The sequence below is a fragment of the Bradyrhizobium sp. SBR1B genome, assembly GCF_014198205.1.
GTDB lineage: Bacteria > Pseudomonadota > Alphaproteobacteria > Rhizobiales > Xanthobacteraceae > Bradyrhizobium.
This window is the reverse complement of record NZ_JACIHC010000017.1, coordinates 114,537-171,617: the sequence shown is the minus strand read 5'-3', so window position 1 is coordinate 171,617 and position 57,081 is coordinate 114,537. Positions and strand designations below refer to the sequence as shown.

At 65.5% G+C, this 57,081-nt stretch carries 50 protein-coding genes (2 of these 50 running past the window's edge); 27 read left to right on the top strand and 23 right to left on the bottom strand.

Features of this window, described 5'->3' with window-relative positions; genetic code table 11:
- The 6 genes from fliI to GGD61_RS31810 form a co-directional block, all read left to right on the top strand.
- A protein-coding gene (fliI, locus tag GGD61_RS31835; protein WP_018316924.1) for a flagellar protein export ATPase FliI crosses the window boundary here: on the top strand, nt 1–587 show its final stretch. The gene continues 739 nt to the left of window position 1, outside the view; only the last 587 of its 1,326 coding nucleotides appear in the window; its start codon lies beyond the left edge, outside the window; it ends in the stop codon at nt 585–587.
- 121 nt (nt 588–708) lie between these two features.
- Complete coding sequence (gene fliJ / locus GGD61_RS31830) at nt 709–1,128, top strand: flagellar export protein FliJ (RefSeq protein ID WP_008138882.1); 420 nt, start codon at nt 709–711, stop codon at nt 1,126–1,128.
- A 343-nt stretch (nt 1,129–1,471) separates the two neighbouring features.
- Nucleotides 1,472–2,017: a sigma-70 family RNA polymerase sigma factor gene (locus GGD61_RS31825; protein ID WP_018316925.1), complete on the top strand. Its 546-nt coding sequence runs from the start codon at nt 1,472–1,474 to the stop codon at nt 2,015–2,017.
- Nucleotides 2,018–2,054: 37 nt separating this feature from the next.
- A complete protein-coding gene (locus GGD61_RS31820) occupies nt 2,055–3,104 on the top strand; it encodes an anti-sigma factor domain-containing protein (RefSeq protein ID WP_092253932.1) in 1,050 nt (349 codons plus the stop codon).
- A gap of 253 nt (nt 3,105–3,357) precedes the next feature.
- Nucleotides 3,358–4,317 carry an AraC family transcriptional regulator gene (locus tag GGD61_RS31815; protein ID WP_092253930.1) on the top strand — a complete coding sequence of 320 codons (960 nt, stop codon included), beginning with the start codon at nt 3,358–3,360 and terminating at the stop codon, nt 4,315–4,317.
- 133 nt (nt 4,318–4,450) lie between these two features.
- Nucleotides 4,451–5,668 (top strand): NAD(P)/FAD-dependent oxidoreductase, encoded by a 1,218-nt coding sequence (locus tag GGD61_RS31810; RefSeq protein ID WP_092253928.1) that lies wholly within the window; start codon nt 4,451–4,453, stop codon nt 5,666–5,668.
- A 1,185-nt stretch (nt 5,669–6,853) separates the two neighbouring features.
- On the opposite strand, the gene GGD61_RS31805 is transcribed toward GGD61_RS31810, so the two are convergent.
- The 8 genes from GGD61_RS31805 to GGD61_RS31770 form a co-directional block, all read right to left on the bottom strand.
- The gene (locus tag GGD61_RS31805; RefSeq protein ID WP_092253926.1) at nt 6,854–7,054 is read right to left on the bottom strand and encodes a hypothetical protein; all 201 of its coding nucleotides are present in this window, start codon (nt 7,052–7,054) and stop codon (nt 6,854–6,856) included.
- 294 nt (nt 7,055–7,348) lie between these two features.
- Nucleotides 7,349–9,490 (bottom strand): flagellar biosynthesis protein FlhA, encoded by a 2,142-nt coding sequence (flhA, locus tag GGD61_RS31800; RefSeq protein WP_177236996.1) that lies wholly within the window; start codon nt 9,488–9,490, stop codon nt 7,349–7,351.
- Between the two features lie 329 nt (nt 9,491–9,819).
- Nucleotides 9,820–10,122: a copper-binding protein gene (locus GGD61_RS31795; RefSeq protein WP_092253921.1), complete on the bottom strand. Its 303-nt coding sequence runs from the start codon at nt 10,120–10,122 to the stop codon at nt 9,820–9,822.
- A gap of 17 nt (nt 10,123–10,139) precedes the next feature.
- Nucleotides 10,140–10,616, bottom strand: a complete 477-nt coding sequence (locus GGD61_RS31790) for a cupredoxin domain-containing protein (protein WP_409362478.1) — start codon at nt 10,614–10,616, stop codon at nt 10,140–10,142.
- Nucleotides 10,617–10,624: 8 nt separating this feature from the next.
- A complete protein-coding gene (locus GGD61_RS31785; RefSeq protein WP_092254020.1) occupies nt 10,625–11,956 on the bottom strand; it encodes a multicopper oxidase family protein in 1,332 nt (443 codons plus the stop codon).
- 13 nt (nt 11,957–11,969) lie between these two features.
- Complete coding sequence (locus GGD61_RS31780) at nt 11,970–13,406, bottom strand: TolC family protein (protein ID WP_092253917.1); 1,437 nt, start codon at nt 13,404–13,406, stop codon at nt 11,970–11,972.
- Nucleotides 13,407–13,415: 9 nt separating this feature from the next.
- The gene (locus tag GGD61_RS31775) at nt 13,416–13,700 is read right to left on the bottom strand and encodes a hypothetical protein (protein ID WP_092253915.1); all 285 of its coding nucleotides are present in this window, start codon (nt 13,698–13,700) and stop codon (nt 13,416–13,418) included.
- 75 nt (nt 13,701–13,775) lie between these two features.
- Nucleotides 13,776–14,216: a hypothetical protein gene (locus GGD61_RS31770; protein WP_092253913.1), complete on the bottom strand. Its 441-nt coding sequence runs from the start codon at nt 14,214–14,216 to the stop codon at nt 13,776–13,778.
- A 225-nt stretch (nt 14,217–14,441) separates the two neighbouring features.
- Here GGD61_RS31770 and GGD61_RS31765 point away from each other — a divergent pair, with 225 nt between their 5' ends.
- Nucleotides 14,442–15,629: an MFS transporter gene (locus GGD61_RS31765; RefSeq protein ID WP_177236995.1), complete on the top strand. Its 1,188-nt coding sequence runs from the start codon at nt 14,442–14,444 to the stop codon at nt 15,627–15,629.
- Here GGD61_RS31765 and GGD61_RS31760 read toward each other — a convergent pair.
- Nucleotides 15,626–16,033, bottom strand: a complete 408-nt coding sequence (locus tag GGD61_RS31760; RefSeq protein WP_092253909.1) for a DUF4864 domain-containing protein — start codon at nt 16,031–16,033, stop codon at nt 15,626–15,628. The genes GGD61_RS31765 and GGD61_RS31760 overlap by 4 nt on opposite strands.
- Nucleotides 16,034–16,099: 66 nt before the next feature.
- Nucleotides 16,100–16,738, bottom strand: coding sequence for a TetR/AcrR family transcriptional regulator (locus GGD61_RS31755; protein ID WP_092253907.1), 639 nt, complete (start codon nt 16,736–16,738; stop codon nt 16,100–16,102).
- Nucleotides 16,739–16,989: 251 nt separating this feature from the next.
- Between GGD61_RS31755 and GGD61_RS31750 the strand changes: the two genes are divergently transcribed.
- The 3 genes from GGD61_RS31750 to GGD61_RS31740 are packed head-to-tail and all read left to right on the top strand — an operon-like array spanning nt 16,990 to nt 20,793.
- Nucleotides 16,990–17,487, top strand: coding sequence for a (2Fe-2S)-binding protein (locus GGD61_RS31750; protein ID WP_092253905.1), 498 nt, complete (start codon nt 16,990–16,992; stop codon nt 17,485–17,487).
- A complete protein-coding gene (locus GGD61_RS31745) occupies nt 17,484–18,539 on the top strand; it encodes a xanthine dehydrogenase family protein subunit M (RefSeq protein ID WP_092253903.1) in 1,056 nt (351 codons plus the stop codon). The genes GGD61_RS31750 and GGD61_RS31745 overlap by 4 nt, the downstream gene beginning before the upstream one ends.
- Nucleotides 18,532–20,793 (top strand): xanthine dehydrogenase family protein molybdopterin-binding subunit, encoded by a 2,262-nt coding sequence (locus GGD61_RS31740; RefSeq protein WP_092253901.1) that lies wholly within the window; start codon nt 18,532–18,534, stop codon nt 20,791–20,793. The genes GGD61_RS31745 and GGD61_RS31740 overlap by 8 nt, the downstream gene beginning before the upstream one ends.
- 42 nt (nt 20,794–20,835) lie before the next feature.
- Here the strand turns inward: GGD61_RS31740 and GGD61_RS31735 are convergent, their stop codons facing one another.
- Nucleotides 20,836–20,988, bottom strand: coding sequence for a hypothetical protein (locus GGD61_RS31735; RefSeq protein ID WP_177236994.1), 153 nt, complete (start codon nt 20,986–20,988; stop codon nt 20,836–20,838).
- A gap of 191 nt (nt 20,989–21,179) precedes the next feature.
- Nucleotides 21,180–21,728: a cupin domain-containing protein gene (locus GGD61_RS31730; protein ID WP_008561958.1), complete on the bottom strand. Its 549-nt coding sequence runs from the start codon at nt 21,726–21,728 to the stop codon at nt 21,180–21,182.
- Between the two features lie 148 nt (nt 21,729–21,876).
- Between GGD61_RS31730 and GGD61_RS31725 the strand changes: the two genes are divergently transcribed.
- Together GGD61_RS31725 and GGD61_RS31720 are read left to right on the top strand one after the other, a co-directional pair.
- Complete coding sequence (locus GGD61_RS31725) at nt 21,877–23,205, top strand: aspartate aminotransferase family protein (protein ID WP_177236993.1); 1,329 nt, start codon at nt 21,877–21,879, stop codon at nt 23,203–23,205.
- Between the two features lie 70 nt (nt 23,206–23,275).
- The gene (locus GGD61_RS31720; protein WP_092253897.1) at nt 23,276–24,541 is read left to right on the top strand and encodes a D-amino acid dehydrogenase; all 1,266 of its coding nucleotides are present in this window, start codon (nt 23,276–23,278) and stop codon (nt 24,539–24,541) included.
- Between the two features lie 155 nt (nt 24,542–24,696).
- Here GGD61_RS31720 and GGD61_RS31715 read toward each other — a convergent pair whose 3' ends face one another.
- A complete protein-coding gene (locus GGD61_RS31715) occupies nt 24,697–25,341 on the bottom strand; it encodes a helix-turn-helix domain-containing protein (RefSeq protein WP_183231839.1) in 645 nt (214 codons plus the stop codon).
- 179 nt (nt 25,342–25,520) lie between these two features.
- Here GGD61_RS31715 and GGD61_RS31710 point away from each other — a divergent pair, with 179 nt between their 5' ends.
- From GGD61_RS31710 to GGD61_RS31695, 4 genes are read left to right on the top strand one after another with little or no spacing between them, the layout of a single operon-like run.
- On the top strand, nt 25,521–26,279 hold the full coding sequence (locus GGD61_RS31710; RefSeq protein WP_092253893.1) for an ABC transporter substrate-binding protein: 759 nt from the start codon (nt 25,521–25,523) through the stop codon (nt 26,277–26,279).
- 31 nt (nt 26,280–26,310) lie between these two features.
- Nucleotides 26,311–26,964, top strand: coding sequence for an amino acid ABC transporter permease (locus GGD61_RS31705; protein WP_092253891.1), 654 nt, complete (start codon nt 26,311–26,313; stop codon nt 26,962–26,964).
- The gene (locus GGD61_RS31700; protein ID WP_092253889.1) at nt 26,961–27,692 is read left to right on the top strand and encodes an amino acid ABC transporter ATP-binding protein; all 732 of its coding nucleotides are present in this window, start codon (nt 26,961–26,963) and stop codon (nt 27,690–27,692) included. Before GGD61_RS31705 ends, GGD61_RS31700 begins: the two co-directional genes overlap by 4 nt.
- 12 nt (nt 27,693–27,704) lie before the next feature.
- Complete coding sequence (locus tag GGD61_RS31695; protein WP_183231838.1) at nt 27,705–28,991, top strand: FAD-binding oxidoreductase; 1,287 nt, start codon at nt 27,705–27,707, stop codon at nt 28,989–28,991.
- 55 nt (nt 28,992–29,046) lie between these two features.
- Here GGD61_RS31695 and GGD61_RS31690 read toward each other — a convergent pair whose 3' ends face one another.
- Complete coding sequence (locus GGD61_RS31690) at nt 29,047–29,289, bottom strand: hypothetical protein (RefSeq protein WP_177236991.1); 243 nt, start codon at nt 29,287–29,289, stop codon at nt 29,047–29,049.
- Between the two features lie 157 nt (nt 29,290–29,446).
- On the bottom strand, nt 29,447–31,036 hold the full coding sequence (locus GGD61_RS31685) for a gamma-glutamyltransferase family protein (protein ID WP_183231837.1): 1,590 nt from the start codon (nt 31,034–31,036) through the stop codon (nt 29,447–29,449).
- A gap of 241 nt (nt 31,037–31,277) precedes the next feature.
- Between GGD61_RS31685 and GGD61_RS31680 the strand changes: the two genes are divergently transcribed.
- The gene (locus tag GGD61_RS31680; RefSeq protein ID WP_246786092.1) at nt 31,278–31,931 is read left to right on the top strand and encodes an enoyl-CoA hydratase-related protein; all 654 of its coding nucleotides are present in this window, start codon (nt 31,278–31,280) and stop codon (nt 31,929–31,931) included.
- A gap of 144 nt (nt 31,932–32,075) precedes the next feature.
- Here GGD61_RS31680 and GGD61_RS31675 read toward each other — a convergent pair whose 3' ends face one another.
- Nucleotides 32,076–32,252: a hypothetical protein gene (locus GGD61_RS31675; protein WP_018316954.1), complete on the bottom strand. Its 177-nt coding sequence runs from the start codon at nt 32,250–32,252 to the stop codon at nt 32,076–32,078.
- A gap of 9 nt (nt 32,253–32,261) precedes the next feature.
- Nucleotides 32,262–32,495 (bottom strand): DUF6894 family protein, encoded by a 234-nt coding sequence (locus GGD61_RS31670; RefSeq protein WP_018316955.1) that lies wholly within the window; start codon nt 32,493–32,495, stop codon nt 32,262–32,264.
- 262 nt (nt 32,496–32,757) lie between these two features.
- Here GGD61_RS31670 and GGD61_RS31665 point away from each other — a divergent pair, with 262 nt between their 5' ends.
- The 3 genes from GGD61_RS31665 to GGD61_RS31655 all read left to right on the top strand — a co-directional run bounded on the left by GGD61_RS31665 (nt 32,758) and on the right by GGD61_RS31655 (nt 36,808).
- On the top strand, nt 32,758–34,773 hold the full coding sequence (locus GGD61_RS31665; protein WP_210311253.1) for a sorbosone dehydrogenase family protein: 2,016 nt from the start codon (nt 32,758–32,760) through the stop codon (nt 34,771–34,773).
- Nucleotides 34,730–35,671: an SMP-30/gluconolactonase/LRE family protein gene (locus GGD61_RS31660; protein WP_177236990.1), complete on the top strand. Its 942-nt coding sequence runs from the start codon at nt 34,730–34,732 to the stop codon at nt 35,669–35,671. Before GGD61_RS31665 ends, GGD61_RS31660 begins: the two co-directional genes overlap by 44 nt.
- Before the next feature lie 111 nt (nt 35,672–35,782).
- Nucleotides 35,783–36,808, top strand: a complete 1,026-nt coding sequence (locus GGD61_RS31655) for a histone deacetylase family protein (RefSeq protein ID WP_092253881.1) — start codon at nt 35,783–35,785, stop codon at nt 36,806–36,808.
- Nucleotides 36,809–36,944: 136 nt separating this feature from the next.
- Here the strand turns inward: GGD61_RS31655 and GGD61_RS31650 are convergent, their stop codons facing one another.
- The 4 genes from GGD61_RS31650 to GGD61_RS31635 form a co-directional block, all read right to left on the bottom strand.
- Complete coding sequence (locus GGD61_RS31650; protein ID WP_092253878.1) at nt 36,945–37,925, bottom strand: LLM class flavin-dependent oxidoreductase; 981 nt, start codon at nt 37,923–37,925, stop codon at nt 36,945–36,947.
- A complete protein-coding gene (locus GGD61_RS31645) occupies nt 37,922–38,653 on the bottom strand; it encodes a 4'-phosphopantetheinyl transferase superfamily protein (protein WP_018316960.1) in 732 nt (243 codons plus the stop codon). The genes GGD61_RS31650 and GGD61_RS31645 overlap by 4 nt, the downstream gene beginning before the upstream one ends.
- A 234-nt stretch (nt 38,654–38,887) precedes the next feature.
- On the bottom strand, nt 38,888–39,061 hold the full coding sequence (locus GGD61_RS31640) for a hypothetical protein (RefSeq protein WP_177236989.1): 174 nt from the start codon (nt 39,059–39,061) through the stop codon (nt 38,888–38,890).
- A gap of 139 nt (nt 39,062–39,200) precedes the next feature.
- Complete coding sequence (locus tag GGD61_RS31635) at nt 39,201–45,653, bottom strand: non-ribosomal peptide synthetase (protein ID WP_183231835.1); 6,453 nt, start codon at nt 45,651–45,653, stop codon at nt 39,201–39,203.
- 142 nt (nt 45,654–45,795) lie between these two features.
- Here GGD61_RS31635 and GGD61_RS31630 point away from each other — a divergent pair, with 142 nt between their 5' ends.
- The 5 genes from GGD61_RS31630 (at nt 45,796) to GGD61_RS31610 (ending at nt 52,183) form a co-directional block, all read left to right on the top strand.
- Nucleotides 45,796–49,257, top strand: a complete 3,462-nt coding sequence (locus GGD61_RS31630; protein WP_092253875.1) for an AAA family ATPase — start codon at nt 45,796–45,798, stop codon at nt 49,255–49,257.
- Between the two features lies 1 nt (nt 49,258).
- On the top strand, nt 49,259–50,050 hold the full coding sequence (locus GGD61_RS31625; RefSeq protein WP_092253873.1) for a protein-L-isoaspartate O-methyltransferase: 792 nt from the start codon (nt 49,259–49,261) through the stop codon (nt 50,048–50,050).
- A gap of 96 nt (nt 50,051–50,146) precedes the next feature.
- Nucleotides 50,147–50,527 (top strand): hypothetical protein, encoded by a 381-nt coding sequence (locus GGD61_RS31620; protein WP_049814814.1) that lies wholly within the window; start codon nt 50,147–50,149, stop codon nt 50,525–50,527.
- Nucleotides 50,528–50,776: 249 nt separating this feature from the next.
- Entirely contained in the window at nt 50,777–51,124 is a 348-nt protein-coding gene (locus GGD61_RS40805) for a DUF6036 family nucleotidyltransferase (RefSeq protein WP_244550628.1), read from the top strand.
- Nucleotides 51,125–51,232: 108 nt separating this feature from the next.
- Nucleotides 51,233–52,183, top strand: coding sequence for a DUF6492 family protein (locus tag GGD61_RS31610; RefSeq protein WP_092253871.1), 951 nt, complete (start codon nt 51,233–51,235; stop codon nt 52,181–52,183).
- Between the two features lie 10 nt (nt 52,184–52,193).
- Here GGD61_RS31610 and GGD61_RS31605 read toward each other — a convergent pair whose 3' ends face one another.
- A complete protein-coding gene (locus GGD61_RS31605; RefSeq protein WP_092253869.1) occupies nt 52,194–53,261 on the bottom strand; it encodes an endo-1,4-beta-xylanase in 1,068 nt (355 codons plus the stop codon).
- 320 nt (nt 53,262–53,581) lie between these two features.
- On the opposite strand from GGD61_RS31605, the gene GGD61_RS31600 reads away from it, so the two are divergent.
- Together GGD61_RS31600 and GGD61_RS31595 are read left to right on the top strand one after the other, a co-directional pair.
- Nucleotides 53,582–55,018: a lipopolysaccharide biosynthesis protein gene (locus GGD61_RS31600; protein WP_092253867.1), complete on the top strand. Its 1,437-nt coding sequence runs from the start codon at nt 53,582–53,584 to the stop codon at nt 55,016–55,018.
- Nucleotides 55,019–55,259: 241 nt separating this feature from the next.
- Nucleotides 55,260–56,816 (top strand): L,D-transpeptidase, encoded by a 1,557-nt coding sequence (locus GGD61_RS31595; RefSeq protein ID WP_092254014.1) that lies wholly within the window; start codon nt 55,260–55,262, stop codon nt 56,814–56,816.
- Between the two features lie 31 nt (nt 56,817–56,847).
- Here the strand turns inward: GGD61_RS31595 and GGD61_RS31590 are convergent, their stop codons facing one another.
- Nucleotides 56,848–57,081, bottom strand: partial view of a class I SAM-dependent methyltransferase gene (locus GGD61_RS31590; protein ID WP_183231834.1) — the final stretch only. Its footprint extends 579 nt past the window's final position; only the last 234 of its 813 coding nucleotides appear in the window; its start codon lies beyond the right edge, outside the window; its stop codon occupies nt 56,848–56,850.

The following is a 57,081-nucleotide window of genomic DNA, read 5'->3' as shown; positions in this document are numbered from 1 at the left end:
AGGACGTGCTCTGCCTGATGGATTCGGTGACGCGCTTTGCCATGGCCCAGCGCGAAATCGGCCTGTCCGCCGGCGAGCCGCCGACGGCCAAGGGCTACACCCCGACCGTCTTCACCGAGCTGCCGAAACTTCTGGAGCGCGCCGGGCCGGGCCTCGGGGAGGGCGCCATCACCGCGATCTTCACGGTGCTGGTCGACGGCGACGATCATAACGAGCCGATTGCGGACGCCGTCCGCGGCATCCTTGACGGCCACATCGTGATGCAGCGCTCGATCGCCGAGCGCGGCCGCTACCCCGCCATCAACATCCTCAAATCCGTCTCCCGCACCATGCCGAAATCGGCCGATCCGCAGTTCTGGCCGACCATCCAGAAGGCGCGCGCGGTGATGGCGACCTATGCCGACATGGAGGAATTGATCCGGCTCGGCGCCTACCGGGCCGGCTCCAGCCCCGAGGTCGACGAGGCGATCCGCCTGCACGAACCGCTCGAGGCGTTCCTGCGCCAGCGCAAGGACGAAAATGCGTCTCTGGCTGACGGCTATCGCCAATTGGCGCATATCCTCGGTAATTTGGAAACGGAACGCTAACTTTGTCAGGTCATCATCCCATCCCACAGAGTAGCAGAGCCGGTCTTGGCCCCAGTCGGGCCTGTGGGGAGACCGGTGACGTCCCACGTGCAGCGAGGGGACTTCTGGGGAGTACGAGTCGATGAAGTCACGAGATACCCTCATCCGCCTGAAGAAGTTTCAGGTCGACGAGAAGCGCCGCCGGGTCACCCAGATCGAGACCATGATCGCCGACTTCCAGCGGATGTCGACCGATCTTGAACGCGAGATCACGACCGAGCAGGAGCGTGCCGGGATCAACGATCCCTCGCACTTCGCCTATCCGACCTATGCCAAGGCCGCCATTCAGCGCCGCGAGAACCTGACCCGCTCGGCCGACGAGCTCAAGGGCCAGCTCGACGAAGCCAAGGCCGCGCTGGCCGAGGCCTTCGAGGAGCTCAAGAAGGTCGAGCTCCTGGACGAACGCGACCAGGCCCGCGAGCGCGCCGAGGAAAATGCCCGCGAGCAGGCCGACCTCGACAGCATCGGCCTGATGCGCGCCCGCATCGGCGCCGTCGCCTAAAGACACAGCCAGCGGCCAAACCGCCGAGAATTTGTAAAACCCGGACCCGCAAGGTCCGGGTTTTCGCATGTGCTATCCACAGCGTGGCGCCGCACCCCTTGGTGGACGGCTTGGCCACGCGCTATGGTGGTGCGTGGTTTACCTCGCCCCGCTTTGAGGGGAGAGGTCGGATTGCCCCGGCGATGCGTAGCATCGTCCGGCGCGATCCGGGTGAGGGGGACTCTCCGCGGGTCCGTCTGCAACCTCCCTTGCGGAGACTCCCCCTCACCCCGATCCTCTCAGGGCGAGCGTAGCTCGTCCCGACCCCGCAGGCGGGGGAGAGGGAGGAAGGTTGGGGGGCTGAATGCTGACGCCAGCAGAGCTGGTCGGGTTGATCGAGGCGGTGGCGAAGGGCGATCAGGCGGCGTTCGAGCGCCTCTACGCCGCCACGCGCGCGAAACTCTATGGCGTCGTGCTCCGTATCTTGCGCCGACAGGATCTCGCAGAGGAGGTCATTCAGGAGACCTACGTCAAGATCTGGAACAGTGCCGGCCAGTTCAATCCCGCGCTGTCGTCGCCGATCACGTGGATGGCCTCGATCGCGCGCAACCGTGCGATCGACATCGTGCGCAAGAAGTCGGAGGTCTCGATCGAGGAGGAGCCGCAGGCGATGGAGGTCGCGGCCGACAGCCCCGATCCGCTGGCGCGCCGGGAGATGACCGAGGAGTTGAAGCGGCTGCTGGAATGCATCGGCCGGCTCGAGCCCGACCGTCAGCGGCTCGTGCTTCTCGCCTATTACAACGGCTGGAGCCGCGAGCAACTGGCGGAGAAATTCGCAGCTCCCGTCAACACGGTGAAGACGTGGCTCCGGCGCAGCATGTTGGATATCCGGGAGTGCCTCGGACTATGAAGGTTTATACGGTGAGGGTGGTTCTGGACTGCATGTGATGGCCTACTCGGAGGACCATATCGCGCTCGCCGCGGAATATGCGCTCGGTACGCTCGAGGCCGATGAGCGCGCGCAGGTCGAGACCATGATGGCGGTGGACCCGGCGTTCGCCGAAATCGTGCAGGCCTGGGCCTATCGGCTCGGCGCCCTCAACCAGATGGTCGGCTCGGTCGAGCCGCGTCCGGTCGTGTGGGAGAACATCAGGTCCGAGATTGCGCGCACGGTGCTTGCGCAGCAGCCGCCTGTTCTGGCCGACGTCGTACCGCCGCCAGTCCCGCCCGTCGAAGCCGCGCCGCCGGAAGCGCCGCTGGAGCAGGTCTCGCAACCGGAGCCGCAGCCTCCCGAGGCAGAGCAGCCCGAGCCGGTGCGCTCCGGATCCGATGCGATACCCGACATTGCGCCGGTGTTCATGCCGCAGGTCCACGCGCCCGATCCCGAGGTCGTCCGGACGCCGCAGGTGCCGATCGCCGACGACACCAACGTGATCCGCCTCGAGGGCCGCGTGAAGCGCTGGCGCTCGATCGCATCCGCGGTCGGCGCGCTCGCGGCCGCGCTGCTGGTGACGCTGTCGCTTCAGATCTTCCTGCCCGACGCGCTGCCGGGGGCTTTACGTCCCGCGCCGCGCATCCAGACGGTGGAAGTGAAGACGCCGGCCGCGCCGCTCACCGCCGCCGCGCAATATGTCGCGCTGCTGCAGGGCCAGGGCGGCGGCCCCGCCTTCATCCTCACCATCGACGGCGCGACCAAGAACTTTACCGTGCGCAAGGTCGGCGCGACGCCGGAGCCCGGCAAGAGCTTCGAGCTCTGGCTGATCTCCGACAAGCTGCCGCGCCCGCGCTCGCTCGGTGTGATCGGCGCCGGCGAATTCACCGCGCGTCCGCTGCTCGCCTCCTATGATTCCGAAGTCGTCAACGGCGCCACCTACGCGGTCACGGTCGAGCAGGCCGGCGGCTCGCCTAACGGCCAGCCGACCTCGGCCCCCATCTTTTCCGGCAAGCTGATCGAGACCGTACCGCCGTCCCAGCCGCAGGCGCCCACGAAGAAGTAGGTCCCGTAGCCCGGATGGAGCGCAGCGCAATCCGGGACCACCGCGCCATCAGGCGACAACCCCGGATTACGCTTCGCTGCATCCGGGCTACGAAGCCGCGTCTTGTCGCCACGGTCCATCTCGCCGTCGCATCCCGACAAGTCGCCTGGAATCCGCCCCCGATTTGAACCTTGCCGCAATTCGTGGCGTCAAATTCCCGGAAATTGCAGTCGGCGCCGCCGATCGCGGAGCCGAAAGAGGGGCTAGAAAACAAATGGATGCAGCGAAAACGCCCGGCATCTTCGTTCACCAATACACCGGACTGCCGCACGGCCCTGCGTTCGAGCATTGGCGCGAGCGGGCCTTCGGTGCCTGCGGCCTCGATATCGGGCCGAGCCATGGCGACAGCATCGATTGCCGGCTCCAGATCAGCGTTGTCGACAACATCGCGCTCGCCATTCCGGAAGGCGCCTCCGCGCAATATTCCCGCACCCAGAGCCACCTTGCCGACGGCAGCGACGACCTCGTGCTGATCGCCGCACATGCCGGCCTCGTCCGTGTCGGGCAGAATGGCCACACCGTGGAGCTTGCGCCCGCGCAGATGGTGCTCGTCGACATGAGCATCACCGGCACCGTCGGTCACACCGATGAAAACCGCTTCACCACCATCCGCATGCCGCGCCGCGCGTTGCTCGACATCAATCCGCGTACCGAGGACAAGCTGTCGCAAGTGCTCAGCGACGGTGCGGTCGCCGAGACCATCTTCCGCTACCACGCGCTCGCCGCCAATCACGCGCCGCACCTCGACGCGGTGGGCCAGCGCCTGACCGCGCAGCATATGGTCGATCTGGTTGGCCTCCTGCTCGGCACCGATGCCGAGCATGCAAGTCTTGCGCGCGGCCGCGGCCATGCGGCGGCGCGCCTCGACCTCATGCGCGCCGATGTGATGGCCGCGCTCGGCCGCAACGATCTCTGCCTGTCCGAGATCGCGACGCGCTCGGGCTTGAGCCCACGCCAGGCGCAACGCCTGTTCGAGCAGGCCGGCACGACCTTCACCGAATTCGTGCTGGAGCAGCGCCTGCTGCAGGCGCGTAAGCTGCTCGGCGATCCCCGCGCCAGGGCGCGCAAGATCAGCGACATTGCGCATTCCTCGGGCTTTTCTGATTTGTCATATTTCAACCGTGCGTTCCGCAAGCGCTTTGGCGCGACACCGTCGGAATTGCGCGAGGCGTAGGCGCGCCCCGGTTTCGTTCTGCGGATCACAGTTGGCCCATTCGCGGCGATGAGCTATATCTACCTGTGCGGGTACACCGCTCGATCGCTTGTCGTTCCCTTGTCGTTCCATTGGGAAAGTGCAGTCAACGGACATGGCGCGTATCGTCGTGCTCGGCGCCGGATTTGCAGGCCTGTGGGCGGCCATCGGTGCCGCGCGCAAGCGCGACGAGATCGGCGCTGGCAGCGACATCGAGATCTGCGTGATCGATCGCAATCCCTATCACAACATCCGTGTGCGCAATTACGAGGTCGATCTCAGCGAGGTCGCGATACCGTTGCCGCAGCTGCTCGATCCCGTTGGTGTCAGTCACGAGATCGGCGAGGTCGAAGCCATCGATCCGGTCCGGCACGAAATTTCGCTGGTCACGAGCAGCGGCGAGCAGACACTGGTCTATGACCGCCTGGTGCTGGCGCTCGGCAGCGAGGTGATGCGTCCCGACATTCCAGGCCTTGCCGAGCACGCCTTCGATGTCGATACCTATACCGCGGCGCTCCACCTCGAGGATCATCTCGTCTCGCTCGGCCGCAGCGCGCCGTCGCCAGGGCGTTCGACGGTGGTGGTGGTCGGCGCAGGCTTTACCGGCATCGAGGTTGCGGCCGAGATGCCCGACAGGCTGGCGCGCGCGGGCATCACCGGCAGCCGCCGCATCATCCTGGTCGATCCCAATTCCGCGGCCGGCGCCACCATCGGCACGCCGGCGCGCCCCGTCATCGAGACGGCGTTGGCCGCGCTCGACGTCGAGATGCGCCTCGGCGTGCGCGTCGTCTCGGTCGAGGCGGCCGGCATTCGCCTGAACTCCGGCGAGTTCATTCCGGCGCAGACCGTGATCTGGTGTGCCGGCATGCGTGCGAGCCCCCTGGCTGCGTGCTTTCCGGACGCGCGCGACCGGCTCGGGCGCCTGCTGGTTGATCCCCTCATGCGGGTTGCGGATGTCGGCGGCGTGTTCGCGGCCGGCGATGTCGCCTCCAGCGTGGTCGACGGGCTGCATCCGACCGTGATGTCCTGCCAGTTCGCGCGCCCCATGGGCCGCTTCGCCGGCCACAATGTGGTCGCCGATCTCGCCGGCCTGCCGATGCTGCCGCTGCGGATCGACTGGTACGTGACCGTGCTCGATCTCGGCGGCTGGGGCGCGCTCTACACCGAAGGCTGGGATCGCGAGGTCAAGGCGACCGGTCAGGCTGCGAAGGCGACCAAGAACATTATCAACCGCAAGCGCATCTATCCGCCGCTGACCGGCAGCAAGGATGAGCTGTTCGCGGCGGCCGCGCCGACGGTGCAGGCACCGCCACCGAGCTATGGGTCGCGGTAGTCTCGCGCTGCTCGCCCTACAAGATCTTGCGCTGGCCGACGGGCAAAACACGCGAGCGATGGGTCAACGCGCGGCGGCGAAAATATTCCACTTTACCGAAATTCGGAAATGACGTATGTGTCGCGACAACCCGGCCCAAGGAAGAGGGGCGTATCGCGATCGTCACGAACGCGGGCCGGGCGGCGGTGGACGCAGGCCACATCGGCGCGAAGAGCTTTCGCAGGGCGGGTAACCGTGAGCGAAGACCTCGCGCACACGACCGATGTGATCCGCGTACGGCAAAATCGTGTCGTCCTGGCGCCCGGGGTCTGTGCGCCAAGTCTTGTGGTGATGGGTGTCGTCCAACCGGACGCATCCGCCAGCCATCCGCAAGGCGACGGGGGCAATAGTGCAACGCTCCCCGGGGAGAACACGACATAAGCCGTAAAGCCACTGCGCAGGGAAGGCCGGGATGTCCTGGCTACACCGGTATGCCGCTGTGCAACTTCTTGTCACGCAGGTTTCGCACAGTGGACCGCGGGTGCCAGCGGGCTCCCGGTCTTCCCTGCGCCCTCTTTCAAACGAGGGTGAAGCGATAAAGCAAAGCTCGGGCGAAATGCGCTGCGAGGATGCGAAGCTGTGTCTCCACGTCGAAAGCGAATAAGGAATGCTGCCGCAAGCGACATCTAAGATCGTCACCCTGAGGCGCCGGAGCGAAGCGGAGGCCTCGAAGGGCGACAGCCCGTCTGCATCTCGGCCGTTCATCCTTCGAGGCTCCGCATGCGATGCATTCGCATCGCACGCTTCGCACCTCAGGATGACGGAACGAATACCGTCAGTGCGGAGAGATTGTGGATGGCTTGACCTCGCGCGCCAAACTCCGCTCTCGTGCCCCGGACGCTGCGCAGCGCCTCTTCGGCTCTGCGCAGCAGCGTAAGAACGCTGCAGCGCGTCCGGCACACGAGAGTGGGCGGATTGCTTGCGCCTTCGCCAAGGGCTTCGGCGGACACGTCGCTTCGCTCGCGATGACGAATTTGGGGTGAGGTCTGCACGCGACCGAAACATCACCCCAGACATGAGAAAGCGCCCGTGGGGGGCGGGCGCTTTCTGTAGTCGACTTGGGGTTGGGGTCGTCTACATATCCACGTGGCGACTTTGGGGGGCTGGTAAAGAGCCGCGTGAATTCACAAAACTCGTCAGATCTCCTTAGCGAACGAGGGACGCATTCGCGCTGGTGATAACAACCGGCTTGTCGGCCTTGATGACGCGGGCGCTCTGGGTCAGACCTTCGTCCGAACCCGTGCGTGCCGTGATGCCGAGGCCCGCCACCGCGATCCCTGCGACGAGGGCGACGACCACGACTTTCAAATGGGTCGCGCGATCTGCGCTGTAGATCGAGTGGTTCATGGAAGCCTCCTGCCGCCATCTACCCGAAGTAGTCGCCGGCCGTTTCAGGCAGGTTCATGCTTCCGGTGCCCAATAACCTAGTATTGGGGGGATTCGTTCCCAAGAGGCCATCACAAGAGCGTGACAGGACGTGAAAGATCGCGATCAAAAGCGACCCTTGATCGTGCGTTTTGGTAATTATTTCAAGGCTGTAATGTGTTTCTCAGGCGCCTTGTCGAGGGTTGGTCCACAAGGCGCCAGGAACTCAAAAACCATTTGCCTGTGTCCAAAAAACACACGGCTTCTTAAGGCAAATCAGATGCTTCCGACCGTTTTCAACCTCGCCCTGGGGTGGATCTCGGCCTGCGACAGCACCGTCGTCTGGGCCCGGAACCGCTCCACCAGGGACCGGACGAAGGGACGAATTGCCGCAGACGTGACCAGCACCGGCGCCTCGCCTTCGCGGGCGGCGCGCTCGAACGCCTCGCGCACGCCGGTCATGAACTCCGACAATTTCGAGGGCTGCATCGCAAGGCTGCGCTCCTCGCCCTGGCCGATGATGGATTCGGCAAAGGCCTGCTCCCATCGCGCCGACAGCGCGATCAGCGGCAGATAGCCGGCATAGGAGGTGTTCTGCGCGCAGATCTGCCGCGCGAGGCGAGCCCGGACATGCTCGACCATGGTGGCGGGATTGCGCGAGAAGGCGAGCGAATCGGCGATGCCTTCGAGGATGGTGGAGAGGTCGCGGATCGAGATGCGCTCGGCGAGCAGGAGTTGCAGCACGCGCTGGATGCCGGAGACCGTGACCTGTCCCGGCACGATGTCCTTGACCAGCTCGCTCTGCTCCTTCGGCAGCTCCTTGAGCAGCTTCTGCACCTCGCCATAGGAGAGCAGGTCCGACATGTTGGCCTTGAGCAGCTCGGTGAGGTGGGTCGAGAGCACGGTCGCGGCGTCGACGACGGTGTAGCCCTTGAGCGAAGCCTCCTCCTTGAGACTGGCGTCGACCCAGGTCGCGGGCAGGCCGAAGGTCGGCTCGGTGGTGTGGATGCCGGGCACCTGCACCTGGCTGCCGCCGGGGTCCATGACCATGAACTGGTTCGGCCAGATCTTGCCGGTGCCGGCGTCGACCTCCTTGATCTTGATGATGTAGGTGTTGGCCTCGAGCTGGACGTTGTCGAGGATGCGCACCGCCGGCATCACAAAACCCATCTCGATCGCGAGCGAACGGCGCAGCGCCTTGATCTGCTCGGTCAGGCGGTCGGTGCCGTCGGGGCCGTTGACCAGCGGCAGCAGCGCATAGCCGAGCTCGATCTTGAGGTCGTCGATCTTGAGTGCCGCCGAGATCGGCTCCTCGGCCGCAGCAGCGCCCGGTGCGCCGGGTTGACCGGCAGCAGGCGCGGCCATGGCGGCTTCCTCGGCCTGAACGGACGTCTTCTTGTGGTTGCGGGCGTGCCAGGCCAGCGCGCCGGCGCCGGCACCGAGTGCGAGGAAGGGAATGGTCGGAATGCCCGGCAGGGCCGCCAGCACCAGCATGACCGCCGAGGACATCGCGAGCGCCTGCGGATAGCCGGAGAACTGCTTCATCAGCGCCTTGTCGGCGGCGCCGGAGACGCCGGCCTTGGAGACGAGCAGGCCGGCGGCGGTCGAGACGATCAGCGCCGGCACCTGGGTGACGAGGCCGTCACCGACGGTCAGCAGCGTGTAGCTGCGCCCGGCGTCGGCAAAGGACATGCCCTGCTGCGCCACGCCGATGATCATGCCGCCGACGACGTTGATGAAGACGATCAAGAGGCCGGCGATGGCGTCGCCGCGGACGAATTTGGAGGCACCGTCCATGGCGCCGAAGAAGCCGCTCTCGTCCTCCAGCTCCTTGCGGCGGTGCTTGGCGACCTTCTCGTCGATCAGGCCGGCGCCGAGGTCGGCGTCGATCGCCATCTGCTTGCCGGGCATGGCGTCGAGGTGGAAGCGGGCGGCGACCTCGGCGATACGGCCCGAACCCTTGGTGATGACGACGAAATTGACGATGATCAGGATGGCGAAGACGATGATGCCGATGACGAAATTGCCGCCCATCACGAAGCTGCCGAAGGCCTCGATGACGTGACCGGCGGCAGCCGTGCCCTCGTGCCCGTGCGACAGGATCAGCCGGGTCGAAGCCATGTTGAGCGACAGGCGCAGCATGGTCGAGATCAGCAGGATGGTCGGGAAGGCCGAGAATTCCAGCGGTGTCTGGATGAACAGCGAGGTCATCAGGATCAGGATCGACAGCGTGATCGAGATCGCCAGGAACAGGTCCAGCACGATCGCGGGCAGCGGCAGGATCAGCACCACCAGGATGGTGAGGATGCCGAGCGCCAGCGCGATGTCGCCGCGCTTGAGGACGTTGACGATCTCGTTGAGGGAGGGAATCGAGGGCCTTGCGGTGCCTACGCCCTGTCCCGCGGTGACGTCGACCATGGTAGCTGCCTCCCCGCGCGACTGCCGTCCGCGCGCCCCAAACGTCTGCGCGGCGGCCGAAGGGCCGCCGTTCCGAAAGTGAGGCACCGCACTGGCGTCCACGGGAGCTCCCGTTCTACGCGGCTGACGACACTCGACTTCACCCGGCAATTTTTGCCCGGTGTATGGTTAGCAAAGGGTTAACGCGGGGGCGGGAAGAGGGCGGGGAGGGGTATTTCGGGGCCCAAGGCCGTCATTCCGGGGCGATGCGAAGCATCGAACCCGGAATCTCGAGATTCCGGGTTCGCGCCAAGCGGCGCGCCCCGGAATGACAGTCGAGTGGAAGGCTCCTACTTCGCCTTGTCCATCCTGGTCACCGTATACCCCGAGGCCGCCTCCTCGGCCTCGAAGGTCACCTTGTCGCCGACCTTCACCTGCTTGAGCATCGCGGGGTCCTTGACGCGGTAGACCATGGTCATGGGGTCCTCCATGCCGAGGCTCTTGGCCGGCCCGTGCTTGAGCGTGATCTTGCCGGCGCCCTCGTCGATCTTTTTCACCTCGCCGCTGATCGCGGCGGCCCCGGCCGCGAGGGCAGCAGTGGTAAGGCCGACAGTCAGCGTCAGCGCTGCGGCAATACGAATGATGCGGTTCATGGCAGACTCCCTTCGCGTTACTTGACGGTGACGTGGCCGACCATGCCGTAGTCGCGGTGGTCGGGAATGAGGCACGAATATTCGAACGTGCCGGGCTTGCTGAACTTCCAGAGGATCTCGGCCGTCTTGTTCGGTGCGAGTCTGACGCCGTTGGGATCGTCGTGCTCCATGTGCGGATGCTTTTTCATCTCGACGGCATGCGCGAGATTCTCCTTGGTGGTGGCGAGCAGGAATTCGTGGTCCTCCTTGCCGACATTGCGCAGCACGAAGCGGACCTGTTCGCCGCGCTTGACCTCGATTTTGGCAGGCGCGTAGTCCATCTCGTTCAGCAGGATCTCGATGGTGCGCGCGGGCTTGTTGGGGTCGCCGGGCTCGCCGGCCGAAAAGGTCGCGTGCCCGTGCTTGTCGTGAGCAAGGGCCGGCGCGGTCAAAAGCGCTGCCAGCGCGAGGCCGAGCTTGATCGTCTTCATCGTCATCTCCAGTTGGTGGTTCATCGAAACGCTCACATCTTCATCTTGTGGGTCGGCTTGCCCGGTTGCCGCACTGGTGCCGCATCGGGCGCCTCGACCTCGTAGGCGACGGTGCCTTGCGGAAACTTGTACGGGCCCGGATCGCGATAATCGTCGCGCGCGAGGTCCTCGCGGATCTTCATCACGGTGAACATGCCGCCCATCTCGATCGGGCCGAACTGTCCAGTGCCGGTCATCATCGGCAGCGTGTTGTCGGGCGCGGGCATCTCCATGTTGCCCATCGCCATGCCGGTCGAGCCCATCGCCATGCTGTCGGGCGCGAGCTTGCCGACGGCCTTGGCGAGGTCCTTGCGCGACACGCCAATCAGATTGCGCACCTCGTGCCCCATCGCATTCATGGTGTGATGCGACTTGTGGCAATGGAACGCCCAGTCGCCGGGATTGTCGGCGAGCACGTCGAACACGCGAACGGCGCCAACCGGCACGTCCGTCGTCGTCTCCGGATATTGCGCGCTCTCCGGAACCCAGCCGCCGTCGGTGCAGGTCACCGCGAAGGCGTGGCCGTGCAGATGGATCGGATGGTTGGTCATGCTGAGATTGCCGATGCGCACGCGCACCTTGTCGCCGAGCCGCACCGGCAGCGGGTCGATGCCGGGAAACACCCGCGCATTCCAGGTCCACATGTTGAAGTCGGTCATCTCGTTGACCAGCGGCAGATAGGTGCCGGGATCGACGCGATAGGTGCTCATCACGAACACGAAGTCGCGGTCGACGGGTCGGAAGTTCGGATCGCGCGGATGCACGACGACCATCCCCATCATGCCCATCGCCATCTGCACCATCTCGTCGGAATGCGGGTGGTACATGAAGGTCCCGCTCTTCCTCATCTCGAACTCGTAGACGAAGGTCTTTCCCGGCTGGATGTGCGGCTGGGTCAGCCCGCCGACGCCGTCCATGCCGCTCGGAATGATCATGCCGTGCCAGTGCACGGTGGTGTATTCGGGCAGGCGGTTGGTGACGAAGATCCGGACCTTGTCGCCCTCGACCGCCTCGATCGTCGGGCCCGGCGACTGGCCGTTGTAGCCCCACAGATTCACCTTCATGCCCTCGGCGAATTCGCGCACCACGGGCTCGGCGACGAGATGGAATTCCTTCCAGTCGCCGTTAATGCGAAACGGCAGCGACCAGCCGTTCAGCGTCACGACGGGGCGATAGTCCGGTCCGCTGACGGGGTGCAGCGGCGGCTGCATCACCACCTTGTCCATGTGCGCAGCTTCCGGGATCGATGCCGCCTGCACACGGCCTTGCACCGCGGATGCGCCGACCAGCGCGGCGGTGCCCAAAAATCCTCTGCGGGAAAACATGTCGGCCTCCATCTCAGTGGCCGCCGTCGGCAGGCGCTGCCGCGGCGATGGTGGTTGAAGTGTCGCCGCTCGCAGCAGGCGCGCCGCCATTGACGGCGGTCTGCAGGTCGGACTGGGCGAGGAAGAATCGTTGCCGGGCGTCGATCGCGCCGCGCAGCGAGGCCAGACGCTGTCGTGCTTCGGTGAGCAGCGCAAAGATGTCGACCTGCATGCTGGAGAAGCGGAGCTGCATCTCCTCGGTGATGATCTTGCGCAAGGGGATGATCTCGCGCTGGTAGTGGCTGGCGATGTCGTAAGTGGATCGGTAAGTCCGATACGCATCGCGCGCCTCCGAGCGCACGTTCACGGCGCGCTCGGTCAGGCGGTTGAAGGCGAGATTGTAGATCTCTGCCGCCTGTCGCATCCGCACCTCGCCGCCGTCGAAGATCGGGATCTGGAACTGGACGTCGAAGCCGCGTTCGCGGAACGGCGCGCCTTCGGGATCCCTGGTGCGGCGGGAGATGCCGGCGAGATCGAGCAGCGTCACGAAGCGGGTCGCCTCGGTGAGGTTCAGCGACTTCGCCAGCGCCGTCAGCTCCAGCCGGGCGATCTGCAGATCGATGCGATGGGCTACCGCATCGGCCTCGATCGAGGGCAGTGCCTGCGGCCGGCGCGGCAGCGGCGGCAATTGATTGGGCAGACGGAAGTCGAGGCCGCCGTCCCACAATCCCATCAGCCGCGCGAGCCTTTCGCGCGCGCTCGTCGCCGCCTGGCGCGCGGAGGCGAGGTCGGCGGTGGTCTCGGCGTAGAACACCTGCTCGCGGGCCTGGTCGAGCTTGTTGAGCGAGCCGGTCTCGCCGAGCTTGACCGCAAGCTGTGCGGTCGATTCCGCCGTCGCCTTCGCATCCGTCAGCAGCGCCACCATCTCGTTGCCGGCGACAGCGCGCACGTAAGTGCCGCGGACGTCGGCGGCGAGCCGCAAGGTCGCCAGCGCCGCGCGCAGCTGCGCCTGTCGGAATCGGTCGCGGGCAATGTCGGAGCGGAACGGCAGGGTGGCGAGCGCAAGAATGTCGCCGACCACCTGGCGCTCGATCTCGCTGGCGCCGTTGCCTGAGATCCGCGAGATCGAGAACACGGGATTGGGCGGCAGGCTCTGCTCGACCAGATCGGTCTCGGCCAGCGCCAGCTCGTTATAGGCGGCTTGCAATCCCTTGTTGTTGAGCAGTGCGATCTGAACGGCGGCCTCCACGCTCAGCGCCCGCGACAACAACTGGCGAACGCGCGCGTCAACCGCGCCCGCTCCCTCGGGCGTGCGAACGAAGGCGACATCCTTGTTGATGGTCTGGCTCGTCAGCTCGGAGACCGCGCTCATGCCGCTGTCGGGCGAGAACACGGCGCAGCCGGCAAGTCCGGGTGCGACAAGGCCGAGCGCGGCGAGAACGAGCAGGCTTGGCGCGAATTGATGTGTCATGGCGCGCTCCTACCGGTCCTGCTTCGGCCGCGGCGCGACGGCGTCGTTGCGATCGCGCCACGGCGCCGGCGCTGCGGGCCGCAGGCTGGTGTAGGGCGCAATGGTCGACCGATAGCCGACAGGCGCGACCTTCGCCGAGGGATCGGCGGGATCGGCGCCGGCGACTTGCGTCGTTGCCGGGGTGCAGCCGGACAGCGCCAGCGCAAGTGCGGCCAGCAGCGGCCAATGGAATCGAAAATGTCGTCCACCCACCGCGGATGCGGCGGCGAACTTCGCCCCGGAAAGCGCAAGCATGATTCATCCCTGATCTGAAAGACCACAGGTCCGCGCGCGCAAAAGCGCGCAACGGCCCGAAATCGTCGTGTCAGATCAGGCGATGGGAGGACGGTAGTGCAGGGGCGGCGCCGCGCTGTGCAGGCTGGCCACGATCTCGGCCGCACAGGTGGACATTGGCTGGACCAGCGTCGCGACGACCGGCAGATCGGCCGGCAACCCACTGACGCACATCATCGCACAGCAGGGGCCGACTGTTCCCTTGCCGCCATGGTCATGCTGAGCCGGCGCGTCCTGCTTGGCTTGGTGATGCGCGTGCACCCCCGCGTGGTCGTGCGATGCGCCGTCGTGCGCATGACCCGCCCCCATCTGATGATGGACTGGTGCGGGATCTGCCAGCAGGGCCTCATCAAGGCACGGCGCCGGGCCGCTGCCCAAGGCGAGGCTTGCGGCCGGCGCGAGCACGCAGAACAGATAGGCGAGGGCGATGATCCGCCCCACCCTGATCCGCATCGCTCGTGTCAAACGCAGCAACATTCCGCCGACATGTGTTCCGCGCGGCGATTTGCTCACGCAGATTGCAAACTAATCGCAAAACGCGCGTTCGCCAAGAACTTATTACCGCAGTGCACCGCGCATGCCCAATATCGCGCCACGATGCTTGACCGCAAGGCGATCCGCGAACATGTTCCGCGCGTGCACGCGCCCAATCATCCAGGACAAAGCTCTGATTCATTCAGCCCTGATTCCCGTCAGGCCTGGATGCGGCTGCTTATTGCGCTTGTGATCGGCTCGATCGGCGCCGTCGGCATGTGGGCGGTCGTGGTCGTGATTCCCGTGGTGCAAGCGGAATTCGGTGCCACACGCGGCGCGGTGTCGCTCGCCTTCACGCTGATGATGTTCGGTTTCGGGCTTGGCGGCGTGATCGCCGGCAAGATCACCGACCGGTTCGGCATCGTGCCCGCGATGGCGATCAGCATCGCCTTCCTCGGCGTTGCCAATGTGCTCGCGGGGCTGTCCGCGCATCTCTGGCAGTTCGTGGCGGCGTATTTCCTGATCGGCCTCGGAACGTCGGCGACCTTCGCGCCGCTGATGGCGGAGGCCTCGCACTGGTTCGAGCGTTATCGCGGCCTTGCCGTGACGATCGTCGCCAGCGGCAATTACTTCGCCGGCACGATGTGGCCGCCGATCGTGAACTGGGGCATGCAGGAGGTTGGCTGGCGTCACACCCATATCGGCATCGGCATCGTCTGCGTCAGCCTGATGACGATGCTGGTGCTGGTGTTGCGTGCGCAGATGGGCGACGACAAGGTCCACGATCACGCCAATGCGCCACCGCCGCGCGTCGATCTCAAGCTCTCGACCAACACGCTGACGGTGCTGCTCTCGATCGCCAGCATCTCCTGCTGTGTCGCCATGGCGATGCCGCAGGTGCATATCGTCGCCTATTGCGGCGATCTCGGCTATGGCGTGGCGCGCGGCGCCGAGATGCTGTCGCTGATGATGGCCTGCGGCATCGTCAGCCGGATCGGCTCGGGCTTCCTCGCCGACAAGATCGGCGGCATCCGCACACTGCTGGTGGGATCGGTGGCGCAGGGCTTCGCGCTGGTGTTCTATCTGTTCTTCGACAGCCTCGCCTCGCTGTATCTCATCTCCGCGATGTTCGGCCTGTTCCAGGGCGGTATCGTGCCGAGCTATGCCATCATCGTGCGCGAGGCGATGCCGGCGAGCGAGGCGGCGACGCGCGTCGGCATCGTGATCTTCGCCTCGGTGTTCGGCATGTCCTTCGGCGGCTGGGTGTCGGGCATCATCTTCGATGCCACCGGCTCCTACGCCGCGGCGTTCGCCAACGGCGTGGCGTGGAACGCGCTCAATATCGGCATCGTCGTGTTGCTGTTGATCCGCTCGCGGATGAAGTCGGTCAGGACCGGACCTGGCTTCGCAACCTAAACCGCCTGTCCCGCCTTCAGCAGCGAGCAGCCGGTGATCTTGTAACTGCCGTCCGCCTGCTGCTCGAGCGTGTACAGGGCTTCCCAGGCCTCGCCATTGGCATCGACGATGTGGACGCGCTGCGCAATCCAACCGCCCTCGATCTTGCTCTCGCCGAACTCGAAACTCTTGTGCCGGTAGACCGGCGCGTAGCCGCTTTGCACCATGGCCATGAAGATGTCCGGCGCGGGAAAGATCTCCCGGATCGCCGGCGCGGCAAAGGAATAGGCCGCGCTCGCATCGTCGCGGGCGAAGGCCTGCTCCTGGGCCCGGATCACGCCCTGCGCCGTCGCGACATCGTCGGCGCGTGCTGAGATGGGATTGAAGGCAATACTGAGAGCGACCAGCAAGGCGGCAATGCGCATGACAGGCTCCGCGTTGAAATCCCGGCAATGCTGATCCTAGCATGACCTCAGGGCAATACGGGCGCGCTATCGCTTCCGTTTCACCGCGGGCTTGTCTGGCCTGGCCGCGCGCGCCTTGGCCTTGGCAGCGGATTGCACCCGCAATCCGTCGACGAACACGTCGAGCAGGCGCAGCACCGAGGCTTGCCATCCCGGCTGATCGTGCATGTAGCACATCCCGAAAAACGCCCGCAGCAGGTCCTCCGGGCTGATATCGGCGCGCATCTGGCCGGCTGCGACCGCGCGCGCGAGCAGCGAGCCGATCGCCTTGGTCAGCCGCTCCATGGAGAAAACGGCAAGTTCCGACGAGCTCTGATACGCCAGCGCCAGCGCGGCCGACATGCCTTTCTTGGTGGCAACGAATTCGACGGCGGACCGCAGCCAGCGCCGCAGCGCTTCGACCGGATCCTTTGCGGTTCGCAGGTGCTCGGCAAGCTCGCTGAGCTGCCCGACCTCGCGCCGGTACACCGCCTCGAACAGATCCTCACGCGTCGGAAAATGCCGATAGAGCGTGCCGATGCCGACGCCGGCGCGCTTGGCGACGGCCTCCAGGCTCGCCTCCGGGCCGCCCGCGTTGAACACGGCCTTGGCGGCTTCGAGCACGCGCTCGCGATTGCGCACGGCATCGGCGCGGGGCTTCCGGGTCTGGTCGGTGTGGTCGTCCATATCAGGCAATGTAGATCACGAATTGGTTAGATTGAACCCTCGTTGAACCCTTGCCGGGCTGCATCGCGTTGGTGGCGCACGGGGTTTTGACCAATTCCAATATTTTTCCACCGGCCCTTGTTAAGCGGAGGGAGCCTCCGTATCTTCGCCTCGATGTTGGCCGGCTTCTGCCCGGTCAATTTGGATCGACGGCGGCCACGACGGTGGCGCGCTGCGCGATCACTCATGTCCAAATCTGATCGGAGCCTTGTATGAACCACTCCATCAGCCTCACCGTGAACGGTGCGCGGCGCGACTTCGTCCTCGACGATCCACGCGTCACGCTGCTCGATCTCCTGCGTGAGCGCCTCCATCTCACCGGAACCAAGAAGGGATGCGATCGCGGCCAGTGCGGCGCCTGCACTGTTCTGGTCGACGGCAAGCGCATCAACTCGTGCCTCGCGCTCGCGATCAGTCATGACGGCGCCGACATCCTCACCATCGAAGGCATTGCGCGCGGCGACCAGCTGCACCCCGTGCAGGCCGCCTTCATCGCCCATGACGGATTTCAGTGTGGCTTCTGCACGCCGGGTCAGGTCATGAGCGCGATCGGCATGATGGGCGAAGGCCAGGCCGGCAACGATCCCGAACGCATCCGCGAATGCATGAGCGGCAATCTGTGCCGCTGCGGCGCCTATGCCGGCATCGTCGATGCCGTGCTCGATGCGCAAGGACAGATGGACGAAAGCGATCAGAGGCGCTCCGCATGAAACCGTTCGATTACGTCAGGCCTGCCACCGTCACTGAAGCGGTTGCCGCCGCTGCCCAGCCGGGCGCGGTCTATCTCGCCGCTGGCACCAATCTGCTCGATCTGATGAAGGGCGGCGTCAGCCGTCCGGATCGTCTGGTCGACGTCACGCATCTCGATGGGCTCGACGGCATCGAGCGCCTCGCCGATGGGTCCTTGCGCATCGGTGCGCTCGTCAGCAACGCCGATCTCGCGCATGATGCGGACTTTGCAAGGTCCTATCCCGCCGTCGCCGAAGCCCTTCTCTCCGGGGCATCCGCGCAGTTGCGCAATGCCGCGACCGTCGGCGGCAATCTCTTGCAACGGACGCGCTGCGCGTATTTCTACGACACTGCCAGCCGCTGCAACAAGCGCGAGGCCGGCAGCGGCTGCGATGCGCGCGGCGGCGAGAACCGCACCCACGCGGTGCTCGGCTGGAGCGAGAGCTGCATCGCCACGCATCCCTCCGATTTCTGCGTGCCGCTGGTCGCGCTCGGTGCGGTCGTCGAGATCGAGGGGCGGGCGGGCCGGCGCGAGATCGCGCTCGACGAGCTGCATCGCCTGCCCGGCGATACGCCCGAGCGCGAGTCCGCGCTCGAGCCGGGCGATCTCATCGTTGCAGTGCGCCTGCCGCCGGCGGCGCGCGAGTTTGCCCCGCATGCGCGCTACCTCAAGGTCCGCGAGCGAACCTCCTACGCCTTCGCGGTGGTCTCGGCCGCTGCTGCGTTGCGGATCGAGAACGGCAGGATCGCCGAAGCGCGGCTTGCGCTCGGCGGTGTCGCCGCAAAGCCCTGGCGTGCCAGCGCTGCGGAGGACGTTCTCAAGGGCGTCGCGCCCACGACCGATGCCTTCCAGGAAGCCGCCTGGCGTGCGCTGACCGACGCAAAGCCGTCCGGCGACAACGCCTTCAAGATCGAGCTCGCACGCCGCATCGTCGTGCGCGCGCTGACCCTCGCTGCCGCCGGTACGCCCGCGCGCCTGCCCGCACTGCCGGCCTCTCCCTTTGCCTCGACATCAGGAGCCATCCATGCCTGAGCTCAACCTCACCAGTGCGCCTGCCCATCTGCGCCACGGCTCTAATATCGGCCAGCCGCTGACCCGTCGTGACGGCGTCCTCAAGGTCACGGGGCAGGCGACCTATGCTGCCGATAATCATCCGCCCGGCATGCTGTTTGCGGTGATCGCGACCTCCAGCATCGCGCGCGGACGTGTGGCGTCGCTCGATGTCGCCGCCGCCAAGCGCCATCCCGGCGTCGTCGATGTCATGACGTCCGACCACAAGCCACCCCTCGCCATCGACCCCGAGATCAAGACCAATCCCTTCGTGTTTCGGATGGAGGCTTTGCAGAGCAACGAGGTCCGCTACGCCAATCAGCCGATCGCGGTCGTGATCGCCGAGACGCTTGAAGCCGCGACGGAAGGTGCCGCGCTGCTGGCGCCGCGCTATGAGACGCTGCCTGCGCTCATCGGCCTCGATGCCGGCGAGAGTTTTGTGCCGCCCGTCGTCGGCGTCGGCAACCCCACCGAAAATCACCGCGGCGATGTCGAGGCGGGCCTTGCCTCGGCCGAGACGCAGATCGACGCGACCTACGAGACGCCGCCGCAATATCACAACGCGATGGAGCCGCATGCGGTCGTGGCTCACTGGGATGGCGACAAGCTGTCCGTGGACATGCCGACCCAGGGCCTGAAGCTGTCGCTTGCGCGCATCGCCGAGCTGTTCGGTATCGCGCACGACAAGATCCACATCCGCAGCCCGTTCCTCGGTGGCGGCTTCGGTTCGAAGGGGCTCATGGGCGGCCCGCCGGTCCTCGGCATCATGGCGGCGAAGCTGGTCGGCAAGCCGGTCAAGCTGGTGCTGCGCCGTGAGCAGATGTACGGCCCGGTCGGCCATCGCGCGCCGACGCGCCAGCGCCTGCGCATCGGTGCCGACGGAGAGGGGCGCCTCACCGCGCTCGATCACCATGCGCGGACCGTATCGAGTACGTTCGACGATTTTTACGAGCCCGCGGCCGATGCCTCGCACACACTCTATGCGGCGCCTGCGATCCGCACCTCGCATGACGCCGTGCGCGTCAACACCGGCACGCCGCTGTTCATGCGCGCACCCGGTGAGGCGACCGGCTCGATTGCGCTGGAGAGCGCGATCGACGAAATGGCGTGGGCCTGCGGCATCGATCCGCTTTCCTTCCGCCTGAAGAACTATGCCGAGGTCGAGCCGATCACGGGAAAACCGTTCTCGTCAAAGGCGCTGCGGGCCTGCTACGATCAGGGCGCGGCGCGCTTCGGCTGGGCGAAGCGTCCGCTGCAGCCGCGTCAGATGCGCGACGATGCCGGCCTGCTGGTCGGCTGGGGCATGGGCACGGCGACTTTCCCGGCGCTGATGTTCCAGGCCGAAGCACGCGCGGCGATCCGCCGCGACGGCTCCGGCGTGATGGAGATCGGCGCACACGACATGGGGCAGGGTGCCTGGACGGCACTGGCGCAGATCGCGGCCGACGCCGTCGGCCTCGATGTCGACCGCGTCACGTTCAAGGCGGGGACATCGGACCTGCCCGATGCCGGCATCGCCGGCGGCTCCGCGCACACCGCAACCGCGGGTGCGGCGATCCACAGCGCGGGCGCGGCCGTGATCGCAAAGCTCGCCGATCTCGCCACCAATGACGAGCGCTCTCCGCTGTTCGGCGCCGGCAATGCCGGCGTGATCGCGCGTGACGGCAGACTGATCCGGCGCGATGACGAGAGCCGCGGCGAGAGCTATGCCGAGATCCTCGCGCGCGCCGGCGTCGCCGAGGTCGAGGCGCACGGCACCGGTGCGCCGAACCCCGCGGCGATGGAGGAATATGCCATGCATGCCCATGGCGCGGTGTTCGCGGAAGTGAAGGTCGATCCCGAACTCGGTCAGGTCCGCGTCACCCGCATGGTCGGGGCCTTTGCCGCCGGGCGCATCGTCAACCCGCGTATGGTGCAAAGCCAGCTGTTCGGCGGCATGATCTGGGGCCTCTCCTTTGCGCTGCACGAGGAGGCCGTCACCGACCGCCGCAGCGGCCGGATCATGAACGCCAATCTCGGCGAGTACCACGTTCCCGTGAATGCCGACGTGCCGCCGCTCGACGTGATCACGGTCGAGGAGCACGACCCGCACGTCAATGCGCTCGGCATCAAGGGCGTCGGTGAGATCGGCATCACCGGCAGTGCCGCCGCGGTCGCGAACGCGGTCTGGCATGCGACTGGCGTGCGCGTCCGCAAATTCCCGATCCGGATTGAGGAGTTGCTGGCGCAGCGTTGAGGCGGCAGGCGGAGCGAGGCCCGCTCGCTCTGCGGCGGACGATCAGTTCATCATCCTGCGGAGAGCCTTGATCTGCTCTTTCTGCACTTCGATGTATTTCGCGATGGCCTTGCGCAGCTCGCGCGAACGGAGCTTGTCGGTGTCGCGCAGGACTTCGTCGAGCGCGGCTTCCGCATTGGCAAGAGTGGTCTTCATGCGCGAGCCCCTGTTACGAAGCGGCCCCGGAGTACCCAGGAGTCCGGGGCCATAACCTCAGCACCTCTAAGCCAGGCTGCTCGGCTACGGTTCGTAATATATAGCGGTCCGGCGCGCGGAAATTGAGATGGCTCAACCACCGTAAGATACCGGTGGCCGCCCGGAACCTTCCGGATGCGACTGTTCGCGATTCAGAACGTCGGCGGCGTGCAGGCCGAGATCACCTCGCACGGTTTGCCGCCGACGCAGCGGAAACGGTGCGGGCGGCGGCTCTCGAAATAATAGGCATCGCCCGGATTGAGGATGCGCCGCTCGTCTTCGACGGTGACTTCGAGCTTGCCCGAGATCACGATGCCGCCTTCCTCGCCGTCATGGACGAGGTGGACGCGCCCGGTGTCGCTGCCGGGCTCGTAGCGCTCTTTCAGGATCTGCAGGCTGCGGCCGAACAGATTGTCGCCGATCTGCCGATAGGAGATCGGCTTCTTGCCGACTTCGGTCAGCTCCTCGGCGCGGTAGAAGATCTTGCGCCTCGACTCCGGCTCCAGCGCGAAAAACTCGGCGAGCCCCATCGGGATGCCGTCGAGGATACGCTTGAGGGCGCCGACCGAGGGGTTCATCTGGTTGGATTCGATCAGCGAAATCGTCGAATTGGTGACCCCGGCGCGCTTGGCCAGCTCGCGCTGTGACAGCTTGTGACGCGCCCGGATGAATCGCAGCCGTCCACCGATGTCGACGCTCATAGCCAAGTCCTGTGTTGCAGGTGTTGCGGATCGCGCAAATATGGACCGGCAGCCCCAGCGAAATCAATGGCTTGCAGGTTACCAGAAAAGGACTTGTTGCGCTTTTGAAGCCGTGGCTCTGCTAGAGGGTCAGCAAAGGAGCGCGGCCGTGACCCTTCATCAGATTCCGAACACTATCAAGACCGACTCGTTCTGGATGCCGTTCACGGCCAATCGGCAGTTCAAGAAGGCGCCGCGCCTGTTCTCCTCGGCCGAGGGCATGCACTACACCACCGTCGACGGCCGCAAGGTGATCGACGGCTCCGCCGGCCTGTGGTGCGTCAATGCCGGCCACGGCCGCAAGCAGATCGCCGCCGCAGTCGAGCGCCAGCTGATGACGCTGGACTTCGCACCGTCGTTCCAGATGGGCCATCCGCTGGCCTTCGACTTCGCCGAGCGCCTCGCCGAGATCGCGCCGAAGGGCCTCGACCGGATCTTCTTCACCAATTCCGGCTCCGAATCGGTCGACACCGCGCTGAAGATCGCGCTCGCCTATCACCGCGCCAACGGCCAGGCGAGCCGCACCCGCCTGATCGGCCGTGAGCGCGGCTATCACGGCGTCGGCTTCGGCGGCACCTCGGTCGGCGGCATGGTCGCCAACCGCCGCGCCTTCGCCACCCTGCTGCCGGGCGTCGACCACATCCGCCACACCCACGATCTCACCCGCAACGCCTTCGCCAAGGACCAGCCCGAGCACGGCGCCGAGCTCGCCGACGATCTCGAGCGTCTGGTGGCTCTGCACGGCGCCGAGACGATCGCTGCCGTCATCGTCGAGCCGGTGCCCGGTTCGACCGCGGTGCTGCCGCCGCCGAAGGGCTACCTGCAGCGCCTGCGCGAGATCTGCGACAAGCACGGCATTCTCCTGATCTTCGACGAGGTCATCACCGGCTTCGGCCGCCTCGGCACGCCGTTCGCCGCCAACTTCTTCGGCGTCACGCCTGATATGATGACCACCGCCAAGGGCATCACCAACGGCACCATTCCGTGCGGCGCGGTGTTCGCGCATCGCAAGGTGCATGACGCCATGATGATCGGCCCGGAAAACGTCATGGAGCTGTTCCATGGCTACACCTATTCGGCGCACCCGACCGCCTGCGCCGCCGGCATTGCGACGCTCGACATCTACAAGGATGAAGGCCTGCTGACGCGCGGCGCCTCGATCGCCGACTATTGGCGCGATGCGCTGCATTCGCTGAAGGGCCTGCCCAACGTCATCGACATCCGCAATTGCGGGCTGATGGGCGCGGTCGAGCTGTCGCCGCGTGACGGTGCGGTCGGTGCGCGTGGCTACGACGTCATGGTCGACTGCTTCAATCGCGGGCTGTACTTCCGCATGAGCGGCGATTCCTTTGCGCTGTCGCCGCCGTTGATCGTCGAGAAGAGCCACATCGACGACATCGTGTCGATCCTGGGTGACGCCATCAAGCGGGTGGCCTGATAATTGCTCTCGCCGTTGCGAGTTGTTTCCTTGCAGCGGCGAGCGTGATGCCGCGGGAGTTTGACCAAGCGTGAAAGTTCTGATCCTCGGCAGCGGTGTCATCGGTGTCACCTCTGCCTACTACCTTGCGCGTGCCGGCCACGAGGTCACGGTCGTCGACCGTCAGCCCGAGCCGGCGCTGGAGACCTCTTTCGCCAATGCCGGCGAAGTGTCGCCCGGCTATTCCTCGCCCTGGGCCGGCCCCGGCGTGCCGGTGAAGGCGGTGAAGTGGCTCCTGATGAAGCACGGCCCGCTGGTGATCCGGCCGAAGCTCGATCCGGTGATGTGGGTCTGGCTGCTCAAGATGCTGCGCAACTGCACCAGTGCGCGTTACGCGGTCAACAAGAGCCGGATGATCCCGATCGCGGAATACAGCCGCGATTCCTTGCGCGATCTGCGCCGCGACATCGGCATCCAGTATGACGAGCGCTCGCAAGGCACGCTGCAGCTGTTCCGTTACCAGGCCCAGCTCGACGGCACCGCCGAGGACATCGCCGTGCTCAAGCAATATGGCGTGCCCTTCGAGGTGCTGAGTCGCGAGGGCTGCATCGCGGTCGAGCCGGCACTCGGCGGCGTGAAGCAGAAGTTCGTAGGCGGGCTTCGCTTGCCGCAGGACGAGACCGGCGACTGCCACATGTTCACGCAGGCGCTGGCCAAGCATGCCGAGGCGCTCGGCGTGCGCTTCATGTTCAACACCTCGATCGACCGTATCGTCACCGACGGCGCGCGCGTCAGCGGCGTCGCGACCAGCGCCGGCATGTTGCAGGCTGATGCTTACGTGCTCGCGCTCGGCAGCTGGTCGTCGCGGCTGGTTGCGCCGCTCGGCATTTCGCTGCCGGTCTATCCGGTGAAGGGCTATTCGATCACGGTGCCGATCAAGGAGGCCTCCGGCGCGCCGGAATCGACCGTGATGGATGAGAGCTACAAGGTCGCGATCACGCGATTGGGCAACCGCATCCGCGTCGGCGGCACCGCCGAAATCTCGGGCTATTCGGACAAGCTCTACGACGCGCGCCGGGCCACGCTCGATCATTCCTTGTCCGATCTGTTTCCGTGCGGCGGCGATCTCGCCAAGGCGACGTTCTGGAGCGGCCTGCGTCCGATGACGCCGGACGGCCCGCCCGTGATCGGCCCGACGCAATTCGCCAACCTCCACCTCAACACCGGCCACGGCACCCTCGGCTGGACCATGTCCTGCGGTTCGGGTCGCGTGCTCGCCGACATGCTGTCGGGCAAGAAGCCGGACATCGATGTGAGTGCGCTGACGGTGGAGCGGTATAAGCACCGGTTTGGGTGATCTCTTCGCCTCTCCCCGCGTGCGGGGAGAGGCCGGAATTTGCATAGAAAATTCCGGTTGAGGGGGAGCCTCCGCGAGTCTCACTCTGACCGCTTGCGCGGAGGGCGCCCCTCACCCCGACCCTCTCCCCGTAAGAACGGGGAGAGGGAGAGCGGTCACCCCGCCCCCGTCACGCAATTCACCCACAGCACCATGGCCTTCGCATCCTGCGCCGGATTGGAAAACCGGTGTGGCCGGCGGCTGGCAAAGCGAAAGCTGTCGCCGGTCTTCAGCGACCAGGTCTCGCTGTCCACCGTCAGCATCATCTCGCCTTCGAGCACGAGGCCGGCCTCTTCGCCGTCATGGGTGTAGAGCTCGTCGCCAGTGGAGCCGCCGGGCTCCAGATGCACCAGGAACAGATTGAGCTTGTTGTCGGCGCTCGCCGGGCTGAGCAATTGCTTGGAGACGCCGGTGCGCCAGAGCTTCAGCTCGGGCCGCTGCAGCCCGCGCGTCACCACCTGATCGGAGGTGCCGTCGGCGCTTGGGCTTGCGCCGAACAGTGCGGCTATGCCGACGCCGAGCACGTCGGCGAGCGTCGCCAGCACGCGTAGCGATGGTGACGACAGGCCGCGCTCGATCTGGCTGAGAAAGCCGATCGACAGGTCCGTGCGCGCCGCGACCGTTTCCAGCGAGAATTGCCTGACGCGCCGGAGATCCCTGATGCGGCGGCCGACCGCGACGTCCATCGCGGGCTCGGCGGATTTGGCGACGGCTTTGGTCTTCACCCTCTTCACCGGCTTTATCGCGGCCGGTCTGCGCATTCTTTTGCCACCGCTCACGTCAAACCGCTTCCTTCATGTGCATGAAAACCACTTGCATCATCCGCGAAAGTGTGACCAAATTTTCATATTGGTGAAAATAGGCCGAAACGGCTCGGCTCGCAACGTCTGATCACGACACCTGCGAGCGCCGCCATCGGCCAGACCCAAAGGGGGATGCGATGAAGCGTTTTGGTCTGGCCGCGGTCGCGGCGCTCGCACTGATAGCCGTGGCGCCCGCTTCGGCGCAGCAGGTGCTGAAGGTCGGCTCGACCCCGACGGGTATTCCCTTCACCTTCCTCGACACCAAGACCAACACCATCCAGGGCATCATGGTCGATCTCGTCACCGAGGTGGGCAAGGATGCCGGCTTCAATGTGCAGATCGAGCCGATGCAATTCTCGGCGCTGATCCCGTCGCTGACCTCGAGCAAGATCGACATCATCGCCGCCGCGATGTTCATTACCGCACCGCGCAAGGAAGTCGTCGATTTCTCCGACCCGATCTACACCTACGGCGAGGGCCTGGTGGTGCCGAAGACCGACACCAAGGCCTACGCTACGCAGGACGACCTCAAGGGCGAGACCGTCGGCGCGCAGGTCGGCACCGCCTTCGTCGATGCGCTGAAGAAGTCCGGCCTGTTCGCCGACGTGAAGGCCTACGACACCATTCCGGACATCCTGCGCGACGTGAACACCGGTCGCCTCAAGGCCGGCTACGCCGATTATCCGATCCTCGCCTACAATCTGAAGCAGGGCGGCTTCCCCGAGGTGCGGCTCGTCGATGGTTACAAGCCCGTCACCGTCGGCTCGGTCGGCATCGGCGTGCGCAAGGGCGAGAGCGCGCTGCTCGGCAAGATCAACGCCTCGCTGGCCAAGCTGAAGGCCAACGGCACCATCGACAAGATCCTCGATAAATGGGGCCTGAAGGCCCAGGGCTGATCGATAAATTCGGATCGATGAAGGCTGCCCGATGAAAGGCTTCTGGCGCGACGCCGTCGAGTTCTTCCCGATCCTGATGAACGGCGTCGCACTGACGATCGTCGTCACCATCGGTTCGCTATTGCTCTCGACGGTGCTCGGCCTGATCTGGGCGATGATGCGGGTGTCCGGCATCAAGGCGCTGTCGATGATCAGCGCCAGCCTGATCAATGTGATCCGCGGCATCCCGATCATCGTGCTGTTGTTCTACCTCTACTTCGTGATGCCCGATCTCGGCGTCACGCTATCGGCCTTGCAGGCCGCGATCCTCGGGCTCGGCGTCGCCTATTCGGCCTATCAGGCGGAAAATTTCCGCGCCGGCATCGAGGCGATCGACAAGGGGCAGATCGAGGCGGCGCAGTCGATCGGCATGGGCTGGTGGCTCACCATGCGGCGCGTGGTGCTGCCGCAGGCGGTGCGCATCGTGCTGCCGCCTTACGGCAACGTCATGATCATGATGCTGAAGGACTCTTCGCAGGCCTCCACCATCACGGTCGCCGAGCTCGCGCTGCAGGGCAAGCTGATCGCGTCCTCGACCTTCAAGAACACCAGCGTGTTCACGCTTGTGGCGCTGATGTACCTCACCATGAGCATTCCGCTGATCCTGCTGGTTCGTCACTTCGAGAAGCGGGCCGGCAAGCGATGATCGAGCTGAACGACGTCCACAAGAGCTTTGGCGAGAACGAGGTGCTCAAGGGCATCACGGCCTCCGTGCAGAAGGGCGAGGTGGTCTGCATCGTCGGTCCCTCCGGCTCCGGCAAGTCCACCATCCTGCGCTGCATCAACGGGCTCGAAAGTTACGACCGCGGCGAGATCAGCGTTGAGGGCCTGAAAGTCGATCGCGATGCGCCGTCGATCGTGAACATCCGCACCCAGGTCTCGATGGTGTTCCAGCGCTTCAATTTGTTTCCGCACCGGACGGCGCTGGAGAACGTGATCGAGGGGCCACTCTTTGTGAAGAAGGAGCCGCGTGCCCAGGCGCTGGAGCGCGGCCGCGCATTGCTTGCCCAGGTCGGGCTTGCCGAGAAGGCCGATGCGCATCCGCCGCAGCTCTCCGGCGGCCAGCAGCAGCGCGTCGCGATCGCGCGGGCGCTCGCTATGCAGCCCAAGGCGATCCTGTTCGACGAACCGACCTCGGCGCTCGATCCCGAACTCGTCGGCGACGTGCTCGGCGTGATGCGCAAGCTCGCCGACGACGGCATGACCATGGTCGTCGTCACTCACGAGATGGGCTTTGCCCGCGACGTCGCCGACCGCGTGCTGTTCATTGACGGCGGCGTCATCGTCGAGCAGGGGCCGGCCAAGGCGCTGCTCAACCAGCCCCAGCATCCGCGCACGCAGGATTTTTTGCGGCGTGTGCTGCATCCGCTTTGATTGGTCTTTGCCATGCCTGCGCGCCTGCCTCTGCCGCCCTCGCTCTATGCCGACACCGCCGTTGCGCCGGCCGCCACGCCGCCGCTCGATACGGACAGGAATGTTTCGGTCGCGATCGTCGGCGGTGGTTACACCGGCCTGTCCACGGCGTTGCATCTGGCGGAGCAGGGTGTCGAGGCGCTGGTGCTGGAGGCGCAGGAGCCGGGTTGGGGCGCGTCCGGCAACAATGGCGGCCACACCAATCCCGGCCTGAAGCACGATCCTGATCAGATCGCGGCTGATTTCGGCGCTGACCTCGGCCGCCGCATGATCGAGTTCGCCTACGGCACCACGAATTTCACGCACGATCTGATCCGCCGCTACCAGATCCCGTGCGAGGCACGTCAGAACGGTACGCTGCGCGCGGCCTATCACGAGGCCAGGGCTGCCGCGATCAAGACCACCGCTCAGCAATGCATCCGCCGCGGCATGCCAGTGACATATCTGAACCGCGAGCAGCTCCGCGAGATGACCGGTACCGACCGCTACATCGGCGCCATGCTCGATGCGCGCGGCGGCGATCTGCATCCGCTCAGTTACGCCCGTGGTCTCGCACGCGCCGCGGTCTCGGCCGGCGCGAAGGTGCACGGCGAGACGCCGGCGCTGTCACTGCGCCGCGATGGCAGCCGCTGGCGCATCGAGACGCCGCGGGCGGTGGTTCATGCCGACAAGGTCCTGCTCGCCACCAACGGTTTTACCGACGATCTCTGGCCGGCGCTCCGCCGCACAATCGTGCCGGTTTTCTCTTCGATCGCGGCCACGGCGCCGCTCTCCGATACGGTGGCCCGCGCGATCATGCCGACGCGGTCCGTGCTCTACGAGAGCGGCCACATCACGGTGTATTACCGCATCGATCAGCACAATCGTCTCTTGATGGGCGGCCGCGGCCCGATGCGCTGGATCAAGTCGCCGAACGACGTCGCCTATCTCATGCGCTATGCCGAGCGGCTATGGCCGCAGTTGAAAGGCGTTGCCTGGACTCACGGCTGGAATAGCCGGCTCGCCATCACCGGGGATCACTATCCCCACGTGCATGAGCCGGCCGAAGGCATCCTGATCTCGCTCGGCTGCAACGGCCGCGGCGTCGCGCTCGCGACCGCGATGGGCGCGCAGCTCGCGCGTCGGCTGATCGGCGGGGCCAAGGCGGAGATCGACATGCCCATCACGGGCATCAAGCCGATCCCGATGCACGCGTTCTGGCCGGTCGGGGTGACGACCGCCGTGATCGCTGGCCGCATACGGGACCGGCTCGGCATGTGAATAAGGCGCCGCCCGGTCAGGAGCGACGCCTTGCATCACAGATAGATATAGGACGTCAGCAGCGGCCCTGTTTCCACAGGCCGGGCGGGCATCCGTGACCGCGCCAGCCGACCTTGCGTCCGCGCGACCATCCGGGCGGTGAGCCGTAGTAATGATGGCCCATCGAATGACCATGACCATGGCCGTGCCCATGTCCACCGCCATGTCCACCACCATGCCCGCCCTTGGCCAGGGCAGGACTGGTGAATGTGAATCCGGCTGCAAGGATCAGCGACGCGGCGAGCGCAAGTTTCTTCATATGTCCTCCACGGGGGCGAGCGCACTTGTCCGTTCAATCAACGAACGGCCGGTAGGTAAGTTCCCTGCGAATGTGGAGGAGTCGTGACGCTCGCGCAGATGCGTAATCGCGCGAGAACTCAACGCGCGCTGGCACATTCCCGCATTGATCGATGCGCTCAGGCTTCCGCCACCGCGTCGGCCCAGGGCTGGAAGATCTCGACCGCGCCGGAATTCGTGTCGCCCTCGCGCATCACCACGCTCGGGCAGGCGAATTTTTGCGGCAGCGTCTGCACGCGGGTCTCTTCATAGTCGAAGCGCGAGCCCAGCGTCTTGCGCACGTCCTCCGGCAAGCGAGCATCGCCGATCACCACCGCGCCCTCGCTGGCGTCGATGCGCGGCTGGTGGATGGCGGCATCGAGGTCCATGCCGAAATCCATTGCGAAGGAGACGAGCTGCATCACCGAGGGCAGGATGCGGCGGCCGCCGGAGGCGCCGACCGCGAGCCGCTTGCGGTCCTGAGTCTCGGCGATGACGGGCGTGTAGTTGCAGAGACAACGCTTGCCGGGCGCGAGCGAATTGGTGGTGCCTGGCGTCGGATCGAACCACATGATGCCGTTGTTCATGGCGATGCCGGTGTGCGGCGTCACATATCTCGAGCCGAACGAGGAGAGCAGCGTCTGCGTCACCGCGGCGATGTTGCCGTGGCGGTCGACCACGGAGAAATGCGTGGTGCAGGCGGGAGCCAGATATTCGGCACCGAGCGAGCGTTTGCCGTCGGCATCGCCCATGTCCTTGAGCCGCTCGCGGAAGGCCGCCTGCAGAGCGAGCGCATATTCGACATAGGCAGCCGCGTCCGGCGCGCTTGCCGGCGTCAAGCTCTGCTGCAACAGACGCAGCGCGTGCGCCATGGTGGGCCCGGCCGTGAGCTCAGGCGTCGCATAGACCTTGCCGCCGCGATACGGGATCGCCAGCGGCTCGCGCAGATGCGCGCGGAAGGCGGCGAGGTCCTCGACCGACAGCGAACCGCCATCGGCCTTGATGTCGGAGGCGATGCTCCTGGCGAGATCGCCCTGGTAGAAATCGCGCGGTCCGGCCTCGGCGAGATGCGACAGCGTCGCTTTCAGCGTGTCCTGCGGCAGTCGCGTCTCGGCCTTGATGCCCCATGGCGCGCTCGGCGGCAGCCCATCCTTCAGGAACGCCGCCACGCTGGCGGGATAGCGCCTGAGATCGGCGGCCGAGCCCGAGATCGTCACCGTGGTCCACCAATCGACCAGCAGGCCTTCGCCGGCGAGCCTGGCTGCCGGCGCGACCAGATCCTTCCACGGCATTTTGGCGTAGCGGCGGTGCGCCTCTTCCATCCCGGCGACGACGCCGGGCACGGCGATCGAGCCGGGGCCGTGGATGTTGCGATCGTCCTTCACCCGCGGCCAGGGGAAGAGATCGGACGCAGCGCCTTCGCCGCTGAGCGGATAGTCGGCAACGCGCAGGCTCTGCGGCGCACACATGCCGTAGTCGATCACCTCGTAACGATTTTCCTTGGCGCGGTAGAGCACCATTGCACCGCCGCCGCCGATGCCGCTGTTCCAGGGCTCCACCACATTCAGCGCCATGGTGGTTGCGACGATCGCGTCCACGCAGTCGCCGCCCGCCGCCAGCACCTGCGCGCCCACTTCGGCCGCCCGCCGCGATTGCGAGGCGACGATGCCGCCCTTGGAGCTGACGGCGGGTTTGCGGATGGTTTGGTTGAGGCTGAACTGATGAGGCATGATGTCGTCTTGATCTCTGTTGTTCTGGCGTTGCTGTGCTGGCGCGGAAGCTCAGCATTGGCTGATGTTGCGAAGGATGGCACATTGCCGCCAACGAGAAAATCCAAAGGGAGACGCGACATGGCTGGTGTGAAACAGGCGCGGGATGGCGCGGTCGGAATCCTGACGCTGGACGAGCCGGCGAGCCTGAATGCGATGACGCCGGGACCTGCTCGGTGCGCTCGCCGCCGCCATCGGCGAGATGTCGCAGGACGAGGGTATTCGAGCCCTGATCCTCACCGGCGCGGGGCGTGGCTTTTGCTCAGGACAGAATTTGAAGGCCTCGGAAGCGCTGGGTGAGGATCTTGCTGCCGGCGTCATGAGGTTCTACTGGCCCGCCTTCAAGGCGCTGCGCGAATGCCGCGTGCCCGTCGTCGTCGCCGTCAATGGCGTCGCGGCCGGCGGCGGCTTCAGCCTGGCGATGGCCGGCGACATGATCGTGGCGGCGCGGTCGGCGAGCTTCATCCAGGTGTTCAGCCGCATCGCGCTGGTGCCGGATCTCGGCTCGACCTGGCTGTTGCCGCGGCTGATCGGCCGCCAGCGCGCCCTCGAGCTGATGCTGCTGAACGAGCCGCTGACGGCCGAACGCGCCCAGGAGATCGGCCTGGTGCGGCAGGTCGTCGAGGATGCAAAGCTGATGGACGAGGCGCTGGGTCTGGCGCGCCGCATCGCCGAGGGACCGACCCGCGCTTTGGTGGCAACGCGCCTGCTCGTCGAGGAGAGCGAGCATGCGACCTACGAGGCGCAGTTCCGCCGCGAGATCGAACTCCAGGCGGTGATCCGCAAGAGCGCCGACGCCCTTGAGGGGCGCAACGCCTTCGTGGAGAAGCGCAAGGCGAAGTTTACGGGGAGGTGAGGTGGGGCACGCTTGCCCTGCTCGTCATGCCAGGGCTTGCCTCGGGCATCCGTCTTTGGCCCACGCCCCAAAACGTAGATGGCCGGGACAAGCCCGGCCATGACGAAGGAGAGACGGAGATTGGAAGCCGCGAGGCCTCAGCGCTCAGAGCGAGCGGTTCAGCCGGCTGGCCTGATACTTGGCGCGCCATTTGGGGCCCGGCCCGCGCATGTAGTGCAGCTCCGGGCGGTAGGGGTCGCCCGCGACCCTGATCAGCGTCTGCCATTTGGCGGCGACGAAGTTCACGGGCTGGCGGAACAGGCTCAGTGAAGCGAGCAACATGACATCACCTCAATGCGGCTTGCCGAGCATGGCGGTGAAGGGAAGATCGAACAGATCCTCGCCGTCGGAGCCGCTGACATGGATCACCCAATCGCGCCAGTCTTCAGCGCCGGGCGTCTGGATCATCGAATTCATGATCTGGGAGGCACGGTCGCGCGCCTCCGTGAGATTGGAGACGGCGGCGCCGTAGCGGTCGATCAGCGTGCCCTCGGTGTTGGAGCAGTGAAAATAGACCTGGACCATATGCGCCTCCTGGCGGGAGTAACTTGGATGGCAAATCGATACCACCCGAAGCCTTCGCGAAACATTCGGGTCGAGCCCGGTAAGGGAATCTACGGATATTGGTCGGCTCAGAGGTCGTTACAGGTTTAATCACAGGCGAGTGATGTTCGGCTGGACGGCGTTCGGACGGCATGAAACAGCTGTTTCGCGGGAAATCTTGGGGGCCGCCGTGAGCTACTTCACATCCAGGCGTGGACGCCGAAGCCTGCGCGCATGTGCGGGGATGTTGGCGGTCCTGCTTGGGCTCATCTCGGCGGCGTCATCGGAGCCGCTCCGCCGCAGCGGCTATGCGGTCAGCGCGGAAACCTGCGGCAATGGCGATCTCGCTTTTCCCAGGATCCAGATCGACATGAAAGCCGGATTTTGCGCCGGCCTCGTCGCCAGCGAAGAGGATGGCCTGAAATTCCCGCGCGCGATCGTCCAGGTGCCGGGCCGGGAGCTGCTCGTGGTGGCCGACATGGGCGGCTGGGGCCACACCGACGGACGGCTGTTGCTGCTCGATCCGCGCGCGGCCCAGGGCCAGCGGTTCAGGGAGCTTCTGACGGGAATCGAATATCCGTTCGGCCTGACCATCGGCCCGGACAAAAAGCTCTACGCCTCGACCGCCGAGACCATCTTCCGGTTCGACCCGCTCGCCGACAATCCGCGCGGCACGGTCGAGACCATCATCCGTCATATGCCTGGCCGCCGGATCACGCTGCCCGACGGGACGAGGCTCCAGGAGAGCGCGCATCCGCTCAAGCAGTTTGTCTTCGACAGGAACGGGCGGCTATTCGTCAATGTCGGCTCGCACAGCGACGACTGCATCACGCCGGCGCCGATCACAAAGCCTTGCGCGGCGGCCGAGGGCGCTTCCGCGATGGCAGCGATCTGGCTGTTCACGCCGCCCACGGGTGGCGTCTTCCCGGCGCTGAAGCCTGGCGATGCCGATCCGCCGCACACCGTCTATGCGCGGGGCTTGCGCAACTCGATGGCGCTGGCGCTGCATCCGAAGTTTCCCGAGGCCGGCTACGCCTTCCTGCAGGGCGAGAACAGCCGCGACTTGCCCGACATCTTCAAGCCGAACGAGGAGATCAACGCGATCGAGCAGGGCAGGCATTATGGCTGGCCCTATTGCTACGATCTGTCGACGCCGAGCCCGGAATTCAGGAACGTGCTGCAAGGTGGGCTCTACAAATCGCTCTGCACCGCCAACGCGCTCTACAAGCCGCCGCTCTCGCTGATGCCGCCGCACGGCGCGCCGCTCGCGATGCTCTATTATCACGGTGGCAAATTTCCGGAGCTGGAGGGCAAGCTGCTGGTCGGCCTCCACGGCTATCGTCCGACCGGCAGCCGTGTCCTCGTCTACGACGTCGACGATCGCGGTTTCCCCAAGCCGTCCCCGGCGCCGGTGCGCTACCACGTCAGTTGCGCCGCCGATCCGGCGCGCAGCTTTCAGACAGACGCCGGCGAGGTCGCCGCCTCGCCGTTCGACGAGCTGATCGCAGGCTGGCACCGCGTCAACGGCGCGCGGCCGCAAGGTGCGCCGGTCGGCATGACGGTCGCGGAAGACGGCGCGATCTGGCTGGTCGAGGACAAGAACCGGACGGTGATCCGCATCGATCGTGCCGCGGGTGATCCGCCACAGCCGCTGCCGTGCGACATGCGCAGCCAGACGATGATCAATCAGCTCGCGGCCTTCGTCGCCAGGGATGCGCAGAACAGCGCCCGGCTGACCACACTGCGCAAAGGCCTCGTCGAGAAGCATTGCGTCGGCTGCCATTCCGATTTCGGTTTGAAGGGCGGCCAATCGGAGGCGGAGAAGGACGCGGCGGTGCTCCGCTTCATGCTGTCGCAGGACGGTTGGATCTATCCCGGCGATCCCGATGCCGGCAAGCTACGCACGCGACTGCGCGGTCTCGGCGCGGAGAAGCTGATGCCGCCGGGCGGCGAGAGCCTGCCGAAGACCGAGCCAGGCTACAAACGCCTGCTGGACACCGCGGATCTGCTCGTCGCGACAATGGTTCCGGGCACGCGGATGCGGATCAAGCCGGGCCCGCCGCAGCGCAAATTCTTTGGCAAAACCAGCAAGGAATGCGGCGAAATACCGGCTGCGAAGGTCGTTGTCGTGACACAAAGGAGCGCTGTAGACAAACCCGGCTTCAGCCGATTCCGGCCTGCCGATCCCTATTTGAATGGCGAGTGCACCGACGGCGATGGCTATTACATCCGGCAGGAGTTTCTGGTGCCTGTGCAGTAGCGTCCTACTCGCCGTTGCGACGGCATCCGCCCAGGCAGAGACCAAGCTGTTCGAGAGCGCGCAGGTGACGCCTCCCGGCGAATATACCTTCGGTATCGAGGGACCCGCGGCTGACCTCGACGGCAATTTGTTCGTGGTCAATCTCGGCAAGCCCGGCACCATCGGCCGGCTGCCAGCCGGCGCCACCGCGTCGGAGCCGTTCACGGCGCTGCCCGATGGCAGTGTCGGCAACGCCATTCGCTTCGACCGCAGCGGCACCATGTTCATCGCCGATTACAAGAAGCACAACATCTTCGCGATTGCGAAGGGGGCGACCGAGCCGTCTCTCTGGTTTCACTCCGACGAGATGAACCAGCCCAACGACATTACGATTGCACGTGAGGGCACGATCTATGCGAGCGATCCGAACTGGAAGGGCCGCGAAGGCCATATCTGGCGGATCGCGAAAGCCGCCGACGGCACGGTGCAGGGGCAGATCATGTCGGCGCCGCGTGCAATGGGCACCACCAACGGCATCGATCTCAGCCCTGACGGCAAGACGCTCTATGTCGGGGAATCCAGCAGCGGCCAGATCTGGTCCTATGCGATCAACGGCAACGAGCTCACCGGCGCAAAGCTCGTCAAGGCGTTTCAACCCGACACCGTCGACGGGCTGCGCACGGACGTCATCGGCCGGCTCTATGTTGCGCGCATTCTCAAGGGCACGATTGCGCTGATGAAGCCGAACGGCGCGGTCGAGCGGGAGATCGCGCTGAAGGCCAAGGAGCCGACCAACCTCGCCTTCGGTGGCAGCGACGGCAAGACCGTCTTCGTCACCCAGCGTCAGGGTGGCTTTATCGAGTCCTTCCGCACCGATCAACCGGGTCGCGAGCACTGCCTCCAGCGCGGACGCTGCTGAGCGCCGGTTGCGATCTGCTTCCGGCGCAGGGCGAGACGGCATTCTTCTTGCTTGCATCTGGCTGCCGCAGCGATCAAGACGTCTGTGAGCATGCGATCACGGAGTGTTTGAGTGAAAGCCGTCCATACTGAACTGCACCGCAGCCACGATCCGCAATTCTTCCTGGTTCGCGGCGTCGTCAAACGCACCACCGAGCAGCCGGAGCGCGCCGACCGCCTGCTGAAGGGATTGAAGGACGGCAAGCATCAATTAGTCGAGCCGACCACATTCGGGCAGGGGCCTCGCGCGCGCATCCACAGTCCGGAATATCTGTCGTTCCTGAGCGAAGCCTGGGACGCCTGGACCGCGCTCGGCGATTCCGGCCCCGAAATGATCGGCAACATCCATCCGGTGCGCCACGCTGCGACCTACCCGACCCACATCGTCGGCAAGCTCGGCTGGCACACCGCCGACACCGCAGCGCCGATCGGTCCGGGCACCTGGGCTGCGGCCTGTGCCGCGACCGACGTTGCGGTCACCGCCGCGCAGATGGTGATGGACGGCGAGGATGCTGTCTATGCGCTCTGCCGTCCGCCCGGCCATCACGCCTATCGCGACATGGCCGGCGGCTTCTGCTTCCTCAACAACAGCGCGATCGCCGCGGCGCATCTGCGGCAGAAGCACGAGCGCGTCGTGATCCTCGACGTCGACGTCCATCACGGCAACGGCACGCAAGGCATCTTCTACGCCCGGCCCGACGTCTACACGGTGTCGATCCACGCCGATCCCATCGCCTACTATCCCTATGTGTGGGGCTATGCCCACGAGCGCGGCGAGGGACCCGGCCTCGGCACCAATCTCAACATTCCGCTCGCCATCGGCACCGGTGATGACGGCTACATCCAGGCGATGGACGTGGCGCGCAAGGTGATCGAGTCCTTTGCTCCCGGTGCCCTCGTTATCGCGCTCGGCCTGGACGCCTCCGAGCACGATCCGCTCAAGGGATTGGCCGTCACCACGCCCGGCTTCCGGCGCATCGGCCAGGCCATCGCGAAGATGGGCCTGCCGACCGTGTTCGTGCAGGAGGGCGGTTATCTCTCGGATATTCTGGGCGCGAACCTGACTTCGGTGCTGGCCGGATTCGAAGAGGCGCGGTGAGGTTCGCCGAATAGACCGCCATCCTCCGTCATTGCCAGCGAAGCGAAACAATCCAGAATCTTTCCGCGGCACCAGTCTGGATTGCTTCGTCGCAAGGGCTCCTCGCAATGACGATGTGGAGGCACAGGATCCGTCCTCAAAACATCCCGCTTGCCGCGAGCGCCTTGCAGACGTGCTGCATCTCGGCCTCGTCGGCGACCATGTCGAGCATGACAGTGGTCAGGCCCTTGGCCGCAAAGTCCTTCAGCTTCGCGCCGATCTCCCGGTAGCTGCCGACGAGATAGGGGCAGTCGGCCTGGAAGGTCAGGAACGGCAGCAGCCAGTAGCCATTGTCCCCGAGATCGCCGCTCTGGCCGGCATAGAGGTGCCGCTTCCACACGGAATCGGTGTTCTCCATGGTGAGCACGAGAAGCTCGCGATCGTCAGGGTTGTCGCGGAAACGTAGCTTCGCGGCCTGCCGCGCCTCCTCGCGCCCCTCGCGGGCGAAGATGCCGAAATTCATGCCTGATACGCTGAGGCCGCGATCGAGATCCGGCGGCAGCATCTGCATCTTGATGCAGCCGGTCTCCTTCGCCACGCGCTGGGCCGCCTCGGATTGGCCTGCGATCAGGAATTCGGGCATCAGCTCCGCCGGCAGGCGCGGGCGAAGCTGCAGATGGTGCGCACGGTAGAAGCGGCCCTCGAAATTCACCGGCCGCGGGCTTGCCAGCAACTGCCGCATCAGCCCCACGAATTCGCCGAGCCTGATATAGCGGTCGGCATGCGACTGGTCGTCGCCCAGCCCCTGCAAGTCGCTGACCGCGGTCCCCGTGATCATGTTGAGATAGACCTTGCGGCCGTAAAGCTGGGCAAAGGACGAGACGAATTTCGCCGCCGTGAACGGGTGCATGTAGACCGGATTGACGGCGATCAGCGGCGAAGATCGCGTCGTCGCAGCCATGACGTGCTGGGCCATGGCCCAGGGCTCGACGAACACGTCGTTGCCTTCGAACAGCAATATGCCTTCGAATCCGTTGCGGTCGGCGAACTGCGCCACCCGCATCAGCTCGCCGACATATTTTCCGGCGTCGCGGTTGCGTGAAATCGCGGGAAAGACGCGCAGCCGCGGCTGCGTCATTCAGCCGCTTCCTGGAGCGGCCAGGCATTGCGGCTGATGGGAAGGCCACCGTCCGCACGGGAGCCGTCGGCGATCGCGAGGCGATGCGAGGGTGAGGGCGAGCACAGCGAGAAGCGCCAGCCGTCGGGATCGTCGGCGATATCGGGCTTGAAGCTGATCTCGATGGCCTCGCGCGAGACCTGCATCGCGAAGGCGTCGAGCGGCAGATTGAGCCCAAAGCCCCTGGCCTTCAGATAGGCTTCCTTGAGCGTCCAATAGTCGAAGAAGCGCTCGGTCGCCGCGGGCTCCGGCAGTCCGCGCAGCGTTTCGACCTCCTCCGGCGCAAAGAAGCGAAGCGCGGTGGATAGCGGCGCCACCCGCCGCGACACGGTTTCGACGTCGACGCCGACGGACTCATGTCTCGACACGACGCAGGCGACGCAGCCGTCGGCATGAGACAGGCTGAAATGCAGCGCGCTCGAGGTCGCGGGTGCTGCGACAAACGGCCGCCCATAGCGGCCGGCTGCAAAGGACCAGTCGGACGGCGCGACGTTGGAGGCGATCTGCGACAGGGCCAGGCGCAGCATCGCATGTGCGAAAATATACTGCCGCCGATGCCGCTCGAACATGAAGCGATCGGCCCGGACCCGTTCGTCGACCGAGAGCAGCCGTCGACAGGCCTCGACCGCGCCCGGCGCGTCGATGGACTCGATCAGTCCGACAAAGAGTTCAATTCTGTCGTCCGCCATCAATTGGGCCTTTTGCGTCAGGCCGAAGGCAGATCCCCGGTCCCGACGGAAGAAACAACTGAGCAAGAATCAATCAAGCGGACCGCTTCTAGCGGTCCACCCGGGCGAATTCTTGTCGATTTGCAGGCCGGTTTACAGGCGCAAGCTTGTGCGAGACCCCAACTCGACACGCGAGCGGCCCATCCCCGAAAAGTGAAGCCCTAAAGATTCGTACTGCGTCCCGGCCGACGAATCTTACCTCTTCTTCTTCTTCTTGGCTTTCTTCGAACCGCCAAGCACCGAAAGGCTGGCGTCGACGTCCTTCAGCGCGGACTGGAGCTTCTTCTTCTCGGCACCGAGCAGCTTCTGGAGGGCCTTGCGGTCCTTGTCGCTCAACGACGTGCCCTTTGTAAATTTGATGAAACCCATAACACTCCCCCGGTGGAAAATAATCGTCCAAATCAAAACGCGGGAATAATCTTGCGCGACGGCGCCAAATAATCAAGATGCAACTTGGTCATGCACAGCTTTGACGAGTGAACCCGTATTAGTCCGCGATGTCATCCGCTCACGCCGCGTTGCGCGCGAGTAATCGGTCGAGCGGCGTGTTGGGCTGGGCGACGGCGGCCCCCAGCAGCGCAACGAGATCCTCCATCCACGCGCCGACCCTGCGGCCGTCGAGCAGCTCAAGCTTGTAATTGCATGAGCCGGTGATGCCGGTCGGGCGCTCCTTGAGCATCAGCGACAGCCAGGTCTGGTCGATCGGCAGCACCGGCTGGCCTTCGCGTGCGATGTTGCCGATCGATCCTGTCGCGAGGTCCGGGAGATCGAGCGGCTGGCGCAGCGGATTTTGCAGCGTGAAATAGACCTGGAGCAGCGAGGCCGGATCGATGCCCTCCCGCTCCAGATGGTCGGCCAGGATGTTGAAGGGCAGCTCTTGCCGCGCATGCGCGTCGAGCACGCTCTGGCGTACCCGCGCTAGCGCCTGCGTGAACGATAGCTCCGGCGTGATTTTGGTGCGGACGATCACCGTGTTCTCGAACGGGCCGACGATTCGGTCGGTGTCCGGCTGGGCGCGATTGGCCATGGCGGTGGCGATAGAGATGTCGGTGCGACCCGTCCGGGCCAGCAGCAGGGCCTTCAGACCGGTGAGCAGGCACATGAACAGCGTGCCATTGTGCCGGCCGGCGAACGCCGTGAGCCGGCTGATCAGCTCACGATCCAGATTCACCGGATGATGCCCGGTCGACGCGCCCGGGCTTGATTCGCCGTCGAAAACGGACACCGCGCCGCGCAAATTCTCCGTCCAGTCGGCCGCCTGCAGGCGGGCGGCGTCCGTGCCGCACCACCAGCGCTGCCAGCGTGCGACGTCCGAAAAGGCCGGGGGCGGCTTCGGTAGCGGTACCGACTGATATCCGGCCAGCGCCGCATAGCGGCTGGACAATTCCTCGAACAGCACGCCGATCGACCAGCCGTCGACAATGGCATGATGCAGCGTCAGCAGCAGCACATGTTCGTCGTCATGGAGCCGCAACAGCCGGGCGCGGAGCAGCGGCGCGCGCGTCGTGTCGATGGGCGTAGAAGTCTCCTGTTGGATCAGAAGCTCGATCTTCCGGAGCTCCAGCGCCTTGCGCCGTTTGTTGGCGTGGGGATGACCGTCGCCGATCGTCTCGATGGTCAGGACACGGCCGAGGGTGCCGGGTGCGGCGATGCGGCTGACGGGCTCCTCGCCGTTCCAGCCGAACGCGGTCCGCAGCGATTCGTGCCGGCGCACGACGTCCTCGATCGCCTGTGCCAGGGCGGCCGCATCGAGCGGACCCTGCAGACGGAACGCGAAGGGCAGGTTGAACAGCGGCAACCCCGGGAGGTTCTGCTCGATCCGCAGCATCTGGTCCTGCGCGATCGAGAGCGTTGGTCCGCTGCTGTCGGTCAGGCTCGCTTTGGCCGGGCTTGTCACGCTTGCGGCAGGCTTGCGCGGCGTCGCCGCCATGGCCTGGTCGACCCGCCGGGCAAGCCCTTCGATCGTCGGTGCCTCGAAGATGGTCTTGATCGGCAGCGACACGCCGAGCGCGCGGGCGATACGCGCCATCGCCTGGCCCGCCAGCAGCGAATGGCCGCCAAGGTCGAAGAAATTGTCAGTGACACCCAGGCTTTCCACCTTGAGCAGGTCGATCCAGATGTCGGACAGCACCTTTTCAGTAAAGCGCCGCGCCGGCACGGGCGCGTCCGGTCCGGGCGCCTCCTGCTGCGTCGGCACCAGCAGTGCGGACCGGTCGATCTTGCCATGGGCATTAAGCGGTACGTGATCCAGGAACAGGAATGCGGACGGGATGGCGTGGCCCGGCAACCGGCTCTTCAGGAATTCGCGCAGCTCGCTGGCGCTGATCCGGCTGGCGGGCCGTGCGACGATATGGGCGATCAGCCTGACATCGCCGCTCGCCTCGCGGCGCGGCTCGACGATGCCGGTCCGCACGCCCGGATGGTCGGCCAGCGCGTTCTCGATCTCCTTGAGCTCGATACGGTAGCCGCGGACCTTGACCTGAAGGTCGGCGCGGCCGAGGCATTCGAGCGTCCCGTCGGCACGGCGGCGGGCAAGATCGCCGGTGCGGTAAAGCCGACCGCCTGGCTGGCGCGAGAACGGATCGGGCAGGAAGCGCTGCCGGCTCTGCGCGGGATCGTTGACATAGCCGCGGCCGATTCCGGCGCCGCCGATGCAGAGCTCGCCGGTCACGCCGACCGGCTGCGGCTGGAGGTTGGCGTCGAGCACGTAGAGCTGGGTGTTCGGCAGCGGCGCGCCGACCGGAACGTTGCTCGTCGCGCTCGCCGGCGCTTTGGTCAGGCGATGCAGGGAGACGTCGTCGGAACATTCCGACGCGCCATAGGCGTTGATCAGCGGCACCTTTGGGCAACGGGCGAACCAGGCCTGGCAAAGCTCGACGGGCAGCGGCTCGCCAGTCGAGATCAGCAGCCGCAATCTCGCAAAGGCGCGCCGGACCTGCGCCTCGTTCATCCGTTCGACGATGACGCGCAAAAGCGACGGGACGATCTCGAGCACCGTGATGCCTTCGCGTTCAATCTCCCGCGCCAGCAGGATCGGGTCCTGCACGATCGCGTTGTCGCAGACATGCACGCGCGCGCCGACCATCGGCCCCGCCAGGAACTGCCAGACCGAGATGACAAAGCTCTGCGGCGCGGACTGCGCGATGACGTCGCTGGCAGAGAGGCCGAGCTCGGCAATCAGCGAGGCCAGATGGTTCGACAGGCCCCGCTGCTCGATCATGACGCCCTTCGGCGCGCCGGAGGAGCCGGACGTATAGATGAGATAGGCGAGGCTAGAGGCTGTGTGCCGTACGGCGCGGGACGGCTTGGTCGATCCCGAGGCGATCGCATCTTCGAGTTCAGCCACCGGGATGCGCTCGACCAGCGGTTCGAGCAGCGCGGCAACCATGGGTGACCGCGCGCGGCCGGTCAGCAGCATGCGGGCGCAGCTCGATCCGAGAATGGTCGTGAGCCGCGCCGGCGGTTGATCGGGATCGAGATTGAGGAAGGCCGCGCCCGCGCGCTGCACGCCGATCATCGCGGCGAGCAGGTCGGGGCCGCGATCCGCAAGCAAGGCCACCACGCTCTCGGCACCGACGCCTTCGCGCACCAGCCAGCGCGCAACCGACCGGCTGCGGCGCGCCAGTTCGCGATAGCTCAGGGTGGTGTGTCCATCCGTCACCGCGATGGCGTTCGGTATTGTCCTGGCCTGGCGGTCGAAGCGTTCGCTCACATTGCCGCGGGTGGTGAAATTGGCCGGCACGCCCCGGCCTGTCGTCAGCAATTGCCGGCGCTCGGCCTCGTTGAGGAGCGGCAGGCGCGAGATGCGCTGCTCCGGATTGGCGATGACGGCCTTCAGCAGAAACTTGAACTGTGCCGCCATGCCGTCGATCGTCGCGGCGTCGAACAGGTCGGTGGCGTATTCGAAGAAGCCGGTGAAGCGACCGTCGGCCTCGACCAGCTCGAGCGTGATGTCGAAGCGCGCCACTTTCGGATCGATCTCCAGCCGCCGCGTCGAGAGGCCGGGAAAGCGTGCCGCCTCGATCGAGGCGTTCTGGAGGATGAACATGATCCGGAACAGCGGATTGCCGTCACTGCGGCGTGCGATCTGCAATGCGCGCAACACCTCCTCGATCGCAAGGTCCTGGTTGCGGTAGGCATCGAGCGTGACCTGCCGGACCCGCCGCAACATCTCGCTGAAGCTCGGGTCGCCGCTAAAATCGTTGCGCAGGATCAGGGTGTTGGCAAACAGCCCGATCAGGCGCTCGCTCTCGATCTGGTTGCGATTGGCGATCAGCGATCCCGTCGCGACGTCCTCATGCCCGGTGTGGCGGTACAGCAGGCACTGGAAGACTGCGAGCAGCGTCATAAAAGGCGTGACGCCCTGATCCTGGCTCAATGCTCGGACATCGCCCGAGAGAGCCTTGGAGAACTCGAGATAGTGGCGGGCGCCGTGACCGCTCCAGACCTCCGGCCTTGGCCGGTCGGTCCGCAGCGGCAGCGTGGTGACGCCGTCGAGCTGGCCTCGCCAATAGTCGAGCTGGTCCTTGGCTGCCGGCGTCTGTGCCCAGCTCCGCTGCCAGAGCGCGAAGTCGCGATATTGAAAAGCTGGCGCGGGCAGGGCCGCCGCGCTCTTCTTGTGAGCGGCGGCGTAGTGGGCGGCAAGCTCCTCCCAGAACAGGCGTTGCGACCAGCCGTCGGTGACGAGGTGATGGACATTGACCACCAGCGCGTGGCTGGATTTGTCGAACGACAGCAGGGTGACTTTCAGCGGCGGCTCGTGCGCAAGGTCGAACTTGTATTGCGCGAGCTTGAGCGCCTCGCGCCTGATCACTGCGGTCCGCTTGTCGGCAGGACAGGGCTTGAGCTTGACCCGCTTGAGCCGCGGCGGCGATTGCAGCACGAGCTGCGCCGGCTCGCCCCGTCGTTCGACGACGACCGAGCGCAGCGCCTCGTGGCGTGCGCTGATCGCGGCAAGGCTCGCCTGAAGCGCGGCGACGTCGATCTGGCCCTTGAGCACCGCGACTTCGACGACGTTGTAATTGTAGCGCGTCGGATCGAGCCGCGAGAGCACGTACATCCGCTGCTGCTGGAACGAGAGCAGCGCGTCTGCTTCCATCGCCTGCCGCCAGGCCGGCAGTGTCGCCCCGTGCCGGCTTGCGGCGGTGTCGATCCGGGCTGCAAGCGCGACGACCGTGGCGCAATCGAAGATGTCCTCGAATGAGAAGTCGACGTTGAAGCGTTCGCGCAGGCGAGAGCGCATCTGCGTCACCGCGAGCGAATCCGCGCCGAGCGCGAAGACGTCCTGATCGACGCCGATCTGCGGCAGCTCCAACAGGCCGGCCCAGATCTCGGCGAGTTGTGTCTCCAGCGCGTTGCGCGGCAGCCGTGCCTCGTCGCCGTTCTCCGGCTTGGCGATCAGCTCGGCCAGCGCGTTGCGCTTGATCTTGCCGCTGCCGCCTTTCGGCAGGGCTGCCACGCTGCGGATCAAGCTCGGCACCTTGTAGGCCGCGAGCCGTTTGCGCGCGAACTGGCGCAGCTGATCCGAGGTCGCCTCCGCATCCGGTCGCAGCACCACGACGGCGGCGACGTTCTCGCCGAGCTTTTCGTGCGGGACGGCGAACACGCCGGCCTCCAGCACCGCCGGATGGCTGAGCAGGACCTCTTCCACCTCCAGCGGCGAGATCTTCTGCCCGCCGCGGTTGATGACGTCCTTGATGCGGCCGACGATGAAGAGATAGCCGTCCGCGTCGAGATAGCCGAGATCGCCGGTCCGGAACCAGCCGTCGCGGAAGGCGGCCTGTGTCGCCGCCTCGTCGTTGTAATAGCCGCGGCTCATGTTCGGTCCGCGCAGCATGATCTCGCCACGCTCGCCGCTCGCAAGCGCGCGGCCCGCCTCGTCCATGATCGCGATCTCGGGGCCGGCGGCGCGCCCGACCGATCCGACCTTGCGTTGCTCGAACGGATTGGCCGCGATCTGCGAGGCCGCTTCGGTCATGCCGTAGGTCTCGAGCACGGGAACGCCGAACGTCGCCTCCAGTCCTTGGAGGATCGTGGGCGCGAGCGAGGCCGAGGCCGAGCGGATCACGCGCAGCGACGACGATCGGGCGCGGTCCGGGTCGGATTCCGCCGCCGTCAGCAGCGCGCGATGGATGGTCGGCACCGCCGTGTACCAGGTGGGCTGCAGCTCCCGCATCCAGCCGAAGAAGGACGGTGCATCGAAACCGTCGGTGCAGATCACGCTGGAGCCCGCGGCCAGCGCCGTCAAAAGGCCGGAGATCAGGCCGTGGGCGTGAAACAGCGGCAGGACGTTGAGCAGGCGATCGCGGGACGAAAGCGACAGCACGTGGCCGGCATTGTAGGCAGACAGGCATACATTGCGATGCGTCAGCGGTACCATTTTCGGCCGCGCCGCCGTGCCTGACGTCAACAGGATGAACGCATCGTCGTCGCCGCGCGAGGCGCCGCCGGTCGCCGCCGGCCCGACCGTCGGACCGATGAATTTGCCGCCGCCCAGATTGTCTTGCGGTCCCGGCACGAAATCGATCACCGCGATATCGAGTGCCTTGGCGACGTCGCGGCTTGCCGAGTTCATGTCGGCCCGGGTCACGAGCGCGGTCAGCTTCAGTTCGCTGAAATAACGCTGCAGCTCGTCCGCGGTCAGATCGGGATTGACGGGGACGCAGGCGCCGCTCGAGGCAACCGCGATCAGCGCCAGCGCGCTGTCGGCGCCGCGCGGCAGCGCAACCGCAATCCGGTCGGCAGAGGTGATGCCGAGCCGGCGCAGCGTGCCGACGAGATCCTGCGTCACCTCGCCAAGCGCGCCGTAGTTGAGGACGGGCCGACCCGGGGCGAGGAGGGCGGGCGCCGCCGGCGTCTTGCGGGCGTAGAAATCGAGCAGGCCGCCGATATGGACGAATGTCTTCGTTTCGGCCGCCGTGCCGCTTGATTCCTCCGGGGCTGGGAGTGTGACGTCCGACAATTCCGTTCCCTTTTGATCCGATTGAGCTATTCTTCCAAGAAGTCAGGGAACGCGTCCAGTCTGAGGTGAAGTTTTGGCCCCAAAATCTGTGGTTGAGGGGCCCTAAGCCCTTCGACGGAATTATGGTCGGGCAGAAATCACCATGCTGGAGAATGGGCCGGACACGGAAAGGGAAGGCGAGCTGAAGCGCTGGCTCGAGGGCGTCGGCCTCGGCCACTACACCGATCTCTTCGTACAGCACCGTCTCGATCTCGACGTCATGGGTGACCTGACCGAATCCGATCTGGTCGAGCTCGGATTGCCGCTCGGCGATCGCAAGCGGCTGCAGCGGGCGATGGCGGCGCTGTTCCAGGCGGAAACGGCCGAGGCGCCCGCGACAATGGTGCCGCCAACGCGCACGGAGGTCGGCGCTGAACGGCGTCAGCTCACCACCATGTTCTGTGACATGGTGGATTCCACCTCGCTGTCCGTGCAGTTCGATCCGGAAGACGTTCGCGACATGATCGCGAGCTTCCGCGAAACCTGCGTCCGTGTGGTCAAGCATTACGAGGGCTTTGCCGCCCGTTTCGTCGGCGATGGTATCCTCGTCTATTTCGGCTATCCGACCGCGCATGAGGACGATGCCGAACGTGCGGTGCGCGCCGGGCTCGAGATCGTGCGGCTGCTATCGAGCGCACGCGCGACCGAGCTGCGCGGTGGGCTCAGCCACTCACCCGCCGTCCGCATCGGGATCGCGACCGGCCTCGTCGTGGTCGGCGATCTCGTCGGGCAGGGCACCGAAGAGCGCGACTCCGCGGTCGGAGAAACCGTCAATCTCGCCGCGCGCCTGCAGGGCCTCGCGCCGCCTAACGGCGTGGTGATTTCCTCATCGACCCAGTCGCTGTTGAAGGGGAAGTTCGACTACCGCAATCTCGGGGTCCATGCCTTGAAGGGGATATCCGAGAAGACGCAGGCCTGGCACGTGGTGCGCGCCTCGCGGGTGGAGACCCGCTTCGCCGCCGCCATGGGCACGCGATTGACGCCGCTCGTCAACCGCGAGGAGGAGATCGCGCTGTTGATGGGCCGCTGGGAGCAGGCCAAGGATGGTGACGGCCAGGTCGTGGTCAAGTTCGGCGAGCCCGGTATCGGCAAGTCGCGCATCATCCAGGAAATCTTCGAGCGGATATCGGGCGACCGGCATGGACAGGTCTCGTTCCAGTGCTCGCCCTATTACACGTCCACCGCGTTCTATCCGTTCGCCGAGCAGCTCAAATTCTACCTCGGCCTCGACCGCGAGGATGCGTCCGCGCTGTCGCTGGCGGGCCTGGAGAGCGCGATCGCCGCCGCTCATGGCGACATCGAGCAGGTCACGCCGCTGTTTGCCGCGCTGTTGTCGATGCCGACCGGCGACCGCTATCCGCGGCTCGAGCTGTCGCCGCAGCAGCAGAAGGATGCGACCGTCGGGGCGCTGGTCAATCACTTCCTCGGCCTTGCGCGCGAGATGCCGCTGGTGATCGCGTTCGAGGATTTGCACTGGATCGACCCGACCTCGCGCGAGGTGATCGACCTCCTGGTCGACCGGGTGCAGAACCGGCCGATCCTGGTCATCATCACCGCGCGGTCCGAATTCCAGCCGAGCTGGAACGCGCATTCGCACATCACGACGCTGGTGCTGAACCGCCTGAGCCGGCAGCTGCGCGCCACGCTGGTGGAGCGCGTCGCCGGCAGAGAGCTGCCCAAGGAGGTCGTCGAGGAGATCATCGTCAAGACCGACGGCGTGCCGCTGTTCCTGGAGGAGCTGACCAAGACGGTCCTCGAATCCAACCTGCTGACCGAGCGGCAAGGGCGCTACGTGCTGTCGGGCCCGTGGCGGCAGCTCGCGATCCCGGCAACCCTGACCGACTCGCTGATGGCGCGGCTGGACCGGATGGGGCCGTTCAAGCGGATCGCGCAGATCGGCGCCACCATCGGCCGCGAGTTTTCCTACGAGACGCTGCACGCGGTCGCCAATACGCCGGCGGAACAGATCGAGGCGGCGCTCAATCATCTGGAGCAGGCCGGGCTGATCATGCGCCGCGGTCTTCCGCCCGATGCGCTCTATTCCTTCAAGCACGTCATGATCCAGAACGCCGCGCATGCGAGCCTGCTGCACAGCGAGCGCCGCAAGCTGCATTCACGGATCGCCCAGGTGCTTGCCGAGATGTATCCGGAGAAGACCGAGCGCGAACCGGAGCTGCTCGCCCATCACATGACCGAATCCGGCCAGAGCGAGGGCGCCGCGAGCTTCTGGCTCAAGGCCGGCAAGCAGGCGGCCAAGACCGGCGCCAATCTGGAGGCGATCGGCCATCTGCGCCGCGGCCTCAGCGTCGTGCAGGCCAATGCGCGGATGCAGGGCGCCGACGAAATGGAGCTCGAGCTGCGCATTGCGCTCGGCAACGCGCTGATTGCCGCCAAGGGCTACGCGGTCCAGGAGGTCGAGGAGAACTACATCCGCGCGCTCGAGCTCGGCCAGCAGCTTGACGACGACGAAAAGATCTTTGCCGCCACCCGCGGGCTCTGGGTCTGTCACTTCATCCGCGCCGATCTCACCCGCGCGCACGATCTCAGCGTCGAGCTGTTGAAATTCGCCAAGCGCGAGCGGCTCAACGAGCGGGCACAGCCGGCGCAGCAGACCGGCTATCTGATCGAGGCGCACCGCTCGATCGCGATGACCATGCTCTATCGCGGCCGCTTTGCCGCTTCCCAACATCATCTGCACCGCTGCATCAATCTCTACAGCCCGGATCTCCACTCCGATCTGATGGAGCGGCACGGCATCGATCCCGGCGTCGTCTCGCTGTCCTATCTCGGCTACCTCCTGTGGTTCCTCGGCCGCCCCGACGCGGCGCGCCAGCACAGCGAGCAGGCGATCGCGAATGCCGAGAAGATCCGCCATCCTTTCACGCTCGCCTTCGCGCTCGTGTTCGGTGCGTATCTCTGCCAGCACTTGCGCGACGTCGAGGGCACGCGCGACCATGCCAACCGCGCCATGATCATCGCCACCGAGCATAATTTTCTGCATTGGAAGCAGCAGGCGGCGATCCTGCGCGGCTGGGCGCTGGCGCAACTCGGCGAGGCCGATGAAGGCCTCAGCCAGATGCGCTTCGGCCTCGACGAGTACGAGGCGATGGATTCCTGGCTCGCCGGCTGCTGGTTCCGCTGCCTGCTTGCGGAGGCCTACGCCAAGGTCGGGATGCGCGAGGCCGCCTTGCGCGCGCTCGATGGTGCGCTCGCGACCGCGCGGCGGACCGGCGATCATTCCTATCTCGCCGAAGTCTATCGCCTGCAGGGCGAGATCACGCTGTCGGACGGAGACCCGGCCTCGGCACAGGAGGCCGGCGATCTGTTCGCGCTGTCGCTGGAGATCGCGCGCAAGCAGGGCGCGTTGTCCTGGGAGCTTCGCACCGCCGTCAGCCTCGCGCACCTGTCACATCAAGCCGGCAGGCGCGAGCACGCGCGTCTGCTGCTCGTGCCCGTTGTCGGCAAGTTCAGCGAGGGTTTTTACACGCCGGACCTGAAGCAGGCGGTGCAGCTCGTCAACGAGCTCGGTGCGGACGCGCCGGTCCGCGAACGCGCCGACCCCTGACATGAGCGATCTTGCCGCCGCGCGTGCGCGCTATGTGGAGAGGATTGCAAAGCGCGAGCGGATTGCCTCAAAGCGCCTGCTCGAAGCGCTCGCCGCCATCCCGCGCGAAAACTTTCTGCCGAGAGGGCCCTGGCGGATCAAGAGTGAAGCGGCGCGCAGCTATCGGCTGACGCCGGATGGCGATCCCGTCCATCTCTATGACAACGTGCTGGTCGCAATCGACGCGCGCCGCAAGCTCGACACCGGGCTGCCCAGCCTGTGGGCGCATTTCATCGATTTGCTCGACATCAAGGAGAAGCACCGCGTGGTCCAGATCGGCTGCGGGCTCGGCTATTTCTCGGCGGTGTTGTCGAAGATCGTGGGACCCAAGGGCAGGGTGATCGCCATCGAATGCGACGAGCGTCTGGCGCGCCGCGCTGCAGGTTTCCTTCAGACTTATCATAACGTCGAGGTGGTCCATGGCGACGGATGTGAGGAGATCCGCGAGCGCGCTGACGTGATCATCATCCACGCCGGCTTCTCGCATCCGCATCCGCTCTGGCTCGAGGCGCTTCGGCCGCGCGGCCGCCTGTTGGTGCCGCTGACCCAGCGGGACCGTGAAGGCGCCGCCCTCAAGATCACGCGCAGGGGCGGGGGGTTCGAAGCCGAGGCGGTGCAGCAGATCCGGATCTTCCCCGGCCAGGGCCGTGGTGTGACCGCGCTCGACGACCGTGTCGCCGACTGGTGGCAGCGCGCCTCGGCTCTGGCGCCGCTGCGCTTTCGCGGGATCGAGCAGGGACTGCCGTCGGATTAGGGCTTGCCGGAATCGAGGTGGCAACTATCTGGAAGTTATGCTCTTTTTTGTTTCGCGTTGGTTGTCTATATTCTGGTCCGGTCCACGGACAAGCAGATGAGTGACGGATTGAACGAAGGCGTGGTTGGCGACACCGCTAAGCTGATGATGCATCGGCTGATCGCGCGGAGACTTCGTCGTGACCCAACTTTGGTGGACAAGGCCAAGGCAGCTCACACGCGTCAGGCCGACCAATTCACCGACTGGCCATTCGTGCAGGAGTGGCAGGAATTGCTGGCGCTTCCGACTGGAGAGTTGGCGGTGAAACTGATCAGTCGCGATCGCGAGATGGTCAGATTGCGCAATTCGTCGCCGTTCTTTCTCACCGATGGCATTCATTTCGGCGATTACGACACGAGGATCCGGCTACGGAGGGCTGCGAGAAGAATCGTCGAGCGCGGCTTGAGCACTCAACTCGCTTCTGCTCGAGGCCTGTGATGCCTGGTGGCCCCTTCCGCGATTTCGAGGATTTGCTCAGAGTGGTGAGGGCACTTGCCTTGGAGTTCAAGACGGACACCGTGTTCATCGTTGGTAGCCAGGCGATTCTGGCTTCCATGTCGGACGCGCCGGAGGCGGCGACGGAATCGCCGGAAATCGATGCGTTTCCAGCAAACGCGAAAGTCTGGGAAATGACGGAGGCCAAGCGCACGCGTGACGGTGTGCAGCCTATTGCGTCTGAGCACATCGATGGTCTTTTCGGATCTGAAAGCCACTTTCACCGAACACATGGTTTCTACATCGACGGCGTGGATGAGACGACGGCCAAGCTTCCGAGAGGCTGGCGGCACCGCCGTTACAGTGCAGACCGAAGTCGAAGGACGGACGGTAATCGGCGTGGCGCCTGCGCCGGAAGACCTCGTCGTGTCCAAAATCGCCAGATTGGATGAGAGGGACAAGCAGTTCGTTGGCGCGATCCATGAGACGCATCCGTTGGACCTGGAGTTGATCGAACGGAGAATCCGAGAAACCGACCTTGATCCGGCTATTGCGGAGCGAGCGGTCGCCTACATCAGAAGCCTGAAATCCAAAAGCTAGATTTCCCGTGTCGCGCTCCATTTCGCTTTACCTTGATTCAGGTTGAGAGTTTCCAGTCTCTATCCGCGCCGCTATGAGTACGGCCTGATGGCCATTTGAGCGCGCTCCATGCATTCCGTTGCCCTGCTGACCGCCAGCTATGCCAAGGATATCGAACGCTTTTCGCTGCTCAGCGAGAGCATCGACACCTGGCTCTCGGGATACACGCGGCATTATGTTCTCGTTAACGATGAAGACGTGCCGCTGTTCGAGCGCTTCGCCTCCGACAAGCGGGTCATCGTTCCGGCCTCGCGCTATTTGCCGAAATGGCTGTTTGCGCTGCCGCCGGCGCTCCAGTTCATCAGCAAGCGCCGCGTCTGGCTGTCGCTGCTGTCCTCGCCGGTGCATGGCTGGCACATCCAGCAGATCCTGAAGATCGCCGGCGTCCTCAATGCGCCCGAGCAGCGCGTCTGCATCCTGGATTCGGACAATCTGTTCTTCCGCGAATTCGACGTCGGCCAATATGCCGGGGCTGAGAAGACGCCTCTGTTCGTCACGCCGAAGGACATCCGCGCTGACCACCCGCTGCACGGGCTGTGGCTGCGCACCGTCGATCAGCTTCTCGGTATCAAGGATCGCTCGTTTCCCGCCGATGATTATGTCGGCAACGCGCTGGTCTGGGACAAGGACACCGCGCGCGCGATGACCGCCGCCATCAAGTCGGCGACCGGCTTGAACTGGGTTCTGGCGCTGTGCCGGAAGAAGAAGTTCTCGGAATATCTGATGTACGGCCACTTCGTCGCGAACTCGCCCGCGCATCTTGCCGCCCATCGGGTCACCGAAGACAGCATCGCGGTCTCGCATTGGGATGACACGCCGCTCGACCGCCCGGCGATCGAAGCGCTGATGCGTGCCGCTTCGCCCGGGCAGGTCGCGCTCTGCATCCAGTCCTATTCCTCGACCTCGGTCGAGGATATCCGCGACGTGTTCCGCCTCAGCTCGCGCGATCGCCGGGCTCCGAGCCTGTCTCCCGAAGATATGGGAGACGCGGCCGAGTTCGAGGTGAAGACGCGCAGCTAAGCTCGCGCGTTCAAACGTCCTTTGTGAACTTGCTGATCACGTCCATGAATGGCTTCGGCTTGAACTCGCCGTCGAGCGGCAGCGGCCGGTTCGGCTGCTTGTCCGCGCGGGCGAAGGTGCCGTTGATCCAGCTGTAGCGATCCGAGAGGCCCCAGGTCAGGATCGACCGCACCGGGCCGCTGATTGAAATGGCCGTCAGCAGGTCGTCGACGCGTTTGGCGACGATGGCGTCGCGCTCGGCCGGATTGCCCGTCAGCTTCTGGTCGTCGACGTCGAGTTCGGTGACATACACCTCGAGTCCCCACGAGCGCAGCTCGGTGACGAACTCGGCGAGCCCATGGGTGTCGATCTCGAGCTCGGCGTGCAGATGCGATTGCAGTCCGACGGCGTGCAGCGGAACACCCTGGTCGAGCAGGTCCATGATCAGATTGCGATAAGCCGCGCGCTTGGCAATGAAGGAATCCTTGGCCGACTCGATATCATATTCGTTGATCGCGAGCTTGACGAACGGATCGGCCGCAGCGGCCGTGCGGAACGCCAGCGGAATCCAGCTCTGGCCGAGATGCTGCGTCCAGAACGTATCGCGCCGGTCCTTCGGGCTGCGGGGATTGTCAGGGATCGGCTCGTTGACGACGTCCCACGACGTCAGCTTGTCCTTGTAGTAGGAGACGACGGTGCCGATGTGGTCGACATAGGCGCGCTCGACGCCGCGTGTGTCCTTGATCTGCTTGGCCCAGTCCGGGATGTCGTGATACCAGGCCAGCGCGTGGCCGCGCATCGTCAGATCGTTGTCCCGCGCAAAATCCAGAATCGCGTCGGCGCGCTCGAAGTTGAACGTGTGCGCATTCGGCCGCAGCATCGGCCATTTCAGCTCGAGCACCGGGACGACCTGGGTGCAATAGGTGCTGATGGCTTCGCCGAGCCTGGGATCGGCCTGCAGGTCCCAGAGCGTGGCCGCTGCCCCGAACCCCGGATGGCGCTGCGCCAGTTTCGACGCCGGCGCCGCCGACGCGGATGCGCCCGCCGCGAGGGCTGCGGCGCTGCCGAGGAGAAATTCGCGTCTGTCGAGCCTGGTCACGGCCGTCCTTTTCGAACCAACGCACCATCGTACCAAGCGGCGCCTCGCGACGCCGGGGTTTCGCCTTGTTAAGTTAACCTCTGCCGCCTGGAAGCCATGGTTCCTTTTCGTGATCGCGCCTTGCCGTTCAGGGAAGGGCAAATTTAACGCTAACGCGCGAAAGCGGCTCCAAGGCTTCATTCGCCGCCCGATCTGCAGACTTATGTGACACTCTTGAGCGATGCTGCGGCGCATTCGTTTGCCCCGCCAAAGGCCCCATTTAAGGCCCCATTGATGAACGGCCGTCACACCCGCAAGACCGCCGCCGGTCCCGTGCTCGCATGCTGAACCGACATTTTTCGATTTATCTCGTTGCCTACATCCTGCCTGCGGCGGTGGGCTTCTTCGCGGTCACGGCCTATACGCGGCTGCTGACGCCGGCGGAGTACGGCGTCTATGTCGTCGGCATCAGCCTTGCCGGCATTCTGGGCGCGATCTTCTTCGCCTGGATCAAGCTGTCGGTGTCGCGTTATCAGGCGACGTCGGCGGAGGTGGATTTTCGCGGCACCGCGATGGTCGCCTTTGGACTTACTGTCGCCGTGCTGTGCGCCACCACGCCGCTGGTCTTCCTGTTCCGTAGCGACCTCAGTGTCGAGCTGCTGCTCGCCAGCGTGTTCGTCGCGATCATGGCCAATGCCGTCGATGTCGGCCAGGAGTTCGAGCGCGCCAAGTTGCGTCCCTACCGGTTTGCCGCGATCTCGATCGTGCGCAGCGTGTCGAGCGTCGGCTTCGGCCTCCTCGGCATTTGGCTCGGCTGGGGTGGATTGGGGCTGCTTGCCGCGTTTGGTCTGGGGTCGCTCACTGGCATCATCCTGAACCTCGTCGGCGACCGCACCAAAATCGCGCGCTTCCAGCGCAGCCAGTTCATGCAGCTGGCGCGCTACGGACTGCCGCTGACGCTGGCCGGGCTCTCCGTTGCAGTCTATTCGGCCTGCGACCGCCTGATTGTCGCGTATCTGCTCGGCAAGGACGCCGCGGGCATCTTCGGCGTTGCCGCCGACCTGCCGCGCCAGTTCATGGTCATGATCGCATCCAGCGTTGCCGCGGCCACCGTGCCGCTGGTGTTCCGGTCGTTGTCGGAGAATAGCAAGGAGACGACGCGGGAGCGGCTGACCGAGAGCCTCGAGCTGCTGCTCGTCGTCGTCACCCCCGTTGCGATCTGGCTCGCGCTTGCAGCGGATCAGGTTGCCGGCACGCTCGTCGGCATCGACTTCCGCGCCGGCGTGTCGGCGCTGCTGCCGACCCTGGTGCTCGCCCGCTTCTTCGGTATCGCCAATCAGTTCTATGTGCAGATCAGCTTCCAGCTTGCCGAGCGGCCCTTCATGCTGGCGGCGCAGTCCTTTCTCACGCTGGTGGTCAGCGTGGTCCTGATGTTCGCGCTCGTCGCCGGCTACGGGATCTTTGGGGCGGCACTGGCGACGCTCGCGACCGAGGCGCTCGGTTTCCTCGTCGCCGTCGTCCTGATGCATCGCGCCCACCCGGTCCCGTTCGACCTCGGCCGCCTCGCCGGTATTGCGGCCTCCGCAGCGGCGATGGCGGCTGCAATCCTGGCTGCGCGGTCTCAAGCGGGCGGCACCGGCTTTGTGTCGCTCGTCATCGTCAGCTTCGCCGGCGGCCTTGCCTATGTCGCGGCGGCCTGGCTGCTCAACGTCGCCAATGTCCGGACGCTGTCGCTGCGTTTCCTGCGGACGTTCAACCGCAAGGCTCTGGGCGCCTGACGGGCGTGTCCTTGCCGGCAGAGGCGGACATTCTGCCGCAGTGAATGCCACCAGGTTCGGACCAACCCCGGCTGCAACCGACCTTCCGCCGGCTCGGGCCGTCATATATGAGGGATTTGTCGCCGGACCGGGCCGAATATCGCCACAGACGGAACGTATGGCGGCTGCGCTTTCTTAATTGAATGACCGCAATCTGATACATGATCGGCACGAGCGGGCCGGCATTTCGACCGAGGATGGCATGAAAAACCGACTGACGACGGCGCAACCCACCAAGGCGATGCGGCGTCGGTTGCCTCCCGGAATCGTGACATTGGCGGCAATGGCGGTCCTGGCGGCGGTCGCGCCGGCGAGCGCGGCCAAGCAGGCGCGCCAGCCCGCCGAGGCGGTGGCGCAGCGCCAGGCCGGCGATCCCATCATGGCGATCGTGTCGATCAAGAGCCAGCAGGTCACGTTCTACGATTCAGAGGGCTGGATCCTGCGCGCGCCGGTGTCGACCGGCACCACGGGACGCGAGACGCCGGCCGGCGTCTTCGCCGTCGTCGAGAAGGACAAGGACCACCGCTCGACCATGTATGACGACGCCTGGATGCCGAACATGCAGCGCATCACCTGGAACGGCATCGCGCTGCATGGCGGACCGCTGCCCGGCTATGCCGCCTCGCACGGCTGCGTGCGCATGCCCTTCGGCTTTGCCGAGAACCTGTTCGACAAGACTTATATCGGGATGCGGGTGATCATCTCGCCCCACGATACGGTCCCGACCGATATCGCTCACCCCTCGCTGTTCGTACCGAAGCCGGAAGCGATCGCGGCAGCGCCCAGGCTGGCCGACAAGCTCTCCGTCGAGGCCGACGAGGCCACAAGGGCCGCCGACGAGGCCAAGAAGGCTGCGTCCGCCGCCGCCAAGGAAGCTGCGTCGCTTCCTGCCGCACTGCGCAAGCTGGAACAGCAGAAGGCCCGCGCTGACGCCGAGCTCGCCTTCGCCGACAAGACGCTCGCGAATGCCAAGAACGATCAGGCCCGCGCCAAGGCCGAGGAGTTGAAGCAGAAGGCGGCGACCAAGGCCGCCGACGCGGCGACGCAGCTCGACGCCGCCAAGGCCGCCGCGCAGCCGAAGCGCGATGCCGTGGCCGCGACGAAGGACGCCGCGAAGGCCTCCGCGGCCAGGAAGGCCGACGCCGTGAAGGCCGCGACCGACGCAAAGCTCGCGGGTGAGCCGGTCTCGGTCTACATCAGCCGCTCGACGCAGAAGCTCTACGTGCGGCGAAACACGCACAAGCCAGCACCCGATGGCGGCGGTGAGGTGTTCGACACCAGCATCGAAGTCCCCGTTACGATCCGCAATCCCGAGCAGCCGATCGGCACGCATATCTTCACGGCGATGGCGAAGTCCGCTACGGGCCTGCGCTGGAGCGTGGTCACGATCGAGAACGGCGACGAGGCGAGGAATGCGCTCGACCGCATCACCATCCCGCAGGACGTCTGGGATCGCATCGGGCCGACTGCATTGCCGCGCTCTTCCATCATCATCTCGGACGAGCCACTGAGCAGCGAGACCAATTATCGGACCGAATTCGTCGCTGTGCTGAGCGACCAGCCGCAAGGCGGCTTCATCACGCGCAAGCCGACCGCTCCTGCCATGATCGCCAGCGATGACGGCTGGGACAATGGCGGTAACGGCTTTGGCTTCTTCTACCAGCGCGACCCCTACGTACAGCCGGCCAATCCGCGCCGGCAGCGCGGCCAGTACCAATACTATCAATCGACGGAGCCGATGCAGCGGAGCTGGTGGTAGGACGCGGGATAGCCGCTCGGACGACGTGGAGTTACGGACGCGCTTCGATCACCACAGCCTGAATCTTGCCATCTACCGGTCCGGCGCCATGACGCGTCCGGATCGCCTCGGTGACGATGTCGGTCGCAGCCTGAAGCTTGCTGGCGTCTCTTGCCTCGATCTCGCTGCGCAGTGGCGTGCCTTGGCAAAGGGCGACCGCGACGTATTCGGGCGATGGCGCGCGGCTTGTTTCAGCTCGCGTCTCGATCGAGATGTCGCGGAAGCC

Coding starts and splice junctions, on each gene's coding strand:
- GGD61_RS31665 (WP_210311253.1), top strand. CDS start 32,758: ATGTTGGCGGTCCTGCTTGGGCTCATCTCGGCGGCGTCATCGGAGCCG.
- GGD61_RS31735 (WP_177236994.1), bottom strand. CDS start 20,988: ATGAAGACCACTCTTGCCAATGCGGAAGCCGCGCTCGACGAAGTCCTG.
- GGD61_RS31730 (WP_008561958.1), bottom strand. CDS start 21,728: ATGAGCGTCGACATCGGTGGACGGCTGCGATTCATCCGGGCGCGTCAC.
- GGD61_RS31695 (WP_183231838.1), top strand. CDS start 27,705: ATGCCTGCGCGCCTGCCTCTGCCGCCCTCGCTCTATGCCGACACCGCC.
- GGD61_RS31630 (WP_092253875.1), top strand. CDS start 45,796: ATGCTGGAGAATGGGCCGGACACGGAAAGGGAAGGCGAGCTGAAGCGC.
- GGD61_RS31790 (WP_409362478.1), bottom strand. CDS start 10,616: ATGAACCACCAACTGGAGATGACGATGAAGACGATCAAGCTCGGCCTC.
- fliJ (WP_008138882.1), top strand. CDS start 709: ATGAAGTCACGAGATACCCTCATCCGCCTGAAGAAGTTTCAGGTCGAC.
- GGD61_RS31765 (WP_177236995.1), top strand. CDS start 14,442: ATGCGGCTGCTTATTGCGCTTGTGATCGGCTCGATCGGCGCCGTCGGC.
- GGD61_RS31670 (WP_018316955.1), bottom strand. CDS start 32,495: ATGGTCCAGGTCTATTTTCACTGCTCCAACACCGAGGGCACGCTGATC.
- GGD61_RS31680 (WP_246786092.1), top strand. CDS start 31,278: ATGTCGCAGGACGAGGGTATTCGAGCCCTGATCCTCACCGGCGCGGGG.
- GGD61_RS31710 (WP_092253893.1), top strand. CDS start 25,521: ATGAAGCGTTTTGGTCTGGCCGCGGTCGCGGCGCTCGCACTGATAGCC.
- GGD61_RS31675 (WP_018316954.1), bottom strand. CDS start 32,252: ATGTTGCTCGCTTCACTGAGCCTGTTCCGCCAGCCCGTGAACTTCGTC.
- GGD61_RS31740 (WP_092253901.1), top strand. CDS start 18,532: ATGCCTGAGCTCAACCTCACCAGTGCGCCTGCCCATCTGCGCCACGGC.
- GGD61_RS31760 (WP_092253909.1), bottom strand. CDS start 16,033: ATGCGCATTGCCGCCTTGCTGGTCGCTCTCAGTATTGCCTTCAATCCC.
- GGD61_RS31685 (WP_183231837.1), bottom strand. CDS start 31,036: ATGCCTCATCAGTTCAGCCTCAACCAAACCATCCGCAAACCCGCCGTC.
- GGD61_RS31650 (WP_092253878.1), bottom strand. CDS start 37,925: ATGACGCAGCCGCGGCTGCGCGTCTTTCCCGCGATTTCACGCAACCGC.
- GGD61_RS31745 (WP_092253903.1), top strand. CDS start 17,484: ATGAAACCGTTCGATTACGTCAGGCCTGCCACCGTCACTGAAGCGGTT.
- GGD61_RS31715 (WP_183231839.1), bottom strand. CDS start 25,341: ATGCGCAGACCGGCCGCGATAAAGCCGGTGAAGAGGGTGAAGACCAAA.
- GGD61_RS31775 (WP_092253915.1), bottom strand. CDS start 13,700: ATGCTTGCGCTTTCCGGGGCGAAGTTCGCCGCCGCATCCGCGGTGGGT.
- GGD61_RS31705 (WP_092253891.1), top strand. CDS start 26,311: ATGAAAGGCTTCTGGCGCGACGCCGTCGAGTTCTTCCCGATCCTGATG.
- GGD61_RS31785 (WP_092254020.1), bottom strand. CDS start 11,956: ATGTTTTCCCGCAGAGGATTTTTGGGCACCGCCGCGCTGGTCGGCGCA.
- GGD61_RS31815 (WP_092253930.1), top strand. CDS start 3,358: ATGGATGCAGCGAAAACGCCCGGCATCTTCGTTCACCAATACACCGGA.
- GGD61_RS31750 (WP_092253905.1), top strand. CDS start 16,990: ATGAACCACTCCATCAGCCTCACCGTGAACGGTGCGCGGCGCGACTTC.
- GGD61_RS31600 (WP_092253867.1), top strand. CDS start 53,582: ATGCTGAACCGACATTTTTCGATTTATCTCGTTGCCTACATCCTGCCT.
- GGD61_RS31795 (WP_092253921.1), bottom strand. CDS start 10,122: ATGAACCGCATCATTCGTATTGCCGCAGCGCTGACGCTGACTGTCGGC.
- GGD61_RS31660 (WP_177236990.1), top strand. CDS start 34,730: ATGGCTATTACATCCGGCAGGAGTTTCTGGTGCCTGTGCAGTAGCGTC.
- GGD61_RS31770 (WP_092253913.1), bottom strand. CDS start 14,216: ATGTTGCTGCGTTTGACACGAGCGATGCGGATCAGGGTGGGGCGGATC.
- GGD61_RS31805 (WP_092253926.1), bottom strand. CDS start 7,054: ATGAACCACTCGATCTACAGCGCAGATCGCGCGACCCATTTGAAAGTC.
- GGD61_RS31640 (WP_177236989.1), bottom strand. CDS start 39,061: ATGGGTTTCATCAAATTTACAAAGGGCACGTCGTTGAGCGACAAGGAC.
- GGD61_RS31825 (WP_018316925.1), top strand. CDS start 1,472: ATGCTGACGCCAGCAGAGCTGGTCGGGTTGATCGAGGCGGTGGCGAAG.
- GGD61_RS31700 (WP_092253889.1), top strand. CDS start 26,961: ATGATCGAGCTGAACGACGTCCACAAGAGCTTTGGCGAGAACGAGGTG.
- GGD61_RS31625 (WP_092253873.1), top strand. CDS start 49,259: ATGAGCGATCTTGCCGCCGCGCGTGCGCGCTATGTGGAGAGGATTGCA.
- GGD61_RS31755 (WP_092253907.1), bottom strand. CDS start 16,738: ATGGACGACCACACCGACCAGACCCGGAAGCCCCGCGCCGATGCCGTG.
- GGD61_RS31595 (WP_092254014.1), top strand. CDS start 55,260: ATGAAAAACCGACTGACGACGGCGCAACCCACCAAGGCGATGCGGCGT.
- GGD61_RS31620 (WP_049814814.1), top strand. CDS start 50,147: ATGAGTGACGGATTGAACGAAGGCGTGGTTGGCGACACCGCTAAGCTG.
- GGD61_RS40805 (WP_244550628.1), top strand. CDS start 50,777: ATGGTCTTTTCGGATCTGAAAGCCACTTTCACCGAACACATGGTTTCT.
- GGD61_RS31690 (WP_177236991.1), bottom strand. CDS start 29,289: ATGAAGAAACTTGCGCTCGCCGCGTCGCTGATCCTTGCAGCCGGATTC.
- GGD61_RS31780 (WP_092253917.1), bottom strand. CDS start 13,406: ATGACACATCAATTCGCGCCAAGCCTGCTCGTTCTCGCCGCGCTCGGC.
- flhA (WP_177236996.1), bottom strand. CDS start 9,490: ATGGTCGACGTCACCGCGGGACAGGGCGTAGGCACCGCAAGGCCCTCG.
- GGD61_RS31820 (WP_092253932.1), top strand. CDS start 2,055: ATGGCCTACTCGGAGGACCATATCGCGCTCGCCGCGGAATATGCGCTC.
- GGD61_RS31810 (WP_092253928.1), top strand. CDS start 4,451: ATGGCGCGTATCGTCGTGCTCGGCGCCGGATTTGCAGGCCTGTGGGCG.
- GGD61_RS31610 (WP_092253871.1), top strand. CDS start 51,233: ATGCATTCCGTTGCCCTGCTGACCGCCAGCTATGCCAAGGATATCGAA.
- GGD61_RS31645 (WP_018316960.1), bottom strand. CDS start 38,653: ATGGCGGACGACAGAATTGAACTCTTTGTCGGACTGATCGAGTCCATC.